Raw genomic sequence first — 54,452 nt, 5'->3', positions numbered from 1 at the left:
CGTGCGGGCCATCTCCCGATGCATCGGGGCAGGCTCATGGCCTTCCACGAAAAAGGTTTCGTAGCCATAGCCGAGGAACAGGCTGCGCAACGCCTCGTCTTCCATGCGGCCGAGGATGGTCGGGCTGGCGATCTTGTAGCCGTTGAGATGCAGGATCGGCAGGACGGCACCGTCGGATGCCGGGTTCAGGAACTTGTTGGAATGCCAGGCCGCGGCGAGCGGGCCGGTCTCGGCTTCGCCGTCGCCGACGACGCAGGCAACCACAAGGTTCGGATTGTCGAAGGCGGCGCCGAAGGCATGGACCAGCGCATAGCCGAGCTCTCCGCCTTCGTGGATCGAGCCGGGTGTCTCCGGAGCCGCGTGGCTCGGCACTCCGCCGGGAAACGAGAACCGCCGGAACAGCTTTCGCAGGCCGTCTTCGTCCCCGCCGACCTCGGGATAGATTTCGCTGTAGGTGCCCTCGAGCCAGCTGTTCGCGACCATTGCCGGGCCGCCGTGACCCGGGCCGCAGATGAACAGGACATCGAGACCACGTTCACGGATAATCCGGTTTAAATGCACATAGATGAAATTGAGGCCGGGCGTCGTGCCCCAATGGCCGAGCAGCCGCGGCTTGATGTGCTCGGGCCGCAAGGGCTCGCGCAAGAGCGGATTGTCGAGCAGGTAGATCTGGCCAACCGAGATGTAGTTCGCGGCGCGCCAGTAGCGGTCCATCAGATCGATCTGGTCAAGGCCGGTCGTGTGCGCAGCGGTGCGGACCTCGTCGTTCATGGAAATGCCTCCGGAATACCCTCGTCCGTCGTTATCTGGAGTGGCGTCGCGTCGGAGAAAGGATTTGCCTTGAAATAAGTTTGGGCGGCGTGGCTAGCGATTGCCGATCCTGCAACCCGCCTCGCCGGACAAAAGCGGGTCGGTCTTTTGGGGAACCTCGGGGCTTGCCAACGGTTAGGGAGATGCACCGCATTGCTTGGATCCAAAGGGACTGCCGAGGCCCTGAGATACGAGCCGGCCGAGGTGGCGTTGAGCAGCTTGGGCGATTGTAGCGGAGGCCCATAGGAGGAGCAAAAAGATGCTCGATCTCTCCCATGCCCGCAACCAAATGGTCGACATCCACTTGAGCCGCCGTGGCATTCGCGACCGCAATGTCCTTCAGGCGATGCGCGAGGTCCCGCGCGAGGCTTTCGTCGATCCTGGCTTTGAAGAATTCGCCTATGAGGACGGGCCGCTGCCGATCGCCGAAGGTCAGACGATATCGCAGCCCTACATCGTTGCGTTCATGATCGAAATGGCCGAGGTCGGAGCCGGCGACCACGTCCTCGAGGTTGGCACCGGCTCGGGCTATGCGGCTGCCGTAATGAGCCGGATCGTCGAACGCGTCTACACGATCGAGCGCCACGCCGCGTTGGCTGAAACGGCAAGGCAGCGGTTCAAAAAGCTTGGCTACGACAATATCGAAGTCCGCACCGGCGACGGCACCAAAGGCTGGCCCGAGGCGGCACCCTTCGATGCGATCCTGGTTGCGGCCGCCGGACCCGGCGCACCGCTCGCTCTGCAGGAACAGCTCGACGTCGCTGGCCGGCTTGTCATCCCGGTCGGCGATGAATTCGACTCGCAGCGCCTGCTCAAGGTCACCCGTACCGGCGCCGCAACCTACACTGAGGAGGATTTCGGCGGCGTGCGGTTTGTTCCGCTGATCGGCGAGCAAGGCTGGGGCGAGCCAGGCAGCGACAGCCAGATAGCGGCCGATCTTCCGCACCGGCATCAGCGCAGGAGCAGCCTGCCGCAGATGATCGCGGCCGCCGCCGAACCGCTTCCGGATTTCGACGATCCGGCCTTCGGTGCGCTGTTCGACCGGTTTGCCGACCGCCGCGTCGTCTTGCTCGGCGAAGCCAGCCACGGCACGTCGGAGTTCTACCGTGCGCGCGCCGCGATCACTCGCAGGCTGATCGAGAAGCATGGCTTCACCATCGTCGCGGTCGAGGCCGACTGGCCCGATGCCGCGGCGATCGACCGCTACGTCCGCCATCGGCCGCCGCGGCCTGGCGCAGATCCGCCGTTCCAGCGCTTTCCCACCTGGATGTGGCGCAACACCGACGTCGCCGAGTTCGTCGACTGGATGCGACAGCATAATGAGCGGATCAGGCTATCCTCCCGGCGGGCCGGGTTCTATGGCCTCGACATCTACAATATGGGTGGATCGATTGCGGCGGTCCTGCAATATCTCGACCGGGTCGATCCGCAGGCGGCGAGGATCGCGCGCGAACGCTATGGCTGCCTGACGCCGTGGCAGAACGACCCGGCCACCTATGGCCGTGTCGCACTCACCTCCGGTTACCAGAAATGCGAGAAGGCCGTGCTCGAGCAATGCCGGGAACTGCTTTCCAGAGAGCTCGACTACGCGCAGCAGGACGGCATCGATTTCCTCGACGCGAGCCAGAATGCCCGTCTGGTCGCCTCCGCCGAGCGCTATTACCGCACCATGTATTACGGCGGCGCGCAATCCTGGAACCTGCGCGACACCCATATGTTCGAAACGCTGGAGCACCTGCTGCAGGCCCGCGGCCCGAACGCCAAGGCGGTGGTGTGGGCACATAATTCCCATATCGGCGATGCCCGCTATACCGAAATGGGGATCGTCAGGGACGAACTGAATATCGGCCAGCTCTGCCGCCAGCGTTTTGGCGACGAGGTTGCCTTGATCGGGCTCAGTACGCATTCCGGGACGGTGGCCGCCGCCACCGACTGGGACGGCGACATGGAAGTGAAACCGGTTCGGCCTTCCCACAACGACAGCTATGAGCGGCTTTGCCACGACAGCGGCGTCTCGCCTTTCCTGCTCGATTTCGATCGCGACGACACGCTGCGCGAACGGCTTCTGGAGCGCCGGCTGGAACGCTTTATCGGCGTCATCTACCGGCCCGAAACCGAGCTCCACAGCCATTATGCGGACGCCTCGCTCGCCCGCCAGTTCGATGCTTTCGTCTGGTTCGATGAAACCAGTGCCGTGACGCCGCTTGGGCCGGAACATGCGGGGACAGGCCTTCCCGAGACCTATCCTTTCGGGCTGTAGCGAATTTGGACCCTGGGAAAGTGGAAAATCAAAAGAAGGAGGTCACCGATGGCCGGAAAAAAGACTCATGAGCAGCAATTGCGCGTCATCGAAGAGCGCGAGAACACGAAAAACGCCGGCAAGGATTTCGACGCGGAAGCGGATTTGAAAAAGACCAGGCAAGAGCGCGAGGCGTTCCGGCGCGGTGCCGAGCTCAGATCGGACCCGAAGGACATTGCCGATCCCGACGACCGCAACATCATCCGCGGCGAGCACCAGGAAAGCGCCCACAACAAGCATCGCACCGACCGCTGAAACGGCAGGATCGCTTGACGTTAAGATAGTACGCCGGTTCCGTTCCCTGATCTGACGGATGCAGCGTTCGTGGCGGCAAGTTGGCGGACGAGGGCCGTCTTGATCCCTGGCGCTATTCAGCAAAAAATGTCGCGGCGACAGCAATTGAGACGAGGCTCAGCATCGCCAGGCCTGCCCTGGCGACATGCGAAGCCTCCCAGACGTTGTGCAAGTCTCTCCAGTCGCCGGTCTGCTTTCGAGAGAACATTGAAAAAAAGGTCGCGGCTGATTGCGGCATGGCAACGTCTTGCACCCAGAAATTATTGACGGGATGCGTGATCAACCAATAGGTCGCATGTTCCGCCAGCAGGAAGGCGAGCGCCGCCAAGGTCCACCAGAATCGAGCGCTTGGATAAGGCGTCAGGTAGAGCATGATGGCGAGGGCAATGATGCCGCCGATCTCGGCAAAGCCGCCGATCGTGAAGCCGGGATAATAGATCGCCTGCACTGATCTGTAGGTGGCCTCCTTGAGGCGCAACTTGCCGGGCAATTCCAGTGCGTGCGCAAGTGAGAGCGCCATCGTGACAGCGACCAGAAGGACGGTGGCGATCATCAATGCGCGCATGTTCCTGCTCCCTGAATGATGCCCTCGTGGCGCGCGCGTACTTAGGGTGGTTGGTGATCCGGTAAAGGCAACGACACCCGACTTCGCCGGCAAGTCCGGTTCGGTCATTCCCCGATCTGGCTGGTCGACCGTTCGTGGACTGTGGCGCCGGTCTGTGCGTCGACCGCAGCCATGCTGACCTCGTAGCCCCAGAGCTTGCGGATATGGCGCAGCGTGGCGTCGCGGCTGCCGCCTTCCAGCACTATGCCGTCCTTGACCTTATGCTGCAGGCGCAGATGCCGATCGCCGAGCAGGTCCACGTCCACCACCTGGATGTCCGGCCGGCTGGCGCCGATGTCGTAGCTGTGGGCGAGTGCGGCGCGGATGCTCTCGTAGCCGCGCTCATTGTGTATCGAGGCGACTTCGTAGTGCGGATCGTTGGCCGCATCGGCAAGCACAAAGAACCGCCATTTCCGGATCAGGGTAGGGCTCAGATACTGGCGGATGAAGGACTCGTCGCGATGGTTGGCCCAGGCGTCCAGCAGGGTCTGGCGCCAGTCGCCATTGCCGGCGATATCGGGAAACCAGTCGCGGTCCTCGGCGGTCGGCGCGGTCGAGATGCGCTGGATGTCCTGCATCATGTCGAGGCCCAGCGCGTAAGGGTTGATGCCGGAAAAGCGCGGATCGTCGAAGCCCGGCTGGAAGATCACGTTCGAATGGTTGCGCAGCACTTCCAGCATGGCGCCTTCGCCGATCAGGCCGCGGTCGAACAAAAGGTTCATCAGCGTGTAATGCACGAAGGTGGCGCAGCCCTCGTTCATCACCTGCGTTTGGCGCTGCGGATAGAAATACTGCGCGATGACGCGGACAATCCGGATGACCTCACGCTGCCAGGGTTCCAGGATCAGGCTGTTCTTCTCCAGGAAATAAAGCAGGTTTTCCTCGGGCAGCTTGAGCGATTTCCTGCGCTCCGCCATTGTATCCGTCTCGCGGGGCTTGGTGCCGTCCTTCGAAGGCGGCAGCGTGCGCCATAGGTCATTGTAGGAACGCTCCTCGTATTCCAGGCGCTCGCGAACGCCCTCGCGCTGCTTTTCCGACGACAGTTTCGGCGGCCGGTGATATCTGAACACGCCCTGTTCCATCAGCGCATGTGCGGCATCGAGGATCTCTTCCACCGCATCGACGCCATGCCGCTCCTCACAGCGGGCAATGTAGCCCTTGGCGAAGTCCAGATAACTGAGGATGGCGCTGGCGTCAGTCCACTGCTGGAACAGATAATTATTCTTGAAGAAATGGTTATGGCCGAGTGCCGCGTGCGCCGTCACCAGGGCCTGCAGGGCCATGGTGTTTTCTTCCATCAGATAGACGATGCAGGGATTGGAATTGATGACGAGTTCATAGGCGAGCCCCCGTCCGCCTTTGCGGTAGAGCAATTCCTGGTAGAGGTAGTGCTTGCCGAACGACCAGTGGCGGTACATCAGCGGCATGCCGACAGAGGAATAGGCGTCGAGCATCTGTTCTGAGGAGATGATCTCCATCTGCACCGGATAGACGTCGAGGTGGAGCTCTTCCGTGGCGACCGCCTCGATGGTCTCGTAGGCACGCGACAGCGTCCTGAAATCCCAGTCGGAACCGGAAAACAGCAACCCGGATTTGCTCGCCATCAGCCCCCTCTTTCAGCGCTCTTTTGATAACCCGGCTGTCTGGCGAAGAGCTGGCGGAAAACCGGGTAGATGTCGGCCGCCGTGGCGATGCGGCTCATCTGGAAGTTCGACCACCTCAGCTTGACCGCACTGTAGGCACGCCACAGCGACGTGCCGTTGTCGGTGGCGCCGAAGATGTGGCTCTCACGCTCGTCGAGGATCTCGACATAGGCGAAATACTGGCAAAGCCGCATGATCTGTTCGTCGAGCAAGGCGATGCAGCGCTCGGAATCGGTGACGAAATTGTCGCCGTCCGAGGCCTGGGCGACATAGATGTTCCATTCGCGGCTGGGATAGCGTTGCTCGACGATGCGGTGCATCTCCTCGAGCGCCGTGGAAACCACCGTGCCGCCGCTCTGAGTGTTGTAGAAGAAGGTTTCCTCGTCCACCTCCTGCGCCTCGTGCGTGTGGCGAATGAAGACGACCTCGGTGCGGTCATAGCGCCGTTTCAGGAACAGGTGCAGCAGCACGAAGAAGCGCTTGGCCAGATCTTTCTCGCGTTCGCCCATCGAACCGGACACGTCCATCAGGCAGAACATCACCGCATTGGCGTTCGGCACCGGCTGGGCGTCGAAGCGGTTGAAGCGGATATCGACCGGATCGACAAAGGCGATCCGCTTGCGGCGGCGCTCCAGCCGCTCAAGCTCTTCCTGCAGCGCCACGATGCGCTGCCGCATCTCGGCGTTTTGCGGCTTCGTCTCCAGCGTCGCGATCTCCTGCGCGACAGCGTCGACCGCCTCCTGCTTGGGGCGCCTGAGCGCTATGCGGCGGCCATGGCTGTTGCGCATCGTGCGCCCGACATTGATGTTGGTCGGCGAGCCGGTCGCGGCGAAGCCGGCCCGGCGCGGCTTGAAGGCGAGGATCTCCTTGAGGTTGAGCTTGACCATATCAGGCAGTTCGAGGTCTTCGAAAAAGAGGTCGAGCACCTCCTCGCGCGACAGCACGAAACGGAAATCGTCCTCCGATTCGGTTCTCCCCGGGGCGGATCCCATGCCGCCGCCCTGGCCGGGTTTAGGCAGCCGGTCGCCTCGGGCAAAATGCTTGTTGCCGGGCAGGACGTGCTGGCGGCTGCCGCTGTTCCGGGCATCCTTGAAGCTCGGCTCGCCGGTGCCTCGCGCCGGCATCGAAACGGCATGCTCGGCGTCCACGTCGGCGATCTTGCCGGTGCGGATCTGATCGCGGATGGTGCGCTTCAACTCTTCGCGCGCCCGCCGCAGGAAACGCTGCCGGTTGCCGAGGCTTTTGTCCTTCGGGTTCAGTCGGCGATCGATGAAGATCGGCATATGTTACCCCGGGCTGGCTTCAACCCGCCTTGTTCACCCGCATGTACCAGTCCACCAGCCGGCGGACCTGGCGCTCGGTGTAGCCGCGCTGGATCATCCGCTGCACGAATTCGGTATGCCGCTTCTCCGTCACGCTGTCCTGCTTGGAGCCGAAGCTGATCACCGGCAGCAGATCTTCGACCTGCCCGAACATCCGCTTCTCGATGACTTCGCGCAGCTTTTCGTAGCTTGTCCATGATGGGTTGCGGCCATGGTTTCTGGCCCGCGCGCGCAGCGTGAACTTCACCACTTCGTTGCGGAAGTCCTTGGGATTGGCGATGCCGGCCGGCTTTTCGACCTGCGACAGTTCGTTGTCCAGAACCTCGCGATTGAGGATCTGGCCGGTATCGGTATCCTTGTAGTCCTGATCCTCGATCCAGGCATCGGCATAGGCGATGTAGCGGTCGAACAGGTTCTGGCCGTATTCGCTATAGGATTCCAGATAAGCCTTCTGGATCTCGTGTCCGATGAACTCGGCATAACGGGTCGCCAGCTCCGACTTTATGAAATCGAGATAGTCCGCCTCTGTTTCCTTCGGGAACTGCTCGCGCTTGATCGCCTCTTCCAGGATGTACATCAGATGCACCGGATCGGCGGCCACCTCTTCGGTGTCGTAGTTGAAGGTCTGCGACAGGATCTTGAAGGCGAAGCGGGTGCTGACGCCGGTCATGCCTTCATCGACACCGGCCGCGTTTCGGTACTCCTGGACCGACTTCGCCTTGGGATCGGTTTCCTTGAGGTTCTCGCCGTCATAGACGCGCATCTTGGTGTAGAGCGGCGAATTGTCGTGTTCGGCCAGGCGGGTCGAAACGGTGAACCGGCTGAGGATATCGAGCACTTCCGGAGCGCAGGGGCTGGAGGCCAATTCGCTTTCGCGCAACAGCTTCTCGTAGATCTGCCGCTCTTCGGTGACCCGCAGGCAATACGGCACCTTGACCACCAGGATACGGTCGAGGAACGCCTCGTTGTTCTTGTTGTTCTTGAACTGCAGCCATTCCGATTCGTTGGAATGGGCAACGATGATGCCCTGATAGGGGAAAGCGCCGAAATTCTCGGTGCCGTTGTAGCTGCCTTCCTGGGTCGCGGTCAGCAGCGGATGCAGCACCTTGATCGGCGCCTTGAACATCTCGACGAATTCGAGCAGTCCTTGCGTGGTCCGGTTCAGGCCGCCGCTATAGGAATAGGCATCCGGATCGGACTGGCTGAAGTTTTCCAGCTGCCTGATGTCGACCTTGCCGACCAGGGCCGAAACGTCCTGGTTGTTCTCATCGCCCGGCTCGGTCTTGGCGATGCCGATCTGGCGAAGCCTGGACGGCATCAGCTTGACGACGCTGAATTTGGAGATGTCGCCGGACAATTCGTCGAGGCGCTTGGCCGCCCAGGGCGAGATCAGGCCGTTCAGCCGCCGCCGGGCGATGCCGTATTTATCCTCCAAAAGGTCGCCCATGCGGTCGGGGTCGAACAGCCCGAGCGGCGATTCGAACACCGGGCTGACCTGGCCGCCGACCTTCAGCGTATAGATCGGACGCTGCTCCATCAGCCTTTTCAGCTGCTCCGCAAGCGAGGACTTGCCGCCGCCGACCGGGCCGAGGAGATAGAGTATCTGCTTGCGTTCCTCGAGCCCTTGCGAGGCATAGCGGAAATAACCGGCGATACGCTCGATCGTATCCTCCATGCCGTAAAAGTCGGCGAAGGTCGGATAGATCTTGATCGTCCGGTTCGAAAAAATACGGCCAAGCCGCTCGTCCTTGCTGGTATCGACAAAGGTCGGCTCGCCAATCGCCTCGACCATCCGCTCGGGCGCCGAGGCGTACATCGACTTGTCCTCGCGGCAGGCAAGCAGATATTGCTGGAGGCTTATCTCCTCCTGCGCCGCATTCTTGTAAACCTCGGAAAACAGATCGAAGACGTCGGATTGATTCTCACGCATGGTATTCCTAGCCCCGGAGCCGGTGTGGCTGCACGTTTGTCTCTTGAACAACCAAATGTCGGAAAGCCCTTGTGGTTCCCTTCACTTTGCAGAGAGTGCCTGTGACCGAATGATAAGACTCTAGATAAGGGCATCCTGAGTGCAGACAAGGCGTGGAACGCCCCGCTCGAAGCATTAAATCCTGAATCGCGCCACGCCGTGCGGGCGACCTCCGATAAGACGGAGGAACGGTTCTGGTCCTTCCCGGTTGTGAAGGAAAGGAGACGGTTCGATGTTTGAGACTAGTTTGTGGTTGCTCGTTGTTGCAGGCGGTCCACTGCTGCTGGCAATCCTGATCGCCTACGCCCTGCTCACGCAGCGCCGTCGCGGCCCGGCGGAGCGCAGGGAAAGCGACCGCGCCACCGAGCGCCTGTACCAGGAAAAGAAGGACTGACCGACAGGATCGCAGCTCAGCTGCCGGCAACCGCCAGCCCGGCCACTTTTTCGGCGCGCAGCAGCATGCCGAACAGGTCACGCGGTTCATCGGGATCGGCCAGAAGGTCTAGTTCCTCGTAAAGGCCGGTCCGCTGAAGCTGATCGCGGACGTAGCGCAGCGCGGAAAAATCCTCGATCGCAAAGCCGACGGAATCAAACAGCGTGATCTGTCCGGCGTCCGTCCGGCCTGCTGCCTTTCCTGTCATCACCTGCCACAATTCGGTGATCGGATGGTCCGCATCGAGCTGCTGGCTCTCGCCTTCGATGCGCGTCTGCGGCGGATACTCGACGAAAATATTCGAGCGCAGCAGAATGTCGCGATGCAGCTCGGTCTTGCCCGGGCAGTCGCCGCCGACCGCGTTGATGTGCACGCCGGACCCGACCATGTTGTCGGTCAGGATTGTTGCCGACCGCTTGTCGGCGGTCACCGTGGTGATGATCTCTGCACCTTCGACGGCCTCCTGCGCCGACGCGCAGAGCTTGATGTCGAAACCCATGCCGGCAAGGTTCTTCATGCATTTGGTCGAGGCCGCCGGGTCGATATCGTAGAGGCGCAGCCTGTCGACGCCAAGCAGCGCCTTGAACGCAATCGCCTGGAATTCCGATTGCGCGCCATTGCCGATGATCGCCATGCACCGGGCGGCCTCGGGAGCGAGGTATTTCGCCGCGACGGCCGAGCTTGCGGCGGTTCTGAGCGCCGTCAGGATGGTCATTTCCGAAAGCAGCATCGGATAGCCGTTGCCGACATCGGCAAGCACGCCGAAAGCGGTCACGGTCTGGCGGCCGTCACGCGTGTTCTTCGGATGCCCGTTGACGTATTTGAAGCCGTAAAGCTGCCCGTCGCTGGTCGGCATCAGCTCGATGACGCCGTCAATGCTGTGCGAGGCGACGCGCGGCGTCTTGTCGAACAGCTCCCAACGCGTGAAATCCTCTTCGATATAGGCGGCAAGCTCGACCAGAAAGCGCTCGATGCCGATGGCAAGCACCAGCTTCATCATGCGGTCGACGCTGACGAAGGGAACGATGTTCAAATTGACCGTCATGGCTCAGAACCCCCTCGTTGGGCGATCCATGATCCGCCGGCCCATCAAGCTTGCGGTCAGGTCGACCAAAAGCGTGGCGGTGCGGCCGCGTTCGTCGAGAAAAGGGTTGAGCTCGACCAGATCGAGACTGGTGACGAGGCCGCTGTCATGCAGCATTTCCATCGCCAGATGCGCCTCGCGGAAGGTGGCGCCGCCTGGGACGGTGGTGCCGACCGCCGGGGCGATCGACGGGTCGAGAAAATCGACGTCGAGGCTGACGTGGAGCATGCCGTTGGCGGCGCTCACCCGTTCGAGAAAGGCGCGAAGCAGTTGCGCGATGCCGTGCTCGTCGATCGAACGCATGTCGTGGACCGTCACGCCGGCTCTGCGCAATGCATCCCTTTCCGCCAGGTCCACGCTGCGGATCCCCAGCGCGCATATGCGAGCCGGCTCCACCTGCGCTGCAAGGCGGGGGAAATAGCCCTCGAAGCCGGGCTGCCCGCTGGCATAAGCCAGCGGCACACCATGCAAATTGCCGCTGGTCGTCGTGTCGAGCGTATGAAAATCGGGGTGCGCATCGAGCCACAGCACGAAGAGCGGCCGGGCGGCATTCGCCGCCCGGCGGGCAATGCCGGCGAGCGTGCCGGCCGAAATGCTGTGGTCGCCGCCGAGAAAGATCGGCATCGCATCGGCGCTCGCGGCATAGGCCGTTTCGCTGATTGCCGCCGTCCAGGCCGCAATTTCCGGCAGCGCCTTCACCGCCGCGTTGCCGTGTACGACAGGACGCATGTCGGCAGGGACGATCGTTCCGAGGTCGGTCAGCGTATGGCCGAGCTCGGTCAGTGCGCCGGCCAGGCCGGCCGTGCGCAGCGCACTCGGCCCCATCTCGCAGCCCATGCGGCCTGAGCCGGCCTGGATCGGCGCCCCAACGATCGTGCAATGCATTTGTCATACCCCGCCAATTACGATGCCTTTATTGAAGCCGGCATCGCTGGCAGAATGAACATGTCAAATTGGCAAATTTGTCGAAGTGCCTTACCATAGCGGCAGCATCTACTTCCGTTGTGAGCAATCATGGACCACCTCGACGAGCAGATCATCACCTCTTTGCGGCACGACGCCCGGCGCAGCATTTCCGACCTTGCCGTTAGCCTGGGTGTCTCCCGGGCAACGGTAAGGTCCCGGATCGAGCGGCTTGAAAGAGACGGCGTCATCGTCGGCTACACCGTCATTCTGCGCGCCGACGCGGTCGATCAGCGCGTGCGTGGCATCATGATGATCGAGATCGAAGGCCACGCCGCCGATCGCGTCATTCGGGCGCTGGGCGGCTTCTCCGAGGTCTCGACCATCCACACCACCAATGGCCGCTGGGATCTGGTGATAGAACTCGGAACCCAGACCCTGAGCGAGTTCGACGCGGTGCTGAGACGTATCCGCCTGATCCCCGGAATTACCGGCAGCGAAACAAGCCTGCTCCTGGCAACGCCGCGCACCACCAAGGCGCGGCTGTGACCTTCGAGGAACCGCCTTGGGCCTGTAGCGATAACGAAATCCGAAGCCACAGAACCTTCAATTGCCGGTGCGGTTAGAGCAATTCCAGGAAAAGTGTGAAACGGTTTTCCGTTCGGAATTGCGTCAAACAAGAGAGATCGGTTCAGCGTTTCCCCCGATGAACCGTTCTAGGCTCGGACAGCCCTTCTTCGAGGGAGAACAATCATGGCTCACGCCCAGCAGGAACTGGTCGAATTCGTTATCAGCAAAGCGTTCAATCCGGTCGTGCGGGCCAAACCAGACGGAAAATCCGATGCCGAACGCAAGACGCTCGAGCACGTCCAGCAAGCCACGAAGACCGAGATCGAGCGCTATCGCCATTACGGCTCGGCCGAGGAGGTCGCGACCAATTTCAAGCGCGACCTGAGCTCAGATGCCGCCAAAAAGTTGCACTCCCAGCTGCGGCGCCTGCATCTGCCGACGATCGAGGATATTCGCGACGAATTTGAGGACAAAGCCCGCAAGCTCGGGGTCAAGGCCTCGTCGTAGATCCGCGACCGGTCCTCGGTGACGTCCGTCAGGCTGTCATCACAAGCCGTCCTTGGTCGGAGGCCACCCTGACCGAACCGTCTCGGGGATGTTGTCCGACGTCAGATCGCCCCGATTGAGCTTTTCGATCGCTTCATCGGCTTCGCTTTCGTCGAGACCGGAAAGCGGCAACCCGCCGACCACGACGGCTTCGTCGCTCTCGCTGTCATAGACCTCCCAGAGGCCTTCTGAATCCTGTCGTTTGTCGAACGGCATGGCACTCTCCAACACCGCTATTGTACGCCTGCCACCCATTTCAGGGCCTGGGCTTTTTCGTCCTCCGGGAACACCCGCGCCTCGATTTGCGGAAACAGCGCGTCCGTCATTTCCGTAGCTGCCTTGATCCACTGCTTGTCGGAAATCACGGCGGCACGTTTGAAGCGGTGGAGCTCGCCAAGTTTGCTCAGCCCATACTGCAGGTCGCGCCGCAAGGCGCCAGCCGTCATGTCCTCGAAATCGGTAAGATCGGTCAGGACGCCGATGTCCTTATGGTCGCTCAGTTTGGCTTCGATTGCCGGGATGACTCTGTCGTAGTCGTCCGCTGTCACAGTGCCGGTGACACGAAAGGCGGCGACGTTCTGGGGAGCGGAAATCATCTCGATCATTTTTCCCCCGGTTTCTGACTGGCTGGCTGCCTGAAACAAACTCGGGCCATTCGCGGATGTTCCCTGCCAAAGGCGTGTTTCACTTCGACCTAAAATGACGATCGGCCGGCTTCCCCGACCGGCCCTCGGATCACCTGGGTGACGACGGTGTAACGCGTGATTTGGCCCTCCTCGGGGTCCTCTCCGTCGAAGTGGATTTCTGCATTCAGCGGCAGCTGCGCGGTGTTGCCGAACTGCTTGACGGCGGAGACATGCACAATCTGCACGTCGGGGTCACGCGTCATGGCGTCCATTGCCGCAAGCTCGGCCGTGCTGCTGCCGCCGATCCGCCAACTGGCTTCCAGCACTCCCGATCGCCAGATGCCCGAGGAATCGACACCTTGGCCGATGTCGTAGTTGCGCCGTGAGGCGAAAAATCCGGGATAGCCATCCATCGCCGCGTCGTAGGTCCTCGCCTGCGCCACGGCCAAACCCAGCGTCGGCGATAATCGCAGCTCATCCAGCGCCTCCCATCCGCCGCGCACGACGACCAGATCGGATCCGCCGTAAACGGGCTGTCCGTCGTTGTCGGTCGTCGTCCGCTGGGTGCCGTAATAGCTGATCGACAATTCGTCGATCATGGTTCTGCCAACGCTCAGCGTAACGATGTCGCGAAGCTGCGTTTCGAGAACAAGGCCGTATTCGCTTAGGTCAGAGGATGGATATTGGTCCAGCAGCCTTTCGACATCGCCGACCGTCGCGGCGGTGTGCTGGTCGCGGCCCCGCGAAGCGCGCGGTGGCTTGAACCGGACCAGCCCGAGCTCCAGCAGACGTTGCGCTGCGCGCAGCGCGTCGTGGCGTGAAAATGCGGTGTAACCGGGCAGTACGGCCGCGGCGACGGCCCTGCCGAAGCCGGCGTGCCATTCTTTTGGCCGTGCCGCCGATCCGTCCACCAGCTCGTGGGTTATGGCCTTGGTGGTTGCGAGGCGCCAGGGCACCACACCGCCGAAGAGGTCGTCCGGCCCGTTTATGCCCAGTTGGAGCGCATCGACGGCAAGCAGGCTGTCGTCCGGCACGAAATACAGTCGGCCACTGTCACCGCCGCCGTCACGCAGGCCCTGGCGGAAGGCAAAGCCCTTCAACGCCGCAATCGTGCGCGCAACGGCAGCGACGGTTTCCCGCTCGTGGGTATAGATTGTCTCGCCGCCCGGCACGGAGAATGCGACCACAACACCTTTCGCCCCGCTTGGTTGCTTACCGCTTAGCCCGGTCATGTCGCGCCCTTCGTCCATTGCCGAGCCTCTTGCCGCCATTCCGCGGCGATGCGTCCGAACCGAAAAACCCGCTTCCTCGGCGAATGTTCCGGCCAACGGCCGGCTGCGGGTTTGACCAGGTGGCTGCCCGGAACATCGGTGGCTCGCGGTTGTTATGCGGGAACCTCAGCCAGGGAGATCGAGACCATGGCTTTCACGCTCAAAGCTCGATGGCGAAAAAATACCGCCGCGCTATTCCCGCGACGGCGGCAACGTCTCGCCGCCATTGGAGTGGACGGACGCGCCGCAAGGAACCGAAAGCTTCGTCCTGGCCGTCGAGGACCCCGACGCCCCTTCAGGCATGTTCCGTCATTGGGCGGTCTACGACATCGACGCACAGCGGAACTTTCTTCCCGAAGGCACGACCGCCGGCGCCAAGACCGAGAGCCTCGGACACGGCGTCAATGATTTCGGCAATCCTCATTATGACGGCCCCCAGCCGCCGCCTGGGCATGGGCTCCACCATTACCATTTCCGGCTTCTTGCGGTCGACGTCGAGACGCTGCGTCTCGACGAGAAGGCTGCCGTCGAAGACGTGCTGAAACAGGCCGCGCCGCACGTCGTGGGAGAGGCCGAGCTCGTCGGCACATTCGAACGGGCTTGAGACCGGAGCTCGCTGTCGCATGAACTGCGGCGAACGGCCGGAATAATCGCTAAAGCGCGTCGCGTTCGATCGGCCTCATGCGACGCGCTTTAGATTCTTGTTTTTACGCATGTCGTTATCACAAAACCGCTGCACACTTTTGCGCGACATGCATCAGCGGTTCATGTTCATGATCGCGTTCATCGGCATCAAATTGTGGTCGAGGTTGGCCATGATCCAGATCGAGCCGCCAATCACCAGAACTACGATCAGCACGCCGAAGGCAAGCGCTAGAGCGTTGTTGGTGTTGTCCGGCCCCGTCGTGATGTGCAGGAAGAAGACGAGATGCACGCCCATCTGGGCGATCGCAAGCACGACCAGCGCCACCGGAATGCCGGGTGCCCATATCAGGTTGGTTCCGAGCAACCAGAACGAGGCGATGGTCAACAGCGTTGCCAGCCCGAGGCCGATCACATAGCCGCGTAGCCCGGATCCGACTTCGGTGTCGCCGAGGTATTCGTCACCCGGCGCCGTATCGATGTCGTAGCGCTCCAGCCCATCGGTGTCGCGCCGTTGCGCGTGGCGATCGTCCGCATTGCTCATCGACTTGCTCCCAGGAGATAGACCACCGTGAACAGGGCGACCCAGATGATGTCGAGGGCGTGCCAGAACAGGCTGAAGCACATGAAACGCCGAAGAATATCGTCACGGAATCCCTTGGCGAAGATCTGCGCCATCATCGTGAGCAGCCACAGCAGCCCCGCCGTCACGTGAAGGCCATGGCATCCAACCAGCGTGAAGAACGCCGACAGGAAAGCACTGCGCGTCGGTCCGGCATCGCGGGCAACCATATGCGCGAACTCGCGCAACTCGAGCAGGATGAAGCTGGCGCCGAGCACGAAAGTGACAGCCATCGCGACATAGAACCAGGAGCTTCGCCGCGCTGTCACGGCGAGGCTGGCGAGACCGCAGGTAAAACTCGACAAAAGCAGGGCCGCCGTCTCGATCGCGACGTTGCGCAGGTCGAACAGCTCGGCCCCGCTTGGTCCGCCCGCCGTCTTGCCCGCCAGCACGGCGTAGGCCGCGAAGAAGGCCGAGAACATCACGATGTCGCTCAGGAGGAAGATCCAGAAGCCGTAGCCGACGACGATCCGGATCGGTGCCGGGCCGCCGTCGCCGTGGCCAGGTGCATGGCCGTGCCCGCCATGGAGGCGGTAAGGGTCACGCTCTCGAACATCGATCGCGGTCATGGCCTTGGCCCTGTGTAGGTAACCAGCGCCTCGCGGCGGGCACTTCGGTTGGCGCGGTCGATCCGGGCGACTTCGGCGGCAGGAATGACGTATTCGGGGATGTCGCGCCACGCGAATACGACGAAGGTGGCCAAAGCACCGAGAGCGCCGAGCGCCACCATCCACCAGATGTGCCAGATGAGGGCAAAACCCATTACGGTCGCAAAGAAGGCGCAGATGAACCCGGTGGGACTGTTGCGCGGCATCTCGATCGGCTCGTAGTCAGGCTCGTCGCGCAGCCGGTTTTGTTCGCGTGCCCGCTGCTTGATGCTCCAGTAGGGCTCTTCGCCCTCGACATGCGGAAGCGCGGCGAAGTTGAAGACCGGCGGCGGCGAGGGCGTGGCCCATTCCAGCGAGCGGCCGTCCCAGGGATCTCCGGTGGCGTCGCGAAGCGCCGCGCGCTGCCGGATGCTGACGACGAGCTGTACGATCTGCGCGACCACGCCGGCGGTAGTGATTAACATGCCGACGCCGGCAGCCAGCACCCAGGGATACCATGCCGACACGTCGAAATGCTGCATTCGGCGGGTCATGCCGAGCAGGCCAACAGCGTAGAGCGGCACGAAAGTGACGTAGAAGCCGATCAGAGTCAGCCAGAAGGCCAGCTTGCCCCAGCCCTCGTGCAGCCGGAAACCGAATGCCTTTGGAAACCAGTAGGTATATCCCGCGAAGGCGCCGAACAGCACACCGCCGATGATGACGTTGTGGAAATGCGCCACCAGGAACAGGCTGTTGTGGAGCAGGAAATCGGCTGGCGGCACGGCCAGCAACACGCCCGTCATACCGCCGATGACGAACGTCACCATAAAGCCCAGCGACCACAGCATTGGCGTCGCGAAGCGGATGCGGCCGCCATACATGGTGAACATCCAGTTGTAGATCTTCACGCCGGTACCGACAGCAATGATGCTGGTGGCGATGCCGAACGCGGCGTTGACGTCGGCCCCGGCGCCCATGGTGAAGAAGTGGTGCAGCCACACCATGAAGGAGACGATGCAGATGAAGAGCGTCGCGGCCACCATCGAGCGGTAGCCGAACAGCGGCTTGCTGGAGAAGGTAGAGATGACCTCCGAGAAGATGCCGAACGCCGGCAGGACGAGGATATAGACCTCGGGATGGCCCCAGGCCCAGATCAGGTTCACGAACATCAGCATGTTGCCGCCGGCTTCATTGGTGAAGAAATGAAAGCCGAAATAGCGGTCGAGCGTCAGCATCGCGAGCGTGGCGGTGAGGATCGGGAAGGCGGCGACGATGAGCAGGCTGGCGGCGAGTGAGGTCCAGCAGAACATCGACATCCTGAGGTAGCTCATGCCGGGCGCCCGCATCTTCAGGATCGTGGTGACGAAATTGATCCCGGTGAGCAGCGTTCCGACGCCCGATATCTGCACCGCCCACAGATAATAGTCGACGCCGACGCCCGGCGAATAGGCGGTCTCGCTGAGCGGCGGATAGGGCAGCCATCCGGTACGGGCGAATTCGCCGATCACCAGCGAGATGTTGACCAGCAGCGCACCGGTGGCGGTGAGCCAGAAGCTCACCGAGTTGAGCGTCGGAAAGGCAACGTCGCGGACGCCGAGCTGCAGCGGCACGACCAGGTTCATCAGGCCGATGACGAACGGCATCGCCCCGAAAAAGATCATGATGGTGCCGTGGGCGGAAAAGACCTGGTTGAAGTGATCGGGCGGCAGATAGCCGGGCGCCTGGAAGGCGAGGGCTTGCTGGGACCGCATCATGACGGCGTCGCTGAAGCCGCGCAGCAGCATCAGCAGCGCCAGCAGCGTGTACATCACGCCGATCCGCTTGTGATCGACGCTGGTGATCCATTCGCGCCACAGATAGGGGAAATGGCCGGCCAGGAAGACCCAGGCCAGCACGCCGAGAATTGCCAGGGCGACGACCGCCGAGGCGATCATCGGCAGAGGCTGATCGAACGGAATGACGTCCCAGCTCAATTTTCCGAGCATTGTCAGCCTCCTGTCGCGGGCGATACGCTCGGCTCGGGGCGACCGGCCTGGGGACCGGGCGCGGGCGGAACGCCCTGCGTCGCGATTTCATGGAAAAGGTCCGGCTCGACCGAGCGATAGGTCGAAGGCGGCACGTCGATGCTCTGTCTGGCCAGTTCCTGGTAGCTGGCCTTGTCGAGTGCCTGTCCCTGGCTTCGCGCCGAATTGACAAACGCGTCGAAGGCATCCGCTGCGACGGCATGCAGCACGAATTGCATGCCTGGAAAACCGTCACCGCTGAAATGGGCCGACCGCCCATAGAATTCGCCGAGCTGATCCGCCTGCAGGTGAAGCTGCGTCGTCATGCCATTCATCGTATAGATCATGCCGCCAAGCTGAGGCACGAAGAACGCGTTCATGACGCTTGCCGAGGTAAGCGAGAAATGCACCGGCCTGCCCGCCGGCACCACGAGCTGGTTGATGCTCGCCACATTCTGCTCGGGGTAGATGAACAGCCATTTCCAGTCGAGCGAGACGACCTGCACCTCAAGCGGCTTTTGCTGCGAATCCAGCGGCTTCATTGGATCGAGGTCATGCGACCCGATCCAGATGATGCCGCTCAGAAACAGGATGACGAGGATGGGGATCGACCAGACCACCAGTTCGATGCGTCCGGAATAGGCCCATTCCGGCAGGTACCGCGCTCTTGTGTTGGTTTCCCGGAACCACCAGGCAAAGCCGAGCGTCGCCACGATCGTCGGGATGACGATGGCCAGCATGATGGCGACCGAATTGAGCAGGATCGTCCGCTGCGCCGCCCCCACCGGCCCTTGCGGATCGAGCACGCCGCCCTGGCAGCCGGCAAGCAGCCCGACCAGCAAAATCGTCGCGCCGAGGCAGCCAAGACGGATGGCGGCACAGTTTCGAACGATCACCCTCAGCAGCATGAGATCTCGCCGTTTCCTGAAAACCGATTGGAACGTTGCAGGCAGCGTGGCTGCCAACCCCGAATGTGCGCGCCGGTGTGCTCCTGGCGACAGTTTCTTCACGCACGCGGCTCCGGCTGGCAGAACCACATGCGGCGGACGTCATCGTTAAGCGGTCGACCTGTCGAGAACCCCTCCAAATCCTAAAAACCAGCGGCAAATCCCAAGCAACCAGAGCCAAATCTTAAGAAACCAGCGACAGGACCCAGATCGAAGTTATCGCCAGAAACGTGGCGAATGCCAAGGCGGTAAACCGGTTCATGGCCGCGCCCACCGTTGTCCATTTAGTCCGCTCCCCGCGACTCGGCGCTGAATCCAGTGACGCTGCCCAGTGATGCTGCTCCAGATGGCTGCGCCAACCGAACGAATGTTCGTCGCGAAAGTTCCCAAAAAGCCAGATCCATCGCAGCCTTTGGTTGCAGGCCGGCGGCAACGCGATGCGCACCAAGGATGGTTGGGCGGCTTTCTCGCCAAACAGAAGCGAGGACTGGCTTTGCGTATGTAAAAACTACTTGTCTAGGTGAAAATAGTTGCTACTAATCGGCTGGGCCGGCGCATGGCCGCCTCTGGGAGGAATTTCGGCATGACAAGACTGCGCGGCCTCGCGTGGGATCACCGACGCTGCTGGGGTCCGCTCGACGCCAGCATCGGGCCGTATTGTGCCGCCAATCCCGGTCTTGAGATCGAATGGGACCGCCGCAGCCTCTACGAGTTCGGCGAGGGCGCGCTTGGTCCGGTGCTCGGCGCCTATGATCTTGTCGTGTTCGACCATCCGTTCATCGGCGATATTGCCGAAGGCGGGCTGATGGTGCCGTTCGATTTGTCGGCCGAGCAGCGCCGCGGCTTCGAACGGGATTCGGTCGGCGCGTCCTGGCAATCCTACGCAAGGGACGGGCGCCAATGGGCGTTGCCGATCGATGCTGCCTGTCAGGTTGCCTCATATCGCCCCGATCTGCTGGAGCGCTACGGGCCGCTGCCGCGCAGCCATGACGAGGTGCTGGAGCTCGGCCGGCGCGCCTTGAAGGACGGCAAATGGCTTGGGCTGCCGTTGGTGCCGACTGACGCCATGTGCCTGCTTTTGACGCTGGGTGAGCCCCGGGAAGACGGCGACGAGTTCATCGGCGGGGAAAAAATCGAGCAGGCCGTCGGGCAGTTGCGCCAGCTTGCGGCGCTGTCGCACCCGAACTCGCCGAAATGGAACCCGATCCGTTGCTACGATCAGATGATCGCGCATGACGACGTGGTCTACGTGCCGTTCGCCTTCGGCTATGTGAACTACGCCTCTAAGGCAGACAGGCCGTATCTGCGCTTCGCCGACGTGCCGACGCCGCGATCCGCCGGCGCCTTGCTCGGCGGCGCCGGCATCGGCGTCAGCGCCCAATCGAAACACAAGCAGGCAGCCATCGATTACGCGCTATTTCTGTGCTCGCCCGGCTATCAGCGCGGCGACTATGTGAAATCCGGCGGACAGCCGGGGTCGCTGGCGGCGTGGCAGGATACCGAGGTCAACGCGCTCTCGGGCGGCTTCTTCGCCTCGACTCTGGCGACGATCGAAGCCTCCTATCTGCGCCCGACCCATCCGGGCTTCATCAGCTTCTTCCGCCAATGCGCCCCTCATGCCGCGGCGGCGATCGCCGGCGAATTGCAGGCGGCCGAGCTCGCGGATCGGCTGAACCGGCTCTATCGCGAGACCAGGCATGGCCAGCCGCAACGGAGCGTCGCGTAATGGCCGCCGATATTGCCCAGATCGTCGACGAAGGCGAAAGCGGCCGCAACGGCTATCGGGTGCCGGCGGTGGAGAAGGCGCTCGACATACTGGAATTCATGGCTGCCAGCGGCGAGCCGCTGACCCAAACCGAGATCGCCACCGGAATGGGGCGCTCCATTCACGAGATCTACCGCATCCTGCTGTTGCTGGAGAAGCGCGGCTACATTTTCCGGACGCAATCGGACCGCTTCCGCCTGTCGCTGAAGCTGTTCGAGCTGGCGCATATGCATCCGCCGGTAAACCGCCTGGTCGAATGTGCGCTGCCGGTGATGCGCGGCCTGGCCGCCAATGCCGACCAGAGCTGCCATCTCGTCGTGCGCGAAGGCGAGAGCGCACTGGTCGTGCTGCAGATCGATTCGCCTTTGCCGATGCGTTATTCGGTTGCCCTTGGCTCGCATTTCCCGATACTCGAAACGAGCTCCGGCGCGGTGCTGCTGGCGCATTCGAGCCGCGCCGAGCGCGACCGCATCGTCGAACGGATCGTCGCCGCAGGCGAAGGCCAAGGCAGCCGGACGGAAATCGAAGCGCGGCTGAACGAGGTCGCAAGGCTCGGCTATGAAATGCGCGCCTCGCTGGCTGTCGAGGGCTGCACCAACATCTCGATGCCGGTGCGCGACCATACCGGCGCCGTCATTGCCGCGCTCACCGTCCCCTTCCTGCCGCAAAAGGCCGCCCGCTTCGATCGCAGCACCGTCTTCGAGCGGACGAAGGCGGCGGCCGAGACGATATCGGCGGCGCTGGGCGCGGGCGAAGCTGCCGCCTCTTCACGTGCCGACCCGGAACGGCGGGACTATCCGTTCAGCAACTGACAAGAAATACAGGGAGAAGAAACATGAACTGGTCCAAATCGATGCTGTTTGCCTCGGCGGCGGTGCTTGCTCTGAGCGCCGCCGCGGCACACGCCGAAAACATGCCGAAGCGCATCGGCTACGTCACCAACTACGCCACGCATGAGTGGTATCAGAACGTCATCAAGGGCATGCAGTCCCGCGCCAAGGAACTTGGTATCGAGCTCGAGGTGCAGGACGCCAATCTGGACGTTGCCAAGGAGGTCTCCGCCGCCGAAGATTTCATGGCCAAGGGCGTCGACGTCCTGATCATCACGCCCGTCAACGAGGAAGGCGTCGTGCCGCTGCTGCGCCAGGCGAAATCCAACAACGTTCCAGTCGTGCTCGAAGGCAATCCGGTCAAGGGCATGACCACAATGGTCGCGATCTGCGACTACGACACCGGCTACACCGCCGGCGTCGAAGCCGGCAAATACGCCAAGGAAAAGCTCGAAGGCAAAGCCAAGGTGATGAATGTCGGCTTGCCGCTGCTGTCCGCCACGGTGCTGCGGTCGCAGGGTTTCATGGATGGCCTGAAGACCATCATCCCCGACGCGGTCATGGTCCACGACCTCGACGGTGGCGGCAATCCCGATCGCGCGCTCGAGGTCTCTTCGGCGGCACTTGCCAAGAACGCCGACATCAACATCATCTACGGCATCAACGATTCCTCCTCGCTCGGCGGCCTTCAGGCCTGGAAAGCGGCCGGCAAGTCGCAGGACGGCCTGTTGACGGTCGGCACCGGCGGCGAAGGCCTCGCCTTCATCAATGCAATGCAGAACGAGCCGTCCTATCGCATCGAAGCCGCGATGTTCCCGGAAAAGGAAGGCTACACCGCCATCGATGCAGCGGTTAAGCTCTTCAACGGCGAAGAGGTGCCGGAACACATCGTCAGCCCCACCGCGCCGATGAACGGTGACGACTGGAAGAAGTTCTACGACTACGATGGCACCACACGCAAAATCAAATGGGATGCCGTCAATGCGCTTCAGCCACCGGAAAAATGCATGAAAACTTCCGCCGATCTGAAGAAGTAAGGATTCCGGGTAGCCCTTCCCGCACGGCGGGAAGGGTGGCGGATCGGATATGCCGACGGCAAAACAGGGCAACCGTCCTGTTTTGGCCGGCAGTTCCAGACGGCGACGGCACCGATACGGGCCCGGAAATGAAATGGACATGAGCGAGCTTACGCAATCCTCCGCGCCAAGGCGTTTCATTGGCGGCCAGCTGCTGGGCAGCAGCCAGCTGGTGCTCGGCGTGATCCTGGCCGTGCTCTGCATGGCCATCTCGATTGCCGCGCCGCAATTCTATTCCGAGGCCAACATCATCGCCATCCTGCGCCAATGCGCGCTGGTGCTGATCGTCGCCTCCGGCATGACGATGCTGATCATCACCGCGGAAGTCGACCTGTCGGTCGGTGCATCGCTGGCTTTTGTCGGCTGCATCGGCATGGCCGTGCTCAATTCAACGCACAGCCTGACGCTCGGCCTGCTGGCGGCGCTCGCCTTTGCCGGTGCCGTCGGGCTGTTCAACGGGCTGGTCGTCACCAGGCTCAAGGTGAACTCGCTGATCGCCACGATCGGCACCATGATGATGCTGCAGGGCGGCGTCTATCTGTTCACCCGCGAGGCGGTGCAGAACCACCACCGGCTTGCAAGCTTCACCGTTCTCGGCGCCGGCTATCTCGGCGCGATCCCGCTGCCCGTGGTCGTTGCCGCGCTGATTTTCGCGCTGGCCGCGGCAACGCTGCGCTTCACCACGCTCGGCCGTTATCTCTACGCTGTCGGCGCCAATGAGCGAGCGGTCCGCCTCTCCGGCGTGCGCTCGCAACGGCTGAAGCTGTTCGCCTTCGTCGTCACCGGCCTGTGCGTCGGCGTCGCCGGCATGATCCTGTCGTCGCTGATGAATGCCGGCCAGCCGACCGCCGGCCGCGGCTTCGAGCTGACGGTGATTGCCGCCGTCATCCTCGGCGGCACCAGCCTGCTTGGCGGCCGCGGTTCGCTGCTCGGCACGTTGCTTGGAGTGCTCGTGCTGAAGGTCATCGACAACGGCATCATCATCCTCGGCTGGAACCAGGATCTGCAGATGGTGGTGCCTGGAATCGTCATCATCCTGGCGACCTATCTCGACATCGTGCGGAACAGAGCCAATGTCGGTTGATTTCCTTCACCCCGGCGAAACCGTGGCTGTCGACAAAAGCGTGCCGGCGCTGGAGATGCGCGGTATCGGCAAGCGTTTTCCCGGCGTGGTGGCGCTGGACAATGTCGATCTGACCTTGGAACCCGGCAAGATCCATGCCCTGATGGGCGAGAACGGCGCCGGCAAGTCGACGCTGATCAAGATCATGGCCGGGGTCTACGGCAAGGATGCCGGCACCATCAGCCTGCGCGGCCGCGAGGCCGACATCAAGTCGCCGCGCGATAGCCTGAAAGAGGGCATCAAGGTGGTGTTCCAGGAGATCGCGCTGATCGCCGAATTCAGCGTCGCCGAAAACATCTTCCTCGAAGGCTATCCGACCGGCAAAGGCGGCTCGATCGACTGGAAGAAGATCCGTGCCGATGCGGCCGCTCTGTTCAAGCGTATCGGCTTCAATGTCGACCCGGCGGCGCGCACGGGATCGCTGCCGGTCAGCCAGCAGCAGATGGTCGAGATCGCCCGCGCACTCGCCCATGAGGCCCGCGTCGTGGTGATGGACGAGCCGACCTCCTCGCTGACGCCGAACGAGGTCTCGCTGCTGTTCACCGTCATCCGCCGGCTGGCCGCGCTGGGCATCGCGGTGCTCTATGTCAGCCACAAGCTCGACGAGGTCTTCGAGATCGCCGACACCGTGACCGTGCTGCGCGACGGCCGCCACGTCTCGACCAGGCCGATCGGCCAACATACCAACGACACGCTGATCCAGGACATGATCGGCCGGCGCATCGAAAACCTGTTCCCTCGCAAGCGTGGCGCGCCGGGCAGCAAGGTCGCGCTTTCCGTTGAGGGGCTCAGCACCGCCAAGAAGCTGAAGGATGTGTCGTTCGAGGCGCATGCCGGCGAGGTCCTCGGCTTCTTCGGCCTGATGGGGGCCGGCCGGACCGAGCTCGCCAAGGCCATCGTCGGCTACGACCCGATCACTTCCGGCGCCATTTCGGTCGATGGCTGCCGGCTGCTGCCGCACGAAACGCACACCGGCGTCCGGCTCGGCATCGGCCTGCTCACCGAGGACCGCAAGAGCGAGGGGCTGATGGGCGAGTTGCCGGTCTACCAGAATGCCAGCCTCGCCTCACTCGGCGCCTTCGCCAGAATGGGCTTCGTCGACAAGGTCAGCGAACGCAAGGCGGTGCAGGACTATGTCGACCGTTTCCGCATCCGGACGCCCAGCCTGTTCCAGCAGGTCAAGAATCTGTCCGGCGGCAATCAGCAGAAAGTGCTGATCTCGCGCTGGCTGATGCGCGGTCTCAAGGTGATCGTCGTCGACGAGCCGACCCGCGGCATCGACGTCGGCGCCAAGTCGGAGATTTTTGCGCTCATCGACCGGCTCGCCGGCGAGGGCCTGGCGGTCGTCATGATGACGTCCGAAATGCCCGAGCTGCTGGGGCTTGCCGACCGCATCGCGGTGATGTGCGAAGGCCGCCTCACCGCGATCATGCCTCGCGACGAGGCCACGCAGGAGAACATCCTCAATGCGGCAATCGGCTAAGACGATGACGCTTCGCAAAGGGACCAAGCGATGAGCCTGGCAAGCACCGACACCATGAAAGCTGGGCCGTCCATGCTGGCGCGGCTCGTCGCGCGGCAGGAATTGGCATTGCTCCTCTGCCTCATCCTGGTGATCGCGTTCTTTTCCTTCACCGCCGAGAATTTCTTCTCCGTGCGCAACATCACCAATGTGCTCGGTCAGGCTTCGCTGGCGCTGACAGCCGGCATCGGCTGCGCCATCGTCTTCATATCAGGCGAGGTCGACATCTCGATCGGCTCGCTGCTGGCGACGATCGCGCTGCCGCTGATCATCATCATGAACGACACCAACTCGCTTGTGCTCGGCATCAGTGGCGCGCTGCTGTTCGGGCTGATCATCGGCGTCGTGAATGGCTATCTGACGGCCTATGCCGGCATCAACTCGCTGATCGTGACCCTGGGCACGATGTTCATCATGCGCGGCGGCGTTTATCTCTATACCGGCCAGCGCGCTATTCCAGACGATGCCGCGCTCGACAGCTTCATCGCGCTGTCGGACGGCCGCCTGTTCAACGTCGTTCCCTATTCGGCTGTCATCGCCATCGTCCTGCTCGCCGTCTTCGCCTACGTGATGCAGCACCGGCCGTTCGGGCGGCAGATCTATGCCGTCGGCGGCAATCCGGAAGTGGCACGGCTGGCGGGTTACGACGTGCGCCGCGTCAAGTTCACCTGCTTCATCATCAGCGCGCTGCTGGCGACGGTAGCCGGCATCATCCTGGCAGCCCGCGTCGGTTCGGCGCAGCATACGGCCGGGCTGAATTTCGAGTTCCAGGTCGTTGCCGCCACCGTGCTCGGCGGGGTGAGCCTTGCCGGCGGGATAGGCAGCCTGACCGGCATGGCGCTCGGCGTGCTGATCCTGCAGTTCCTGTCCAACGGGCTGCGCGGCCTCGGCCTGCCGACCGAGTGGCAACTGGTCATCACCGGCATGATCATCATTGCCGCCGTCGCCTTCGACGAAGCAAAGCGCCGGCGCGCCATTGGAGGCTGATATGGATCGTCTCAAAGGGAAAACCGCAATCGTCACCGGCGCCGCCGACGGCATCGGCCACGCGATCAGCGAGGCGATGGCAAGGGAAGGCGCGCACGTCTTCCTCGGCGACATCGCCGACGAGAAGGGTGAAAAATTCGCAGCCGAGCTGCGCGCCGCCGGCCACCGCGCCGACTACATCCATTGCGACGTGGCGGAGGAGGCCGACATCGCCGCCCTGATCGACGCAGCCGTCGGCAAGACCGGCCATCTCGATATTCTCGTCAACAATGCCGCCATCGCCATCGGCGGCATGCCGGTTCACGAAATGAGCGACGAGCAGTGGCACCGGCTGATCGCGGTCAACCTCACCAGCGTGTTCCGCGGCTGCAAATATGCGCTGCCGCACATGATCGCGCAGAAATCCGGCTCGATCATCAACATGGCCTCGGCGCAAGGTCATATCGGGCTCGACGGCTGGACCGCCTATGCCGGCGCCAAGGGTGCGGTGATGGCGATGACGCGCCAGATGGCGGTCGAGTTCGGCCCGCTCAACATCCGCGTCAACTCGATCTCGCCCGGCACCATCAACACGCCGATGAACGACAAATTGGTCAAGGAGATCGGCGGCAATCTCGCCAAGGCCTGGGTCAAGATGCATCCGCTCGGCCGCATCGGCAAACCGTCCGAGGTGGCCGAAGCCGCCGTCTATCTGGCCTCCGACGCCGCCGGCTTCACCACCGGTACCGACCTGCGCGTCGACGGCGGCCTCACCGCAGCACCCCGCTACGTACCCGACCTGCTTTGACAACCAACGAGACATGAAATGAACAAAGCCCTCGAAGGCGTCCGCATTCTCGATTTCAGCCATCTGCTGCAAGGGCCGTTCGCCACGCAGCTGCTCGGCGACATGGGCGCCGACATCATCAAGATCGAGCGTGCCGGCGCCGGCGACATGTTCCGCGGCATGACCTTCTTCGCCAAATGGGTCGGCGGCTCCGAAAGCCCGAATTTCCTCGCCTGGAACCGCAACAAGCGCTCCATCGCGCTCAACCTGAAAAGTCGCAAGGTGCATGCCATCATCATGGACATGGCCAAGAAGGCGGATGTGGTGGTGCAGAATTTCCGCCCCGGCGTGCTCGCCAGGCTCGGCTATGGCTACGAGGACTTCAAGGCAGTCAATCCCGGCATCATCTACTGGTCGGGCTCCGGCTATGGCGAGGAAGGCCCCTATGTCGAGCGCCCCGGCCAGGACATGCTGATCCAGGGATTGTCCGGGCTGATCTCCAACACCGGCCGCGGCGATCAGGCTCCTGTTCCGGCCGGTGCCGGCCTGGCCGACCAGATCGGCGCCATGAACATGGTCTACGGCATCCTGTCGGCGCTCTACTATCGCGAGAAGACCGGCAAGGGCCAGAAGATCGAGGTCAATCTGCTCGCCGGCATGCTGGCGCATCTCAATCAGGAATATGTCGCCGTGCTCAATCTCGGCGAGGATTTCGTGCGCCCGAATTCCGGCATCGGCCACCCCGGCATGCAGGCGCCGTTCGGTGTCTATGAAGCGAAGGACGGCGGCTATGTGTCGATCGCCATGAGCCCGTTCAAGACGCTGTATGAAGTGCTGGAGGCGCCGCAGCTTGCTGTCTACGACGATCTGAAGACGCTGTTCGACAGGCGCGACGAGGTGTTCGACAAGGTCAACGCCGAAACCAGGAAGTTTGCCACGCAGGACCTGCTGGCGCGGCTGCTGGCAGCCGACATCTGGTGTGCCGAGGTGAAAGACATAAGGCGCGCAGCCGAGGACCCGCAGGTCAAGCACCTGGGCATGATCACCAGCTACGATCATCCGCGCGGCGGCAAGGTCAGGGTGGTCGCGCCGGCGGTCAAGATGAGCGAGACGCCGGCTACCATAGAGCGGCCGGCACCGCTGGTCGGCCAGCATGGCCGCGAGATACTGGCCGAGTTCGGCCTCCACAGCGACGAGATCGCCGCGCTGGAGGCGTCCGGCGACATGACCGTGGACGCTGCCTGACGATGAGCGTTTACCGGACACTCACTCTGGAAATGTCCGGCCGCGTCGCGGTCGTCACCTTCCGGCGCGCCGATCAGCTCAATGCCATGAACCGGCTGATGCAGAGCGAGATCACCGAGGTTTTCGAGGCGTTGTCGCAGGATGACGGCGTCGGCGCGATCGTGGTGACCGGTGAGGGGCGCGGCTTCATGGCCGGCGCCGACATCAAGGAATACGCCGCCCAGACAGCTATCGAGTTCGACGCCTTCCAGGCGGCGGGCACGCGCATGTATGCGGCCATCGAGCAGAACCGCAAGCCGGTCATCGCCGCGGTCAATGGTTTTGCGCTCGGCGGCGGCATGGAGCTGGTGCTGTGCTGCGACATCGTCATTGCCAACCAGTTCGCGAAGCTCGGCCTGCCCGAGATCAAGCTCGGGCTGGTCCCCGGCGGCGGCGGCACCCAGCGCAGCGTCCAGAAGCTCGGCCGCAACCGCGCCAATTTTCTGCTGATGACCGGCGCCATCGTGCCGGCTTCCGAGTTCGTCGGCGCCGGTCTGGTCAACGAGATCGTCGATGCCGAAAGGCTGATGCGGCGGGTGCTGGAACTCGCCGAGATGATCGCCGCCGAACCGGCCGCAGCGATCGAAGGGCTGAAAGCGCTGACCGCGCATGCCGTGTCGGGCGATCTGGCCGACGGCCTTGCCATGGAGCGCGATGTCCTGGGTGGCCTGTACCGCAGCGAGACCGGCCAGCGGCGCGTCAAGGAATTTGCTGAAAAGAGCGCGACGCGGCCGAAGGCTGCGAAATGACGTCCCTGGTCAAGCAAAACCGGCCGCGCTTCACCGATGTCGAGGGCCTGGCCGCGATGGTCGGCGGCGGCGACGTCTTCGGTGTCGGTGGCCATCATTTTGCCCGGCTGCCGATCGCCTTGTTGCGCGCCATCGCCCGCTTGGGCGTCAAGGATCTTCGCTATGTCTGCTGGGCCGGCGGCCTGCCGCTCGAACTGCTTCTCGAAGCGAATGCCGTGGCGGAGGTCGATATCTGCTTTTCCAGCCTCGATATTTTTGGCTTGCCGCCGCGCTTCCGCGCGGCTGCCGAGACCAATGCCGTGCCGGTCCGCGACTGGACGGCGCTGGCCATGATCCAGGCGCTGCGGGCGGGGCAGCAGAACCTGCCGTCGATGCCGTTTCAGCTTCCGGAGGGTTCGGACATGCTGGCGCGCGTGCCGGGTGCGATCGCCGCGCCCGATCCGATCGCGGGAATCACGACCGGGATCATCCCGGCCTTGCGGCTCGATACGTTCGTCGTCCATGCCCAGCGTGCCGACGAGAGCGGCAATGTCCAGATCATCGGACCACGGGCGCTGGATTTCGCCATGGCCGGCGCGGCGCGCGAGGTGCTGGTGACGGTCGAGGAGATCGTCCCGGTCGGAGCGCTGCGGCATGATGGTCGGCAGAGCATTTTGACCCGCAACCAGGTGTCGGCGATCGCGCTGGCACCAGGCGGCGCCTATCCCGCCTCCTGCCTGCCATTCTATGTGACGGATTATCAAGCGTTGGCGGGGGCGTTCGCGGCCAAGGAAATACCTTTGTCGGACAGCCTGAGCATGCCTTCGGAAGGCGTGCCGGAGCGGGTTCAAGACGCTGCAAAAGTCCGCGCTGAAACAGTCCTCGCAATGCCCAGGCTCGTGCACGGCAACAAGGAGGCGTCCATCGACGAGATCATCGCCGCCCGCATCGCCGCTGAGCTCGACAATGAGAGCTTTGCCAGTGCCGGCGCGGTGTCGCCGCTCGCCAATGTCGCCTACCGGCTGGCCAAAGCGACGCACGCGCCGGACATGATCATCGCCACCATGAGTTGCGGCCATCTCGACATAGCACCGAGCCCGATGATCCTGTCGCTGATCGAAAGCCTCGATTGCGAGACGGCGGTGGCGCATGCCGGCGGCGACGACACCTATTCGACCTACTACCAGGCCGGCGCGGTGACGCATGAGATCGTCGGTGCCGCGCAGGTCGACCGCCGTGGGCGCGTCAACACCATTGCGCTGCGCAAGCGTGACGGCAGCCTTATCCGGCTGCCCGGGCAAGGCGGCATGGCCGACGTCGCCAACATGCATCGCGATTATCTGCTCTACGTCCCCCGCCATTCCGTGCAGTCGCTGGTCGAGACGGTCGAGATTGCCAGCTCGGCGCGCGGCCTGTTGACTGAGGCCGAACGCGAGCCGATGGGCTATCGGACCGGCGCGGCATTGGTGTTCACCGACCTTTGCGTGTTTCGGCTCGACGGGGAGAGCCGGCAATTGGCCGTCATCGAGACCATGCCGTGCGTGACGCGCCAGCAGCTCCAGGATGCCACCGGCTTTGCCCTGACATTCGATGCCGATTGCCGCGAAGTTGCGCTACCCTCGAACGAGACGCTCGACATCCTGCGAAACCGCATCGACCCGCTCGGTCTGCGCCGCCTCGAATTCGTCAGCGCCAGGGAGCGCAGCGCCCTGATCGCCGAAATCCTGGCCACCGACCGGCGGATGGTCGAGCGCTGCATCGCCGCACGGCGGTCGCATACTGCACCGGATTGAAGAGGGGCGGCGCATGGCAAAGCCGTTGCTCGAAATGTCGGCCGCGAGGGTCTTCTTCGATGGCATCTTCACCAGCCCGCGCGTCGCCCATCCGGAAGGCGTGGCCATCCATCGCGACGGCTCGATCTGGTGCGGCACCGAAACCGGCGACCTGCTGCGCCTCGCCGCCGATGGCGGCTCGGTCGAACGCATGGGCGGTACGGAGGGCTTTCTGCTCGGCATCGCCTTCGATAGCGCGGGAAACTGTTTTGCATGCGATTTGAGACATTCGGCGATCTTTCGCTGGGATGCCGCGACGGCTGGTATGCAGCGCTTCGCCTCGGCCGGCATCCGCGTGCCGAACTATCCGATCGTCGACGAAACACGCGGCTGGCTCTACGTGTCGGACAGCGTAGGCGAAGACAACCGCTCCGGCATCTTTCGCTACGATTTGAAGACCGGCGAAGGCGGCCTGTGGTGCAGCGAGACCATGGCCTTCGCCAACGGCATGGCGATGGCGCCGGGTGGCGATGGGCTTTACGTCGTGGAAAGCCATGCGGCCTGCCTCAGCTATGTGCCGATCCGTGCCGACGGCACGGCAGGACCTCGCCAGCTCGTCGTGGACGGCGTGAGCAACGTTCCCGATGGCGTCGCCTTGGCGCCGGACGGGTCGCTGTTCATCTCATGCTACGAGCCGAGCCGCATCTATCGTTGGCGAAAGGATAGCGGGCTCGAGGTGCTGATCGAGGATCCGGCGGCAACCACGCTCGCCCACCCCACCAACATCGCCTTCAAGGGCGACAAGCTCTACACCGCAAATCTCGGCCGCTGGCACATCACCGAAATCGACTTGACGGCGATTTCTTAGATCGGGCCGAACCGGGCGGCGCTGCCCTATCCCAGCCGCCCGTGACTCGATCGGATGCGCAACACCTGCACCCGCGAAGGCAACTCGATCAGGAACTCTTCGTCCCGCTCGAGATGGTGGATTTTCGTCGGATCGCCGCCGGTGAACGCCGCCATCGCCTCGACGTTTTCCCAATAGGAGATCGTCATGAATTCCGAATGGGTCGGCGTGTCCTCGCGAAAGGTCTGAACGCCAAGTGCCTTCTCGATCAGCGGCTTGATGCCGGCCTCGTAATTGTAACTCTCATAGGCATCCGCCTTTTCAGGCACGGTTCTGCCGCGCCAGATACGAGCGATGGTCGGGGGTTTCTCTGTCATAGCCATTGAATTCCTGCTGTCTTGAACCGTTCCGACCCGGCATTCGGCTTGGCAAGGCCAGCCAGGGAATGCATCTGCAAGCGACGGTTTTCGCCCTCCCCGGTCGTTATAGGGGGCGCTGCCCCAGACAGGCCTCCTGCCGACCGGCAGGAGACTTACTCCTGATCCTCGGCGCCGCCTCCGTGGAAGAAGGACCGGATTTCCTTCATGTCGACGCTGCCGTCACCGTCCTCATCGACGGCGTTGAATATTCGCCCGACGAAATCCTGGACTTCGCTTTGAGAAACCGCGCCATCGCCATCCGCATCTACTATGGCGAACATCATGCGCATCCTCGCGCCATGCATCCCGGGTGCAATGCCACCGCGGCCTCCCATCTCCCAACCTCGGTCAGGCGGGCCCATCCTGCAGCCGCGATGCCAGCGGTCGGGACCTCGCCGTTCTGCCCGGGGCGCGCGATCTTCCTGCATTCTCTCCTCCAGCATCTCGGTCATCATCTGGCGCATCATTTCGCGCATGGCATCCTGGCTCTGCCCGCTCATTCCGGGCGACGGTTCGGCGCCACGATCCGGTGCCGGCGCGGCGGGCGCAGGTGGGCTCGTCTGGCCGAATGCCGGCGCGGCCAACATGGCCAGCGCCGCGGCAATTGCAGTGGTTTTGCTTGCGAGCGTCATCGTATTCTCCATCGGTATGAATTGGAGGCTGAACGTGTCTGCATCCAAGCCAAACCGGCTGCTCGCCTCATGGTTCCTGGGCAGTCGGCACGGCGGCGGAAAAGTCCGCCTGATCGCGGCAACGAAAGCGGCTCACCCACGTTGCCGTTGATGCAAAGCTCCACCAGGAGGAAAAAATGGCCGACGATAAGAGCAAGCGAGATTTCCGCGAGCGCGATCGCGTTTCTACGGAAGACGACCGTGAAGTCGAGTATTTTGCCCAACAGAACGGCATCACCGCCGACCAGGTCCGTCAGTTGATCAAAAGCTTCGGCAATGATCGCGGCCGGCTGACCGTAGCCGCGAAGGCGTTGCGAGGGATTTCACCTGCCGGAGCCGACGAGGTGACCAGGGAAGCCCGCCAGCAGGCGACACCTATGCATCTCGGCAAACCCGACGAGTGATGCCGGGGGGGCAACTGCTCTGCCGCTGCCGCGGGCATCAGAACTTGCGGCTCAGATAATCCGAGTCGCGCAGTCCGAACCGCCACTCGGCATCGACAGCCTTGGAAATGCCGATCCGGCGGCCTGTCAGAACGGCGCCGGCTTCGCTCGGCGGCCTGAATTCGAATGGCGGCAGGTCCAGGGGCAGCCCGTCATGGGATTTGTCGATTGCCAGCGCCTGGCAAAGGCGACCCGGTCCCGAACAAAGCAGCCGGGGGTCGTCAACGCCGCGATTGGCCCGCATCACCACCAGCCCGGATTGCGGTTCGATTGCGCGGATAAGCACGGCACTGCCGGGCAGGCACACGGCATTGAGGCACCAATGCAGGCCATAGGAGCGATAGACATACGCGCTGCCGGGGGCGCCGAACATTGCGCCGTTGCGCACCGTCCTGCCACCGAAAGCGTGCGAAGCCGGATCATCCGGGCGATAGGCTTCGGTTTCGACGATGATGCCGCCGACGCCGTGCAAGAGCAGCATCGCGCCGATCATGTCGCGCGCCACGGTGGTGGCGTCTCGGGCAAAGAATTGATGGTTGGTGGTCAATGTGCAGCAGACTCGATCACGCCTGAACTTCAGCAAGGTCCCGGACCGGAAACAAAATGTCCAGCCATCGCGCCACCGAACCTGGGGCAGCGGTATTCAGCGCAGCATGGCTGCGCCGATGAAAACCGCCGCGGCCAGCACGACGATGGCGGCAATCACCAGGACTGGCCCATATCTGCTCGGTTGGACGTCGGGCTCATCCTTCAGCGGGCGCATCGCATTGGCATAGCTCGCCTGGTTGGTAAACTTCGGCGTTTCATGGCGCGCGGCAGGGCTCTTCGGCGGAGCGTTGCCGGCGGATTCCGCGTCCGTTTCCATGGGAGCCGCAGCCGGATCGATGCCCGGGGTCTTGTCCCCTTCGCGCCCGGCATCGATATCGCCCCGCGCTTGAGCCGGGCTTCGCCCAAGAGGTTCTGCGTCGGTCATCGTCGAGGTCCTTTCAGAGCATCGGCCTCAAGCATTCTAACCTGCGTCTCATTTCAAAGTTCCCCCGTTTCAAAGTTCCCCCTTTTTGAAGTTCCGACGAGCGGGAACCGCCTAGGCCTGCTTCCAGGAACAACCGGCGATCGAGCGGGTTGAGCAAGCATCGGGAGAGCAACATGGACTTGGTGCGCCACGCGCCTACCTGCGCGGCAGTTCGACAACAGGCCCAGCGAGTGCGCATGATCTACTTCACGGCCGACACGCATTTCAGCGACCCGCGCATTTTGCGCATCGACCGCCGCCCGTTCGGCTCGCTGGCGGAACATGACCGGTCGCTCATTGCGTTCTGGAACGAGACTGTCGGGCCGGACGACGAGATCTGGCATCTCGGCGATTTTGCCAGGGGATCGGCCGCGTTCGTGTCGTCGCTTCTGGCGTCTCTTCATGGCAGCAAGCATTTGATCATCGGCAACAACGATGCTGCGGCCACCATCGAGGCCACAGGTTGGGCGAGCACGCAACACTACAAGGAGCTGGCGCTCGACGGCAGCCTGCTGATCCTTTGCCACTACCCTTTTCGCACCTGGAACCAGATCGGCAGGAAATCGATCGACCTGCATGGCCATTCCCACGGCAGGCTGACCCCGGTCACGCGCCAGTATGACGTCGGCGTCGACAGCTGGGATTTTCGTCCGGTCACGCTGACCGCCATCCTTGCCAGCCGCGGCCGAAGGGCGGCGCGGCAAAGCCGTCAAAAAGTCGAGTGATCGAAAGTGCCGGCCGTGCGTTGAGGAATTTCAACGCCAGGGAGCACGCCATGAACAGACGTGAACTGATCGATGCCGATGGCGGCAATCATGCCGTAAAACCCATTCCGCGCGCCGCGTTCGATAGCACTTTGGCCCTGCTGCGCGAAGGCTATGATTTCATTTCGGCCCGCTGCCGGCGCATGAACACCGACATCTTTGCCACGCGCCTGATGCTGCAGCCGGCAATCTGCGTGCGCGGTGCCGAGGCTGCCGAGATGTTTTATGGCGGCGACCACTTCACCCGAATTGGTGCGATGCCGCAGACCACGCTGCGTCTGCTGCAGGACAAGGGCAGCGTCCAGGCGCTCGACGGCGCCGCTCACCGCCACCGCAAGGCGCTTTTCCTGTCGATCCTGTTGGATGGCGACCAGATCGAGCGGCTCCGCGCAAATTTCCGTCGCGCCTGGCTCGACAAGCTGGAAGACTGGCAGCGGCGTGACGAGATCGTCCTGTTCGACGCCGTAAACCTCGTCCTGACCCAGGCGGCAGCGGATTGGGCCGGCATCCCCGCCGACAAGGATCGCGCCGAACTCTGCCGCGAGCTCAGCGGCATGATCGAGAACGCCGGCGGCGTCGGGCCGTCGACCATGCTGGCGCTGTGGCGGCGCCGCCGGACCGAACGCACTATCGGCGAGCTTGTACGGCGCGTTCGAAGCGGCGCGCTTGATTTGCCGGCAAACAGCCCGGTCCGCCTGGTCAGCGAATATGTCGATGCCGAGGGAATGCCGCTCGATCTTGCCAGTGCTGCGGTCGAGATCATCAACATCATCCGGCCGGTTGTCGCCATCGGCCGCTTCATCATGTTTGCGGCGCTGGCGCTTCACCAGCACCGCCAATGGTACGATAAGTTCGCCGCCGGCGATGAGGACGGGCTGGAAGCCTTCGCCGAGGAGGTTCGCCGGCTTTATCCGTTCTTCCCGTTCATCGGTGGCCGCGCGCGCCACCCGTTCGAGTGGAAGGGTTACCGCTTCCGGGAGGGCGATTGGATTCTGCTCGACCTGCACGGCACCAACCATGATCCGCGCCTGTTTGTGGAGCCGGACCGATTTATCCCGGAGCGCGGCTTGAGCTGGAAAACCCACGGCTTCGACTTCATCCCGCATGGCGGCGGAGATCCGGCGACTGCCCATCGCTGCCCCGGAGAAGCCGTCACCGTCGCGCTGATCATGGAAGCGGTTCGCCTGCTGACGCGGTCGATGGCCTACCGGGTGCCTGATCAGGATATGACCGTCTCGCTTGCCCGCATGCCGGCGCGGCCGAAATCCGGGTTCAGGATAGATAATGTGCGGCGAAAGCCCGGCTGAAAGGCTGCCGGTCGAACCGGAACCTCTGCGGAGCTGAGGCGTTCGAAAATTGCAAGGCGTAAAGGCAAACGCAATGGCTCAGAAGATCACGACAGGCGCGAACGACCGGCCGCGCAATGAAACCATCGGCCAATCCGGCGAAGGCCTGCCGGACGACAGCAGCAGGCCGCTCGAGGTCGACGAAGGCTGGGTCGCCCGGCTGAGAAACAAGCTGCAGGGCAACCCCCGGCAAGCCGGTCAGGCCAACACGGACGAAGTCCCCGTAGACACTCCAGGCGCTGGCGAGAATATTTGCCGCCGCTGTGCAGGGTCAGGCATGATCGACGGCCGCACCTGCCCCGAATGCGGCGGAACCGGCAAGGTGACGACGCCGATAGGCGGAGGCTGAGCAATTCCAGGAAAAGTGTGAAGCGGTTTCCCGTCCGGTATTTGCGTCAAACAATAAGATAGACCGGTTCTGCGTTTCCGCGGAACGATGAACCGTCCAGCGTCGGTCAGATCGCCGGCACCCACTTCCAGAACACGCCTTCCTTGCGTTCCGGGTAGTGCTTGAACTCGCATTCGAAACGCCAGCCGTAGTTCTTGGCGGTGGCAAGCGCCTCCTTGCTGACCGGGTTCATGCCCGTTCCCGGCGCAAACCAGTCCTCCAGCAAGTCGTCGGGGATATAGGCGCCGATCCTCAAAGGCAGCTTTTCGAGGACGACATCCATTTCGGGCGGTGCGGGCACGGTGCGCTCCCTTCGTAGTCTACTCACCAAGAAGTCGTTCGAGGAGGATTGGGTTCCGGGCGATCACCGAGGTGGAAGGTGATTGTCGTAGCCGGGCAGGACAGGCCTCGATGCCGGGCCTTCACAGGACGAGCTACGGAACGGCGGCGGCAAATCGAAAGATGGGCGCACCCGATAGGATTCGAACGGTTTGCCTTCGGAGGGCAGCTAGGCAGAGCGGCACACAAAGCGTTTTTCAATACTCTCATATTTCTGGTTTTACCATCGCGACTAGAAGCCATTGTTCCGGCCCTTGACGGCTGTTAGCAGAATGTGAACATAATAAGAACACAACGCCGAAAGAGAATCGTGTCAGCCAGAGCGCAAACTGATTACCTGCCGATTTTCCTCATCGGGCTTCTCTCTGGGGTCATTTTGATCGGATGTACATTAGTAAGTGTAAATGTAACTCCAGAACAAATTCAGAGTATCAGCATGTCTTATACCGATTTTATTACAGTGATGCTGACAGCTGTGACTGTCATAATAACTATATTGGCAATGTTTATTGCAATACTGGCTATCTGGGGATACTCGCAATTCCAAAAGCTAACCGAGACAGCTTCGAGGAATCATCTCGAGAAGATGTTATTCGATGGGCCCTTCGCAAAGCGGATTGAGACGGCAATAATTCAGCACATTTCCGATCAGATCCAAGGAGGGGAATTGCGCACCGTACTGGCTGAACGGGTTGATAGACTCATATTGAGTGACGCGTCTTTACGCGCGGACAAGGATCAAGCGCCATCCGAAGAAAAACCATTTACAGACTAAGGAGAGTCAAATGATGAGTCGAGAATGGTATTCTTTAGATCAAGGGACGCTGGCGACAATTCAAGCTCTTCAGGACGGAGCGCCCGTTCGTTTGTCCGCAATTGCCAACGCCTTGGGCGTCAGGGTGATTGCAACAAACCTACCTAGCGGAATTTCTGGAGAGATAAGGCCGGACCCCGACAATCCGGTCCAGTTCATCATCAAGGTCAACAGAAATGACTCGGCGCGTCGGCAACGTTTCACTGTTGCACATGAAGTCGGGCATTATCTTCTGCACCGCGATCAGATTGGAGACGGAATCACGGATGACGTTCTATACCGCTCCGGATTATCGGATCGTCGCGAAGCGCAAGCCAACAGAATGGCCGCTGACCTATTGATGCCTCAACAGCTCGTTGATGAATGGTTGGACAGGGCAAGGACACTTAAGGTTGACAACGTTGTTAGTTTCCTCGCTGATAAGTTTAATGTGTCCGAAGCAGCGATGAAGATTCGGCTGGGCATCCCGTGAGATGAAGGCGCGTAGCCATGGATTTTGGGGCATTTAGTTACGTTCCGATTATCGGAGTGCGCCCATCAGAGATGCAGGCTATCGAGGAGCTTTCTCCTCAAGTTAAAACCGGGTTACTTCCTTTTGTAATCCTTCAGCCGTGGACTACGGCGAACGCGTTCGCAAGCACTATAGTGAAGGTTTCCGCTTGCACTTCCGGCAAGCCGATTGTCGTCGATCTAACTGACGATGTCTTCGATGGAAAAAGAAGGCCCGTCCATGACATTTTTGACGCGTTGAGAGACTCCAAAGATGGGTATTTGGCCTGGCGCAGCTTCATAGATGAAAATCCTATGTTTACTCCCACGGTCCAACTGATTGACCCGAAGGAGCTGGTGCCTCAGGTTCAAGCATTCAAAGCAATGGGGCGGGGCGTTGTAATTCGCCTCCACGAACAAATATTTCCTCTTGCAGCTGATATCGCAAAACTCTTTAAACGGTATCCTTCGAACGAAGACGTGTATTTCATCCTTGATTTTCAGCGTCAGGACAAGAACATCCTTAATAAAGCGCTGGTTGCAACAAGCATCTGCAAGGCCATTCGTACTCAGCTGGACGATTGTTATATATCGGTATCAGCATCAACGTTCCCCACTTCGTTCACAGGGATAGTCGAGCAGGAAATTTTCGAGCGAAAGTTTTATAATCTAGTTGCTGGGCAAGTTGGACACGCTCGCAACATCTACTGTGACCGCGCGAGTGTTCGAGCGGAGAAGCAAAGCGGCGGCGGCGGGAGTCCAGCGCCCAGAATTGACAATGCCTTTTCAACCAAATGGAAATTCTTCCGGGAGGCTGATGAGGAGGACCGCGACGAGGCTTATCAGCTAGCTGCAAAACGCGCCACCAAATGTCCAGATTGGAATGATAAGGGCATATGGGGTACCGAGATGATCAAGAAGACTGCGGCTGGAGAAGAGAATGCGATTTACTCGCCGAAAATGTCAACCTCTGCTCGCGTCAACATCCACATGCACATACAGTCGGGTGCGGACGATCAGCCGGGCGAAACCGAATGGAGCGACCTTTAAGGGCTCGCGATTTGGAGCGTCTCCTTCGCTTGACGTCTCCAGAGTTCCCAAAAGAGTTGTTGCTTTTCTTTTTTCTGGATCACGTTGGTTCGTTCTGAAGCAAACCGGCTCAAGTGAAGCAACCCGCTATGGGAGACGTTTTTCCTGCCCACGTGATCCCAAAATCTAGTCGATGTTTCGGAAAACGTATGGACGAACGAAGCCGCGACTGTTTCAAAAATGAGTTTGTCGGAAAGCTCCTGTGCAGCTGTCAGAAGTGCCGTTTTCCTCACTGGCGCAGCGATTGGGACCCCCACCAGCTTTTTTAAGTCGCCAATGGTTAGCAACTTGAGGCTAACAGATTTTGTCTTCGTTGCAGGCGCTAAGGCTTCTCGCCAAACAATGATCGAGCCAGAGTCGCTTGCTGTGAACACGCGGACTCCAGGTAGAATAAGATTTGTGATGGAAGCCAAGTGTTTCTCGTCGGCGACAAGAATGACCTCATCAAAGCACGCCGTGTATACCTCAAGTTGAGGCTTCAGGCGAGTAAGAGAATCATGCTTACTCTTGATTTCAATCCCGATAAGCTTTGAACCATTGTAAATGGCAAGATCGGCTCGCCGCCCGGTAGAGCCAAGAACATATTCTGACGCCACAATGGAACGGGAATCGATCATTCTCCACTTCCGCAACGCGTTTAGGACATCGCACTTTATGCGAGATTCGTAATATTTTTCCGCCATGAACAGTACCTGTCGGAGCCAGAGCGAACAATAGACACGCAGCTACCAAGGGAACCTTAACGTCACGGCCACGGGCCGTGCCGGCGGCCGCCCTGATTGCTCGAACGGAACGCGCTTGGCTCGATCATGGAACTATCCGACGTTATCTGCGACCTTGGGGAGCGGCCATCATCCATAATACAACGGTTTTATATGGCGCACCCGACAGGATTCGAACCTGTGACCTCTGCCTTCGGAGGGCAGCGCTCTATCCAGCTGAGCTACGGGTGCCTTCAGGATCGGTGATCCCAAAAACGAACCAGCCGGTAAACCGGCCAGCCACGGCTTCTTAGCGGAAGCAGGCGCCGGCTTCAACGGGCAATCGCCAGCGGGCTCAAGTTGCCGTAGCAGCCCGGGGGAGACAGACACCGTCCCGTCCGGCGCCACTGCCTGCTCATTCTGTCACGGTAAGCACTGCCTTGCCTCTGATGCTGCGCTGCCGCAGCGCGTCGAGGGCTTGGCCGACGTCCCGCCACGGCACGGTCAGGACTACGCGCGTTTCGAGCCGGCCGGCTGCGATCAGTGCGAGCAGCGAGGCGATGTCGGCGCCAACCTCCGGACCGGAAGCGTAGTAGGCGAAGGTCTGCAGCCGCGCACCTTCGTGCCCCGGAACGAACTGGCGGAAGCCGATGGGCGTGAGTTCGCCGCTGCTCGAGCCGAACATGACGACGGTCCCGCCGGGCGCGATCCGTTCGATCGCGTGGGCGAGGCTATCGCCGCCTACCGATTCGGCAATCAGCGAGAACAGTCCTTCGGCCAGCTCGATCGTTTCGACGACCCGCTCGGCTCCGAGGCCGCGGAGATCGTCGGCATGCCGTTCAGCGGCGACCGCCACCNATGCCGTTCAGCGGCGACCGCCACCACCGACGCGCCCTGCTGGCGGGCGATCTGGATCTGGAAACGGCCGACCGCGCCGCTTGCGCCGGTAATCAGGACCCGCTGGCCGGCCAGGTCGCCGCCGAGGCGCAGGGTCCGCAGCGCGGTCGTGCCCGCGACCGGAACAGTGGCGGCGGAGACGAAGCTGACGTCGTCCGGCAGGACGGCGAGGTGGTCGGTCGGAACGGCGACCCGTTCGGCCCACCCGGCCTCGTCGACCAGAGCCGCAACCCGGGCGCCGACGGCCGGCCCGGAGCCGTCAGGCGCGGCGCGCTCGACAATTCCGGCGACGTCCTGGCCAGGCACCCAGCCGTTCGGACGGATGTTGAGCAGGCGCAGTTCGCCGCGGTTCAGCGAGACTGCCCGGACCGAGACCAGCGCCTCATGCGGGGCGGGCTCGGACTCACCAAGCTCGGCGAGCCGCAACCCGGTGGCGCTGTCGGAAGATGTGACCAAGGCGAGCATTGCTATCGTCCCTTCTTGCTGCGTGGCGGACGCCAGCCTGTTTTCGTGCGCCGGGCTTGTTGGTCCGACGTTCAGAACGCAAGCAGGGCATGACTGGAAGCCCGCCTGTCGGCTTCTGAGTTACTCATCCCTAATCTATCGACTTTCCTGTTTGAGTAATTTAGATATCTTGGCAGTCGATCGCTAAAATAAGTCAATATGAGACAGCCTCTCCGCTACCCCTGGCCTTTCGATCCGGATGATGTCCTCGCCCCGGCAATCGCCGTGCGCGTTGACGTTACCGAAACCAGGGCGGAGGTGCCGGACCACCGCCACCGCAAAGGGCAACTCGTCTTCGCGCTCGGCGGTGGCGTCACATGTCGCGTTCCCAGCGGCTTGTGGATGGTGCCGCCGCATTGCGCGGTGTGGATTCCCGGCGACATGGTGCACAGCAATATCGCGACCGCCAATGCCCGGATTTTCTTCGTCTATATCGAACCGGGAGCTACCGACCTGCCGGACCGGTGCTGCACGCTTTCGATCTCGCCGTTGCTGCGCGAGCTCATCATAGAGCTGACGGATCGCGTTGAGGACGATGACGCGAGGGGCGAGCTCCTGACCAGCGTACTGCTATCCGAATTGCCGCGCATGCCTGTCCAGCAGCTGCATTTGCCGATCTCGTCCGAGCCGCGCTTGAGGCGCATCGCGGCGGCGTTGGCGCAAGATCCTGCCGATCGCAGCACCCTGGCGGAATGGGCCAGTCGCGTCGCGCTCAGCGAGAGCAGTCTCGCACGTCTCGTGGTGAAAGAGACAGGGCTGACCTTCGGGCGCTGGCGCCAGCAACTGCACCTGATCGTCGCGATGCGCGAGCTGGCCTCCGGCGCCAGCGTGCAGCAGGTTTCGGCCGATCTCGGTTACGAATCGGTCACCGCCTTCATCACCATGTTCAAGAAAGCGCTTGGCAAGCCGCCGGCAAAGTATCTCAGCAGTGTCGCGCAAAACGGCGGCTCTGCGTTTGTCGCCTGAACCCGCACGCGGTCAACACTCGGACTTCAACTGTCACTGCTCCTCGGCATACAGCAGTCGCGTCTTTGCCTCGGAGGTCGGCAACAGGCTGCGCTGGATCAGCGCCTCGACGTGGTCGTTGCGCTGGCGCGCGCTGTCGGCGCCCATCACCACGATGATCAGCCTGTGCCCGTCCGCATCATAGGAGGTGACGATGTTGAAGCCCGAAGCCCTGATGTAGCCGGTCTTGATGCCGTCGACGCCGCGCACCCGGCCGAGCATGTCGTTGTGGCCGCGCACAAGCCTGCCGCGGAACATGAAGTCGCTTTCAGAGAAATAGTGGAAATGCTGCGGGAAGCGGGCGTGCAGCGCCATGCCGAGCACCGCCATGTCGCGCGCGCTGGTGTGCTGGTCGCCGTCCGGCAGGCCCGAGGCATTGCGGAAAACGGTGCTGCTCATGCCGATCTGGCGCGCCTTGGCGGTCATCATGCCGGCGAACGCCTCTTCGCTGCCGCCGAGATATTCGGCAACGGCGACCGCCACGTCATTGGCCGATTTGACGACGACGGCGCGGATCGCCGAATCGACGTCGATGGTCTCGCCGCGCCTGAACCGCAGCTTGGTCGGCGGCTGCCGGGCGGCGTTGTCCGACACCGGAATTTGCGTCTCCTTGCTGATGCGGCCCTGGTCCAGCGCCTCGAACAGGAGGTAGAGCGTCATCATCTTGGTCAGCGACGCCGGATAACGCGGCGCCGTCGAATTGACCTCGAACAGCGTCTTGCCGGTGCCGGCATCGATGACCATGGCGGCATATTTCTGCGGCGGCGCCGGTACCGCCAGCACGCTGTCGGGCGGCGTGACAGTCGTGCAGCCGGCAGCAAACAGCAGCAGCGCCAGCACAGCGACGCATTTGTGGATGGACGAAAAGAACCGGAAGGCGGACAAGTCAGTTCCGAAGGCAGGCAGTTTCTGAGACGAGGCGAAGCTATCTTAACGCAAAGGCACAGTCCATTTGGTTAATATCGGTCTGGCCCTCGAACGGCCCTGTCCACAGGCCGACGTGGCGCCGCCTGATGTGAATTGCCGGCCACCGCGCTTGCGCAACCGGCGGCGAGTGGGCTTTGCTGGCGCCGGCAGAATCGGTAGGTGCACATGGATGCGGTCACGATCACGGCAAAGGGCATTTCGGTATCGGTCGATCTTGCCGTCGGCCATCTCGCCGACATGGCGGTCGATATCGATGGCCATCGGCTGAAGCCGCTGCATCGCGCACCCTGGGTCGGCGAGCCGCGCGAGATGCTGCCGAAAGACCTGCCTGAAGGGACGGTCCACCTGTCCGGCGATTTCCTCTGCGCACCCTTCTCGAGCAGCGACGTCGAAGCGGCACCTTTGCATGGCTGGCCGGCAAATAGTCGCTGGGACGTCGTCGACAGCGCGGCAACGGCCGACGGCTGGCGCGCCGTCTTCCGCCTGCAGCGCCCGGTTATGGGCGCAACCGTCGACAAGATCCTGACCTTGCGCGACGATCATCCCTTTCTCTATCAGGAACACGTCTTTTCCGGCGGGGCCGGCGCCATTCCGGTCGCCCACCACCCGATGACGGTGATGACGGCCGGCGGCAGGCTGGCCTTCTCGCCCAAGCGCCTTGCCGCAACGCCGAGTGAGGCGCCGGAGCCCGATCCGGCCCGCGGCCGCTCGTTGCTCGCCTACCCGGCGCGAACCGCCGACCTGACGCGCTTTCCCGCCGCCAGCGGCGGCACGATTGACCTGACCACCTATCGCATGGACCAGCTGCGTGAGGACTTCGTGACGCTGGTCGAGGCCGATCATGGCGGGCCGGGCTGGACCGCGCTGGCGCGCCAGGCGGAAGCCGATCTCGTGCTGGTGCTGAAGAACCCGGCCGAACTGCCGGTCACCATGCTGTGGGTCAGCAATGGCGGGCGTGACTATGCGCCATGGAGCGGCCGCCACCGCGGCGTGCTCGGCATCGAGGACGGCCGCACGGCCGTCGGCCACGCCGCATCGCTCGGCGACAATTGGCTGAAGCGCGAAGGCGTGGCGACCGCCTTTGCCCTTTCCGAAGGGCGCCGCTTTTCGTTCCGCCATGTCATCGGCGCACTGCCATGGCCATCCGGCGAGCCGCCGCACGACGTCACGACCTCGCCGGGCCGCATGCGCATCCTGGCGGCTGACGGTGCCGTGCGCGACATCGGCTTCGACGGCGATTTCCTGCGGATCGGTCAATCCAGGCCCGATTGAAGGCTTGGCACAATCCGGCGTTTGAAATTTTCAAAAACTGCCGCCAAAATGCGCCAGAACCATCTTATGGATGCCAATGTCAGAAATCGCCCACATCGCTGCTGTCATTTTCAAGCGCGCCGGCAAGGCACCGCGCTTCATCGTGGCCATTGCCGGCCCTCCCGGCGCCGGCAAATCGACATTGTCGGCAGGCTTGCACGACTTGCTGCTGGAAGGCACGGCGGAAGTCGTGCCGATGGATGGCTTCCATTACGATGATGTCGTTCTCGAGCGGCGCGGCCTTCGCGCGCGAAAAGGTGCTCCGGAAACCTTTGATTTTGCCGGCTTCGAAGCGCTGCTGAAGCGCATCCGCGCCGGCGAGCCGGATATCGCCATCCCAGTCTTCGACCGCAGCATGGAGCTGTCGCGCGCCGCTGCTGCGATTGTCGCCGCCGACACCAAATTCATTCTGGTCGAAGGCAATTATCTCCTGCTCGACGAGGAACCCTGGACGCGGCTGGCGCCGCTGTTCGACTTCTCGATCTTCGTCGATGTGCCGCGCGCCGAGCTCGAGCGCCGACTACTGGCGCGATGGCACGAGCACGGCCGCTCCGACGAGGACGCGCGCGCCTGGATCGCCTCTAACGATATGCCGAACATCGACCGCGTGCTTGCCCGTCGGCGGCCCGCCGACCTGGTGGTCGGCGACCTGGCCTGACTTGCAAGGAACCGCCCGGCCGGAACCTTGACAGTTTCAGGCCGTTATCCCGGACACGGCAATTGTGCCCATGAGGGAACCGTTCGATGGAAACCATGGCAAGAAAGCCTGCGCCCGCCAAGGGCAGGGCAACACGATCAAAAGCAACTCGCGCGAAAACCAGCGCCGGTCCGGCAGCGGCGGCGCGTTCCAAGGAGGCGGCAAAGCCCAGCTTTGGCAAGGCAGCGCCGAAAAAGGTGATGCCTGCCGCGACCAAAGCCGCAGCTCCCAAAGCCGCCAGCCCTAAAAAGCCGGCAAGCAGAGGATCGATCGCAGGCAGCGCTATGCGCACCGTCAAAACGACGGCCAACGTCGCCGCCGGTGCCGTGCTTGCCACCGCCAAAGGGGCGGCGTCGCTTGCCGCTTCCGTAGTCGGCAAGAAACCCCGGACCAAAGCAAAATAGCCGAGCGGAATCGGCGTAAGATCAGCTTCTGGCCGGAATGGTGAGGCCCCTCTGCACCGCTGGACGAGCGAGGCCACGCTCCAGCCATGCGCCCACGCTGGGGAAATCGTCGAAACCGACGAGTTCCCGCGCCTCGTAGAAGCCGATCAGATTGCGCACCCACCCAAGCATCGAAATATCGGCGATGGTGTAATCGTCGCCCATGATCCAGCTGCGGCCCTTGAGCCTCGTTTCGAGGACGCCGATCAGCCGTCGCGACTCGTCGCGATAACGTTCCAGCGGGCGCTTGTCGGCGATTTCGCGCCCAGCGAATTTGTGGAAGAATCCGACTTGGCCGAACATCGGCCCGATCGAAGCCATCTGGAAGAACACCCACTGGATCGTCTCATAACGCAGCGTCGCGTCTGCCGGGACCAGCTTGCCGGTCTTGTCGCTGAGGTAAAGCAGGATGGCGCCGGATTCGAACAAGCCGATCGGCTTGCCACCCGGGCCGTCCGGATCGATCATCGCCGGTATCTTGCCGTTCGGGTTCAAAGACAGGAATTCCGGGGTCCAGCTCTCGTTCTTGCCGATATCGACGGCATGCGGCTCGTAAGGCAGGCCAAGTTCCTCCAGCGCGATCGATATCTTCACCCCGTTCGGCGTCGGAAACGAATAAAGCTGGATGCGGTCGGGGTGGCTCGCCGGCCAGCGCCTAGCAATCGGAAACGCGGACAGATCGGTCATCGAAACTCCTGGTAGGAGACCGCGCCGAGCGGCACGGTCATGGCGGGTCGCAGAGAGTTAGGCGCGACGCCTGGCGCGATCAATATGCGCATGGAAAGTTTCGCCGGCCCCGGTGAAGGACCCGCAAGGGGTGCGGTCACACGGCCCTGACCGCCAGCACCGCATTGGTGCCGCCGAAGGCGAAGCTGTTGCTGATCGCGGTGCGCACGGTGCGTTCGCGCGCCACGTTCGGCGTGATGTCGAGATCGCAGTCGGCGTCGGCTTCCCGATAATTGGCGGTCGGCGGCACGATGCCTTCGCGGATCGCCATCACGCAGGCGATCATTTCCAGCGCGCCGGAGGCGCCGAGGCAGTGGGCGTGCATCGATTTGGTCGAGGACACCGAAAGCTTGTAGGCATGGTCGCCGAACACGCGTTTGATCGCCGCCGTCTCGATCTGATCGTTGGCCTTGGTGCCGGTGCCATGCGCGTTGAGATAGTCGACGTCCTCGGGATTGAGCCCGGCATCGACGAGGCAGAAGCGCATCGCCGCCTCAGGCCCTTCGATGGTTGGCGCGACGATATCGGAGGCGTCGGCGGAAAGGCCGACGCCGGCGATTTCGGCAAGGATGGCGGCGCCGCGCGCCATGGCATGCTCATATGTTTCCAGCACCACCATGCCGGCGCCTTCGCCGAGCACGAGCCCCTGGCGGTCGGCCGAAAACGGCCGGCAGGTGTCCGGCGACAGCACCCGCAGGGCCTCCCAGCCCTTGAGGATGCCCCAGACCAGCGGCGCATCGGTGCCGCCGGCGACCATGACGTCGGCCCGGCCGAGCCTGATCTGATCGACCGCCGAGGCAATGGCGTGGTTGGATGACGAGCAGGCAGAGGTGATGCCGAACACCGGCCCGCGCAGACCAAGATTCATGCTGACATGGCCGGCTGCAGCGCCCGGCATTACTTTCGGGACGGTGAAGATGCCGGCGCGGTTCTTGCCTTCGAGCAGGATGGCGCGATAGTTCTCTTCGATTGCCTCCCAGCCGCAGACGCCGACGCCGACGATGGTGCCCATCCGGTAGGTGTTGGCCGCGTGCGGGTTCAATCCCGCCTGCTGTGCCGCCTCCCGCGCGGCGATCGTCGCCAGAAGGCTGAAGCGGTCCATCGACACGACCTGCTTGCGGTCGATGCCGTGCTCGGGAAGCGCCTTGATTTCGCAGCCGACCTTGACCTTCAGATCATGCAGCAGCGGATTGTCGATCGCGCCGATTGCCGAACGGCCGGCGCGCATTTCATTCCAGATTGCCGGTGCATTGGTGCCGAGCCCGCATAATCCGCCGATGCCCGTGATGACGACGCGCTTGTGCATTCAGTCAGGCTTTTTTCGCGATCAGCGCGCGAACCGCCTCGACCATGTCGCCGACATTCTTCAGATTGCTCCAGGCATCGACAGTGTTCATCTCGATTTCGATGCCATACTCTTCCTCGAGATCGAAGATGATCTCCGTCAGTTCCAGCGAATGGATGCCGAGGGCGGTCAGTTCGGTACTGGTGGTGATTTCCTCGCCGCCCGGCTCGGCATGAGCCTTGATCTTGGCGATGATATCGTTTGCCAGCTGGTCAGCCATTCGGTTTCTTCCCCAACTCTGTCGTTTCCCGACGCCAACTGATCAGCGCCCCTTTTGTCCTCGATTACGTCGTCATCGTCGCCTTTTACCCCCGCCAGGCGCCGGTGACCGTACCAAGGTGGCTCCCTCTATAGAAACCGAAACGCTGTCAAGCAACAAGCTATATATCGACAAAGCCGCCGCAGTGCTTAACGTTGGTGTCGTGGATACGATCGCATATAGCTTGACTTCAGTGCCGCCGGCCCAGCGTGTTGCCGGCGTCGCGCGGCTTGGCTGCGACTGGAACGGAGGCCGCACGCGTCTTCGGCGTCTGTACCAGGACGGTTCGGCCAAGATCCGCATGCCGGCGGTCTCGGCCGATCCGCTCGAAGCCGTCCTGATCAACACCGCCGGTGGGCTGACCGGTGGCGACCGTCTCGCCTGGGAGGTCGATGTCGGTGCCGGCGCCTCCGCAACCATAACAACGCAGGCCTGCGAGAAAATCTATCGCGCCGCATCCGACCGCGCCGAAGTGCGGGTGCAGCTGACTGTCGGAGAAGACGGCCACATTGCCTGGCTGCCACAGGAAACCATCGTCTTCGACCGCTCGGCCTTTGCCCGCAGCCTTGACGTGGAGCTTGCCACCGGAGCCGAGGCGCTGATCCTGGAGGCTACCGTCTTCGGCCGCCTGGCCATGGGTGAACGGGCTTCGCAAGGCCATTTCCACGACCGCTGGCGCGTCCGCCAGGACGGGGCGCTGGTCCATGCAGAGGAGTTCCGCATCGGGCCGGACATTGCGGCCACCTTGAACCGTCCCGCAGCGGCCGGCGGTGCCGTCGCCGTGGCGACGCTGCTGATGGTGTCGCCACGGGCAGAGGCTTTGCTCGAGCCGGCCCGGGGCATAGTCGGCGGCCAGGGCGGCGTCAGTTTCTGGAGCGTGCGGAAATCTGGCAAGCTTCTTGCGAGGCTGTTCGCTGAGGACGGCTACCAGCTCCGCAAGCGGCTGGTGCCGCTTGTCGAATTGCTCAACGGACGGGCGGGCCTGCCCAAATTATGGTCACTCTGATTTCGATTGTGCCACCGCAGGAAAAAGCATGAATCTGACGCCGAGGGAGAAAGACAAGCTGCTGATCGCCATGGCGGCGATCGTGGCCCGCAAGCGGCTCGAACGCGGCGTCAAGCTCAATCATCCGGAAGCGATCGCGCTGATCACCGATTTCGTCGTCGAGGGTGCCCGCGACGGCCGCGCGGTCGCCGAGCTGATGGAGGCCGGCGCCCATGTCGTCACCCGGGCCCAGGTGATGGAAGGCATTGCAGAAATGATCCACGATGTGCAGGTCGAGGCGACGTTTCCAGACGGCACCAAGCTGGTGACCGTGCACGAGCCGATCAGATAACACCGCCAAGGAGAGGAAAATGCTTGAGCTGCGTCCCAACTGCGAGTGCTGCGACAAGGATCTGCCGCCCGATGCGACGGATGCGGTGATCTGCACCTTCGAATGCACCTTTTGCGCCGACTGCGCACAAAACGTGCTCGGCGGCGCCTGTCCGAATTGCGGCGGCAACTTCTCGGCCCGCCCGATCCGTCCGGCAGCGCTGCTGAAGAAATATCCGGCCTCCACCAAGCGCGTCCTCAAGGCAGAGAGCTGCGCTCCGGCCCGCAAGGCGGCGTGAGAGGTAGTCGAAGATGGAAGCTACGCCGATGATCCCCGCTACGATGAAACGCTCAACGCTGTCGGCGGTCCTGCTGCTGGCGGCAGCAATGCCAGCCTATGCCCATGTCGGCGCCGGCACGGTTTGGTCCTTCACCGCCGGCTTCTCCCACCCGCTCTCCGGCCTCGATCACATGACGGCGATGATTGCCGTCGGGCTATGGGCCGCGCTCAAGGGCGACAAAGCGACCTGGGCATGGCCGCTGGCCTTCGTAAGCGTCATGCTGGCCGGCGGCGTGCTCGGCATGCTGCATGTGCCGATGCCTTTCGTCGAGCCGGCGATACTGGCGTCCGTCGTGGCACTCGGGCTGCTGGTTGCGCTCGCCGTCGATCTTCCTGTCTCGGCCGGCGTCGCCGTCATCGGCCTGTTCGCGCTGTTCCACGGCTATGCCCATGGCGCCGAGGTGCCTGAGAATGTCGGCGGACTCGGCTATATGGCGGGCTTTGCCGTTGCCACGGCATTGCTCCACGCCGTCGGCATCGCGGCCGGTCTCGGCCTCGGCTGGCGCTTCCGCGGGCTTGCCCGCGCCGCTGGCGCCGCTTGTGCCGCGATTGGCGCCGGCCTCGCTTTCGGCGTCGTGTGAGGCCGCGATGATCCCCGGCGAAATCATCACGGCAAGCGGCGAGATCGAACTGAACAAGGGTCTGGCGACGGTCACCTTGAAGGTAGCCAACAGCGGCGACCGGCCGATCCAGGTAGGCAGCCATTATCATTTCTTCGAGACCAATGAGGGACTGAGATTCGATCGCGACAAGGCCCGCGGCATGCGCCTCGACATCGCTGCCGGCACCGCCATGCGCTTCGAGCCCGGCCAAGAGCGCGACGTTACCCTGGTGCCGTTCGGCGGCAAGCGCGAGGTCTACGGATTTCAGCAGAAGATCATGGGCGCGCTGTGAGATCGAAGGCGTCGAGCAGTTTCGGCTCAGCCGGGCGGCTTGGCCGCCGCATAGATGACGACCTTTCCCGGATCGTCGAATTCCACCGCCAGAACGTCCTCGGTTTGCACTCGCCGCGAATCGATGGCGTTGAACAGCAATGCGTTCGCCTCGATCTCCTTGCGCAGCTCGGCGATGTCGTCCCGATGCTGCCTGACCTTGTTTTCGATCGCCGGCGGCGGGCCGCCTTCGGTGCGCGCGGCATCGGTAAGAAACACGATATCGACCTTGTCGAGCTTGGATGTCTTGCGCACGGCGGCGATGTTTTCACGCGTGCGGTCGATCGCCGAACTGACCTTGCCGGCTTCCGCATTTGTCTGGGTCTCTTCCTGGCCGACCTCCGAGCCGACGATCCGGTTGACGGTCTCGGCGCTGTCGAGGCTCTGCGCGTTCAGCGCGGCGTGCGGAATGCTGGCTGCCAGAAACGCGGTCGCGGCAATCCCATGCAGCCATCTGGTGTCGGAGAAGGTGGTGATCGCCATCGCTCGTTCTCAGGGTCCTTTTCGAGGCTCGTGTCAGGGCGACAGGACCGAAACGTAACGTCCCCCGTGAAGGTTCCCTTTGCGATGCGGCGGGCTGGCCGGGCGCCGGCCCGCCGCCTCGCCTCGTCAGCTCGCTTTCTTGGTGATCAGCGTCAGCGCGCCATTGGTGCTCATGCTGGCGGCGATCACCTGCGCCGAGGTGAGCCCCTTGGCTTCGAGCGCGGATTTGACCTGCGGTGTCGCGTCGATCGAGCCGCGCAGTTTCTGCAGGTCGGCATCGCTGCGCTTGGCGATCACCTCGTTGACCTTGGCTTGAGTGTCCGCGGGCAGATCCTTGATATCGACGACGTTGATCGCCTGGATGGTGGGCGCCTGCGGCTGCGCCCCGGGCGCGGCAGGAGCAGGCGCAGCCGGCGCCGGACTGGGCTGCTGCGCAGGCTGTTGCTGGGCGCTGGCGGCGGTTGCGAGCACCAGCGTGGCGGCGGCTGCCAGAAGGGTCGTTTTGCGCATGGATGTTCCTTTCCATCGATTGGCAAATGGTCGTTTTGGGGTGGCCCGGCCACCTCAAACGCTAAATGGGATCGGAAAGTGTCGCTCAGCGGGTCATTGCGTGACCATAGGATGGCGGCAATGTGGGGCCCGGCTTCGACAAGCGGTATTTCCGGGCTGTATTTCGGGAGCAATTGCTGATGGCTAAAATCACCCGCGCCGCCTACGCGCAGATGTACGGCCCGACCGTCGGCGACAAGGTCCGGCTCGCCGACACCGAGCTGTTCATCGAGGTCGAAAGGGATCTCACTCTTCACGGCGAGGAGGTGAAGTTCGGCGGCGGCAAGGTCATCCGCGACGGCATGGGCCAGAGCCAGGTGTCGCGCGCGCAAGGCGCGGTCGACACCGTCATCACCAATGCGTTGGTCGTCGATGCCACCGCCGGTATCGTCAAGGCAGATATCGGCCTCAGGGACGGCCGTATCGCCGCGATCGGCAAGGCCGGCAATCCGGATACCCAAGGCGGCGTCACCATCATCATCGGTCCCGGCACCGAGATCATCGCCGGCGAGGGGAAGATCCTGACCGCCGGCGGCTTCGACGCGCATATCCATTTCATCTGCCCGCAGCAGATCGAGGAAGCGCTGATGTCGGGCATCACCACCATGCTCGGCGGCGGCACCGGCCCGGCGCACGGCACGCTGGCCACCACCTGCACGCCTGGGCCGTGGCATCTGGCGCGCATGATCCAGTCTTTCGACGCCTTCCCTATGAATATCGGCCTGTCGGGCAAGGGCAACGCGTCCCTGCCTGCCGCGCTCGAGGAGATGGTGCTCGCCGGCGCCTGCTCGCTGAAGCTGCACGAGGACTGGGGCACGACGCCGGCTGCAATCGACTGCTGCCTGTCGGTCGCCGACGATTACGACGTGCAGGTGATGATCCACACCGACACGCTGAACGAGTCCGGCTTCGTCGAAAACACGGTCGCGGCGATCAAGGGCCGCACCATCCATGCCTTCCACACCGAAGGCGCCGGCGGCGGCCACGCGCCTGATATCATCAAGGTCTGCGGCCTGCCTAACGTCATTCCGTCCTCGACCAACCCGACCCGCCCCTACACGATCAACACGCTGGCCGAACACCTCGACATGCTGATGGTCTGTCACCATCTGTCGCCGTCGATCCCCGAAGATATCGCCTTTGCCGAAAGCCGCATCCGCAAGGAAACCATCGCCGCAGAAGACATTCTGCACGACATCGGCGCCTTCTCGATCATCTCGTCGGACAGCCAGGCCATGGGCCGTGTCGGCGAAGTGGCGATCCGCTGCTGGCAGACCGCCGACAAGATGAAGCGCCAGCGCGGTTCGCTGCCGCAGGAGACCGGCGACAACGACAATTTCCGCGTCCGCCGCTACATCGCCAAATACACCATCAATCCGGCCATCGCGCATGGCCTGTCGAAGGACATCGGCTCGGTGGCGGTGGGAAAACGCGCCGACCTCGTCCTGTGGAATCCGGCCTTTTTCGGCGTCAAGCCGGACATGGTGCTGATCGGCGGCATGATCGCCGCCGCCCCGATGGGCGATCCCAACGCCTCGATCCCGACGCCGCAGCCGATGCATTACCGGCCGATGTTCGGGGCCTACGGCAAGGCGATGACCAATTCGTCGGTGACCTTCGTTTCGAAGGCCGCGCTCGACGCAGGCCTGCGCGGCAGGCTCGGCGTCGACAAGCAGATGGTCGCGGTCGAAAACACCCGCGGCGGCATCGGCAAGCATTCGATGGTGCTCAATGACGCCACGCCGCATGTCGAGGTCGACCCCGAAACCTATGAGGTCCGCGCCGACGGCGAACTCCTGACCTGCGAGCCGGCTACCGTGCTGCCGATGGCGCAACGCTACTTCCTGTTCTGAACCATAGGCGTTAGAACGACCGATGTAGAACATGCCGCGCCAGGCTTATGGACCCGCAACTCCCCTACGCCCACGACATTTTCCCGCATATCCGCATCGTCCTGGGCATGGTGATCGGCCTCGGCGTCACCCGCCTGCTGTCGGGGGTCGCCCGCATCGTCCAGCATCCCGGCCAATACCGGCTCTATCCCGTGCACCTCGCCTGGGTTGCGTCGGTGCTTTTAATGCTGGTGCATTTCTGGTGGTGGGAGTTCGGCCTGTTCCAGATCGAGAATTGGACCTTCGGCAAATACCTGTTCATCATCTTCTACGCCGTCACGCTGTTCCTGCTCTGCGCACTGCTGTTTCCGGATTCGATGCTGGACTACACCAGCTATGAGGATTTCTTTTATTCGCGCCGGGCCTGGTTCTTCGGCCTGCTGGCGGCGACCTATCTGCTCGACGTGATCGATACGCTGCTGAAAGGGCCGGAGCATTTCGCCCATTTTGGCGTCGAATATCTGATCCGCACGCCGG

At 62.6% G+C, this 54,452-nt stretch carries 62 protein-coding genes and 1 tRNA gene (2 of these 63 only partly in view); 35 read left to right on the top strand and 28 right to left on the bottom strand.

The features are described from left to right. Positions 1-771: the beginning of a phosphoketolase family protein gene (locus X773_RS55695; protein ID WP_023677065.1), read on the bottom strand. The gene continues 1,641 nt to the left of window position 1, outside the view; only the first 771 of its 2,412 coding nucleotides appear in the window; its start codon is at positions 769-771; the stop codon falls past the left edge of the window. 298 nt (positions 772-1,069) lie between these two features. On the opposite strand from X773_RS55695, the gene X773_RS55690 reads away from it, so the two are divergent. Beyond that, a complete protein-coding gene (locus X773_RS55690) occupies positions 1,070-3,070 on the top strand; it encodes a protein-L-isoaspartate(D-aspartate) O-methyltransferase (RefSeq protein ID WP_023677064.1) in 2,001 nt (666 codons plus the stop codon). Positions 3,071-3,118: 48 nt separating this feature from the next. Then, positions 3,119-3,364, top strand: coding sequence for a hypothetical protein (locus tag X773_RS55685; protein WP_023677063.1), 246 nt, complete (start codon positions 3,119-3,121; stop codon positions 3,362-3,364). 112 nt (positions 3,365-3,476) lie between these two features. Here the strand turns inward: X773_RS55685 and X773_RS55680 are convergent, their stop codons facing one another. From X773_RS55680 to X773_RS55665, 4 genes are all read right to left on the bottom strand, one after another. Further along, positions 3,477-3,956, bottom strand: a complete 480-nt coding sequence (locus X773_RS55680; protein ID WP_245274717.1) for a DUF1772 domain-containing protein — start codon at positions 3,954-3,956, stop codon at positions 3,477-3,479. Between the two features lie 116 nt (positions 3,957-4,072). Beyond that, the gene (locus X773_RS55675) at positions 4,073-5,611 is read right to left on the bottom strand and encodes a SpoVR family protein (protein ID WP_023677061.1); all 1,539 of its coding nucleotides are present in this window, start codon (positions 5,609-5,611) and stop codon (positions 4,073-4,075) included. Further along, positions 5,611-6,933, bottom strand: coding sequence for a YeaH/YhbH family protein (locus X773_RS55670; RefSeq protein ID WP_023677060.1), 1,323 nt, complete (start codon positions 6,931-6,933; stop codon positions 5,611-5,613). Before X773_RS55670 ends, X773_RS55675 begins: the two co-directional genes overlap by 1 nt. Before the next feature lie 19 nt (positions 6,934-6,952). After that, a complete protein-coding gene (locus tag X773_RS55665; protein ID WP_023677059.1) occupies positions 6,953-8,902 on the bottom strand; it encodes a PrkA family serine protein kinase in 1,950 nt (649 codons plus the stop codon). 271 nt (positions 8,903-9,173) lie between these two features. On the opposite strand from X773_RS55665, the gene X773_RS77340 reads away from it, so the two are divergent. After that, positions 9,174-9,335, top strand: coding sequence for a hypothetical protein (locus X773_RS77340; protein ID WP_023677058.1), 162 nt, complete (start codon positions 9,174-9,176; stop codon positions 9,333-9,335). 16 nt (positions 9,336-9,351) lie between these two features. Here X773_RS77340 and X773_RS55660 read toward each other — a convergent pair whose 3' ends face one another. Continuing rightward, positions 9,352-10,419 carry an ornithine cyclodeaminase gene (locus X773_RS55660; RefSeq protein WP_023677057.1) on the bottom strand — a complete coding sequence of 356 codons (1,068 nt, stop codon included), beginning with the start codon at positions 10,417-10,419 and terminating at the stop codon, positions 9,352-9,354. A gap of 3 nt (positions 10,420-10,422) precedes the next feature. After that, positions 10,423-11,343: an arginase gene (rocF, locus tag X773_RS55655; RefSeq protein ID WP_023677056.1), complete on the bottom strand. Its 921-nt coding sequence runs from the start codon at positions 11,341-11,343 to the stop codon at positions 10,423-10,425. A 129-nt stretch (positions 11,344-11,472) separates the two neighbouring features. Between rocF and X773_RS55650 the strand changes: the two genes are divergently transcribed. Next, positions 11,473-11,910 (top strand): Lrp/AsnC family transcriptional regulator, encoded by a 438-nt coding sequence (locus tag X773_RS55650; RefSeq protein WP_023677055.1) that lies wholly within the window; start codon positions 11,473-11,475, stop codon positions 11,908-11,910. 204 nt (positions 11,911-12,114) lie between these two features. Next, positions 12,115-12,438 (top strand): hypothetical protein, encoded by a 324-nt coding sequence (locus tag X773_RS55645; RefSeq protein ID WP_023677054.1) that lies wholly within the window; start codon positions 12,115-12,117, stop codon positions 12,436-12,438. 39 nt (positions 12,439-12,477) lie between these two features. Here the strand turns inward: X773_RS55645 and X773_RS55640 are convergent, their stop codons facing one another. The 3 genes from X773_RS55640 to X773_RS55630 form a co-directional block, all read right to left on the bottom strand. Further along, positions 12,478-12,693 carry a hypothetical protein gene (locus X773_RS55640; RefSeq protein ID WP_031211849.1) on the bottom strand — a complete coding sequence of 72 codons (216 nt, stop codon included), beginning with the start codon at positions 12,691-12,693 and terminating at the stop codon, positions 12,478-12,480. 17 nt (positions 12,694-12,710) lie between these two features. Continuing rightward, positions 12,711-13,082 carry an STAS/SEC14 domain-containing protein gene (locus X773_RS55635; RefSeq protein WP_023677052.1) on the bottom strand — a complete coding sequence of 124 codons (372 nt, stop codon included), beginning with the start codon at positions 13,080-13,082 and terminating at the stop codon, positions 12,711-12,713. 89 nt (positions 13,083-13,171) lie between these two features. Continuing rightward, positions 13,172-14,353, bottom strand: a complete 1,182-nt coding sequence (locus X773_RS55630) for a DUF3182 family protein (protein ID WP_023677051.1) — start codon at positions 14,351-14,353, stop codon at positions 13,172-13,174. Between the two features lie 136 nt (positions 14,354-14,489). On the opposite strand from X773_RS55630, the gene X773_RS55625 reads away from it, so the two are divergent. Further along, positions 14,490-14,978 (top strand): YbhB/YbcL family Raf kinase inhibitor-like protein, encoded by a 489-nt coding sequence (locus tag X773_RS55625; RefSeq protein ID WP_023677050.1) that lies wholly within the window; start codon positions 14,490-14,492, stop codon positions 14,976-14,978. Positions 14,979-15,131: 153 nt separating this feature from the next. Here the strand turns inward: X773_RS55625 and cyoD are convergent, their stop codons facing one another. Genes cyoD through cyoA form a run of 4 tightly spaced genes read right to left on the bottom strand, consistent with a single transcriptional unit; the run spans position 15,132 to position 19,136 of the window. Continuing rightward, positions 15,132-15,560 (bottom strand): cytochrome o ubiquinol oxidase subunit IV, encoded by a 429-nt coding sequence (gene cyoD, locus X773_RS55620; RefSeq protein WP_023677049.1) that lies wholly within the window; start codon positions 15,558-15,560, stop codon positions 15,132-15,134. Then, positions 15,557-16,207: a cytochrome o ubiquinol oxidase subunit III gene (cyoC, locus tag X773_RS55615; RefSeq protein ID WP_023677048.1), complete on the bottom strand. Its 651-nt coding sequence runs from the start codon at positions 16,205-16,207 to the stop codon at positions 15,557-15,559. Before cyoC ends, cyoD begins: the two co-directional genes overlap by 4 nt. Next, positions 16,204-18,210: a cytochrome o ubiquinol oxidase subunit I gene (cyoB, locus tag X773_RS55610; protein WP_023677047.1), complete on the bottom strand. Its 2,007-nt coding sequence runs from the start codon at positions 18,208-18,210 to the stop codon at positions 16,204-16,206. Before cyoB ends, cyoC begins: the two co-directional genes overlap by 4 nt. Before the next feature lie 2 nt (positions 18,211-18,212). Further along, a complete protein-coding gene (cyoA, locus tag X773_RS55605; protein WP_084641133.1) occupies positions 18,213-19,136 on the bottom strand; it encodes a ubiquinol oxidase subunit II in 924 nt (307 codons plus the stop codon). Between the two features lie 622 nt (positions 19,137-19,758). Here cyoA and X773_RS55595 point away from each other — a divergent pair. The 11 genes from X773_RS55595 to X773_RS55545 all read left to right on the top strand — a co-directional run bounded on the left by X773_RS55595 (position 19,759) and on the right by X773_RS55545 (position 31,896). After that, entirely contained in the window at positions 19,759-20,901 is a 1,143-nt protein-coding gene (locus X773_RS55595; protein WP_031211844.1) for an extracellular solute-binding protein, read from the top strand. Continuing rightward, positions 20,901-21,752: an IclR family transcriptional regulator gene (locus X773_RS55590; RefSeq protein WP_023677043.1), complete on the top strand. Its 852-nt coding sequence runs from the start codon at positions 20,901-20,903 to the stop codon at positions 21,750-21,752. The genes X773_RS55595 and X773_RS55590 overlap by 1 nt, the downstream gene beginning before the upstream one ends. 23 nt (positions 21,753-21,775) lie before the next feature. Next, entirely contained in the window at positions 21,776-22,807 is a 1,032-nt protein-coding gene (locus X773_RS55585) for a sugar ABC transporter substrate-binding protein (protein WP_023677042.1), read from the top strand. 139 nt (positions 22,808-22,946) lie between these two features. Beyond that, the gene (locus tag X773_RS55580) at positions 22,947-23,930 is read left to right on the top strand and encodes an ABC transporter permease (RefSeq protein WP_023677041.1); all 984 of its coding nucleotides are present in this window, start codon (positions 22,947-22,949) and stop codon (positions 23,928-23,930) included. Then, complete coding sequence (locus tag X773_RS55575; protein WP_023677040.1) at positions 23,920-25,452, top strand: sugar ABC transporter ATP-binding protein; 1,533 nt, start codon at positions 23,920-23,922, stop codon at positions 25,450-25,452. Before X773_RS55580 ends, X773_RS55575 begins: the two co-directional genes overlap by 11 nt. Positions 25,453-25,482: 30 nt before the next feature. Further along, the gene (locus X773_RS55570; RefSeq protein WP_023677039.1) at positions 25,483-26,478 is read left to right on the top strand and encodes an ABC transporter permease; all 996 of its coding nucleotides are present in this window, start codon (positions 25,483-25,485) and stop codon (positions 26,476-26,478) included. Position 26,479: 1 nt separating this feature from the next. Further along, a complete protein-coding gene (locus X773_RS55565) occupies positions 26,480-27,265 on the top strand; it encodes an SDR family NAD(P)-dependent oxidoreductase (protein ID WP_023677038.1) in 786 nt (261 codons plus the stop codon). An 18-nt stretch (positions 27,266-27,283) separates the two neighbouring features. After that, complete coding sequence (locus X773_RS55560) at positions 27,284-28,489, top strand: CaiB/BaiF CoA-transferase family protein (protein WP_023677037.1); 1,206 nt, start codon at positions 27,284-27,286, stop codon at positions 28,487-28,489. 2 nt (positions 28,490-28,491) lie between these two features. Beyond that, entirely contained in the window at positions 28,492-29,277 is a 786-nt protein-coding gene (locus X773_RS55555) for an enoyl-CoA hydratase/isomerase family protein (protein WP_023677036.1), read from the top strand. Then, positions 29,274-31,049: a CoA-transferase gene (locus X773_RS55550; RefSeq protein WP_023677035.1), complete on the top strand. Its 1,776-nt coding sequence runs from the start codon at positions 29,274-29,276 to the stop codon at positions 31,047-31,049. The genes X773_RS55555 and X773_RS55550 overlap by 4 nt, the downstream gene beginning before the upstream one ends. Before the next feature lie 13 nt (positions 31,050-31,062). Then, positions 31,063-31,896: an SMP-30/gluconolactonase/LRE family protein gene (locus X773_RS55545; RefSeq protein WP_023677034.1), complete on the top strand. Its 834-nt coding sequence runs from the start codon at positions 31,063-31,065 to the stop codon at positions 31,894-31,896. A 26-nt stretch (positions 31,897-31,922) separates the two neighbouring features. On the opposite strand, the gene X773_RS55540 is transcribed toward X773_RS55545, so the two are convergent. Then, a complete protein-coding gene (locus X773_RS55540) occupies positions 31,923-32,252 on the bottom strand; it encodes a hypothetical protein (protein WP_023677033.1) in 330 nt (109 codons plus the stop codon). 155 nt (positions 32,253-32,407) lie between these two features. Then, on the bottom strand, positions 32,408-32,881 hold the full coding sequence (locus tag X773_RS0137980) for an EF-hand domain-containing protein (RefSeq protein WP_245274710.1): 474 nt from the start codon (positions 32,879-32,881) through the stop codon (positions 32,408-32,410). Between the two features lie 221 nt (positions 32,882-33,102). Between X773_RS0137980 and X773_RS0137975 the strand changes: the two genes are divergently transcribed. Next, positions 33,103-33,369 (top strand): DUF3606 domain-containing protein, encoded by a 267-nt coding sequence (locus X773_RS0137975; protein ID WP_023677031.1) that lies wholly within the window; start codon positions 33,103-33,105, stop codon positions 33,367-33,369. 37 nt (positions 33,370-33,406) lie between these two features. Here the strand turns inward: X773_RS0137975 and X773_RS55535 are convergent, their stop codons facing one another. Together X773_RS55535 and X773_RS55530 are read right to left on the bottom strand one after the other, a co-directional pair. Next, positions 33,407-33,955 carry a DNA-3-methyladenine glycosylase gene (locus tag X773_RS55535; protein ID WP_023677030.1) on the bottom strand — a complete coding sequence of 183 codons (549 nt, stop codon included), beginning with the start codon at positions 33,953-33,955 and terminating at the stop codon, positions 33,407-33,409. A 96-nt stretch (positions 33,956-34,051) separates the two neighbouring features. Continuing rightward, on the bottom strand, positions 34,052-34,381 hold the full coding sequence (locus X773_RS55530) for a hypothetical protein (RefSeq protein WP_023677029.1): 330 nt from the start codon (positions 34,379-34,381) through the stop codon (positions 34,052-34,054). Between the two features lie 236 nt (positions 34,382-34,617). Here X773_RS55530 and X773_RS55525 point away from each other — a divergent pair, with 236 nt between their 5' ends. The 3 genes from X773_RS55525 to X773_RS55515 all read left to right on the top strand — a co-directional run bounded on the left by X773_RS55525 (position 34,618) and on the right by X773_RS55515 (position 36,879). Beyond that, entirely contained in the window at positions 34,618-35,145 is a 528-nt protein-coding gene (locus tag X773_RS55525) for a hydrolase (RefSeq protein WP_023677028.1), read from the top strand. Between the two features lie 50 nt (positions 35,146-35,195). Then, positions 35,196-36,491, top strand: coding sequence for a cytochrome P450 (locus X773_RS55520; RefSeq protein WP_051406135.1), 1,296 nt, complete (start codon positions 35,196-35,198; stop codon positions 36,489-36,491). 73 nt (positions 36,492-36,564) lie between these two features. After that, a complete protein-coding gene (locus X773_RS55515) occupies positions 36,565-36,879 on the top strand; it encodes a hypothetical protein (RefSeq protein ID WP_036238562.1) in 315 nt (104 codons plus the stop codon). A gap of 106 nt (positions 36,880-36,985) precedes the next feature. On the opposite strand, the gene X773_RS55510 is transcribed toward X773_RS55515, so the two are convergent. Continuing rightward, a complete protein-coding gene (locus tag X773_RS55510; RefSeq protein ID WP_023677026.1) occupies positions 36,986-37,219 on the bottom strand; it encodes a hypothetical protein in 234 nt (77 codons plus the stop codon). Between the two features lie 348 nt (positions 37,220-37,567). Here X773_RS55510 and X773_RS55505 point away from each other — a divergent pair, with 348 nt between their 5' ends. The 3 genes from X773_RS55505 to X773_RS73660 are packed head-to-tail and all read left to right on the top strand — an operon-like array spanning position 37,568 to position 39,610. After that, the gene (locus X773_RS55505) at positions 37,568-38,032 is read left to right on the top strand and encodes a hypothetical protein (protein WP_156937346.1); all 465 of its coding nucleotides are present in this window, start codon (positions 37,568-37,570) and stop codon (positions 38,030-38,032) included. A gap of 10 nt (positions 38,033-38,042) precedes the next feature. Further along, a complete protein-coding gene (locus X773_RS0137960; RefSeq protein WP_031211837.1) occupies positions 38,043-38,543 on the top strand; it encodes an ImmA/IrrE family metallo-endopeptidase in 501 nt (166 codons plus the stop codon). Positions 38,544-38,560: 17 nt separating this feature from the next. Further along, entirely contained in the window at positions 38,561-39,610 is a 1,050-nt protein-coding gene (locus X773_RS73660; RefSeq protein ID WP_023677022.1) for a hypothetical protein, read from the top strand. On the opposite strand, the gene X773_RS73655 is transcribed toward X773_RS73660, so the two are convergent. The 3 genes from X773_RS73655 to X773_RS78120 form a co-directional block, all read right to left on the bottom strand. Further along, positions 39,607-40,332 (bottom strand): sce7726 family protein, encoded by a 726-nt coding sequence (locus X773_RS73655; RefSeq protein ID WP_023677021.1) that lies wholly within the window; start codon positions 40,330-40,332, stop codon positions 39,607-39,609. The genes X773_RS73660 and X773_RS73655 overlap by 4 nt on opposite strands. Before the next feature lie 193 nt (positions 40,333-40,525). Then, positions 40,526-40,602 (bottom strand) — tRNA-Arg (locus tag X773_RS55495). Positions 40,603-40,765: 163 nt separating this feature from the next. Then, a complete protein-coding gene (locus tag X773_RS78120; RefSeq protein ID WP_245274708.1) occupies positions 40,766-41,206 on the bottom strand; it encodes a zinc-binding dehydrogenase in 441 nt (146 codons plus the stop codon). A gap of 704 nt (positions 41,207-41,910) precedes the next feature. Here X773_RS78120 and X773_RS55485 point away from each other — a divergent pair. Continuing rightward, positions 41,911-42,717 (top strand): helix-turn-helix transcriptional regulator, encoded by an 807-nt coding sequence (locus tag X773_RS55485; protein ID WP_023677020.1) that lies wholly within the window; start codon positions 41,911-41,913, stop codon positions 42,715-42,717. Between the two features lie 33 nt (positions 42,718-42,750). Here the strand turns inward: X773_RS55485 and X773_RS55480 are convergent, their stop codons facing one another. Next, on the bottom strand, positions 42,751-43,641 hold the full coding sequence (locus X773_RS55480; RefSeq protein WP_023677019.1) for a D-alanyl-D-alanine carboxypeptidase family protein: 891 nt from the start codon (positions 43,639-43,641) through the stop codon (positions 42,751-42,753). Between the two features lie 207 nt (positions 43,642-43,848). On the opposite strand from X773_RS55480, the gene X773_RS55475 reads away from it, so the two are divergent. From X773_RS55475 to X773_RS78115, 3 genes are all read left to right on the top strand, one after another. Beyond that, entirely contained in the window at positions 43,849-44,955 is a 1,107-nt protein-coding gene (locus X773_RS55475; RefSeq protein ID WP_023677018.1) for a hypothetical protein, read from the top strand. A gap of 76 nt (positions 44,956-45,031) precedes the next feature. Next, positions 45,032-45,652 carry a nucleoside triphosphate hydrolase gene (locus X773_RS55470; RefSeq protein WP_023677017.1) on the top strand — a complete coding sequence of 207 codons (621 nt, stop codon included), beginning with the start codon at positions 45,032-45,034 and terminating at the stop codon, positions 45,650-45,652. Positions 45,653-45,722: 70 nt separating this feature from the next. After that, positions 45,723-45,938, top strand: coding sequence for a hypothetical protein (locus X773_RS78115; RefSeq protein ID WP_245274707.1), 216 nt, complete (start codon positions 45,723-45,725; stop codon positions 45,936-45,938). Positions 45,939-46,116: 178 nt separating this feature from the next. On the opposite strand, the gene X773_RS55460 is transcribed toward X773_RS78115, so the two are convergent. From X773_RS55460 to X773_RS55450, 3 genes are all read right to left on the bottom strand, one after another. Beyond that, positions 46,117-46,821, bottom strand: a complete 705-nt coding sequence (locus tag X773_RS55460) for a glutathione S-transferase N-terminal domain-containing protein (RefSeq protein WP_023677015.1) — start codon at positions 46,819-46,821, stop codon at positions 46,117-46,119. Positions 46,822-46,957: 136 nt separating this feature from the next. Then, positions 46,958-48,166, bottom strand: a complete 1,209-nt coding sequence (locus X773_RS55455) for a beta-ketoacyl-[acyl-carrier-protein] synthase family protein (protein WP_023677014.1) — start codon at positions 48,164-48,166, stop codon at positions 46,958-46,960. 4 nt (positions 48,167-48,170) lie between these two features. Further along, complete coding sequence (locus X773_RS55450; RefSeq protein WP_023677013.1) at positions 48,171-48,425, bottom strand: acyl carrier protein; 255 nt, start codon at positions 48,423-48,425, stop codon at positions 48,171-48,173. Positions 48,426-48,627: 202 nt separating this feature from the next. Between X773_RS55450 and X773_RS55445 the strand changes: the two genes are divergently transcribed. The 5 genes from X773_RS55445 to X773_RS55425 are packed head-to-tail and all read left to right on the top strand — an operon-like array spanning position 48,628 to position 51,013. Next, entirely contained in the window at positions 48,628-49,470 is an 843-nt protein-coding gene (locus X773_RS55445; protein ID WP_023677012.1) for an urease accessory protein UreD, read from the top strand. A 28-nt stretch (positions 49,471-49,498) separates the two neighbouring features. Further along, complete coding sequence (locus X773_RS55440) at positions 49,499-49,801, top strand: urease subunit gamma (RefSeq protein ID WP_023677011.1); 303 nt, start codon at positions 49,499-49,501, stop codon at positions 49,799-49,801. Between the two features lie 19 nt (positions 49,802-49,820). Beyond that, on the top strand, positions 49,821-50,078 hold the full coding sequence (locus tag X773_RS55435; RefSeq protein ID WP_023677010.1) for a DUF1272 domain-containing protein: 258 nt from the start codon (positions 49,821-49,823) through the stop codon (positions 50,076-50,078). A 28-nt stretch (positions 50,079-50,106) separates the two neighbouring features. Next, the gene (locus X773_RS55430; protein ID WP_023677009.1) at positions 50,107-50,700 is read left to right on the top strand and encodes a HupE/UreJ family protein; all 594 of its coding nucleotides are present in this window, start codon (positions 50,107-50,109) and stop codon (positions 50,698-50,700) included. Positions 50,701-50,707: 7 nt separating this feature from the next. Next, positions 50,708-51,013: an urease subunit beta gene (locus X773_RS55425; protein ID WP_023677008.1), complete on the top strand. Its 306-nt coding sequence runs from the start codon at positions 50,708-50,710 to the stop codon at positions 51,011-51,013. Positions 51,014-51,039: 26 nt separating this feature from the next. Here X773_RS55425 and X773_RS55420 read toward each other — a convergent pair whose 3' ends face one another. Together X773_RS55420 and X773_RS55415 are read right to left on the bottom strand one after the other, a co-directional pair. Beyond that, complete coding sequence (locus X773_RS55420) at positions 51,040-51,534, bottom strand: hypothetical protein (RefSeq protein ID WP_023677007.1); 495 nt, start codon at positions 51,532-51,534, stop codon at positions 51,040-51,042. Positions 51,535-51,660: 126 nt separating this feature from the next. Continuing rightward, positions 51,661-52,044, bottom strand: a complete 384-nt coding sequence (locus tag X773_RS55415; RefSeq protein WP_023677006.1) for a hypothetical protein — start codon at positions 52,042-52,044, stop codon at positions 51,661-51,663. 176 nt (positions 52,045-52,220) lie between these two features. On the opposite strand from X773_RS55415, the gene ureC reads away from it, so the two are divergent. Both ureC and X773_RS55405 read left to right on the top strand, forming a co-directional pair. Next, positions 52,221-53,936: an urease subunit alpha gene (gene ureC / locus X773_RS55410; protein WP_023677005.1), complete on the top strand. Its 1,716-nt coding sequence runs from the start codon at positions 52,221-52,223 to the stop codon at positions 53,934-53,936. Positions 53,937-53,983: 47 nt separating this feature from the next. Then, positions 53,984-54,452, top strand: the 5' portion of a protein-coding gene (locus X773_RS55405; protein WP_023677004.1) for a hypothetical protein. The gene runs 125 nt beyond the window's last position; 469 of the gene's 594 nt are visible here — the first part of the coding sequence; its start codon is at positions 53,984-53,986; the stop codon falls past the right edge of the window.

The sequence above is a fragment of the Mesorhizobium sp. LSJC280B00 genome (assembly GCF_000502835.1).
In the GTDB taxonomy this organism is placed as follows: domain Bacteria; phylum Pseudomonadota; class Alphaproteobacteria; order Rhizobiales; family Rhizobiaceae; genus Mesorhizobium.
Note: the sequence above shows the minus strand (reverse complement) of the source record. Positions and strands in the feature narration are given on the sequence as shown.

Bases quoted from the DNA above. Each gene is read 5' to 3' on its own strand.
- X773_RS55690 (WP_023677064.1), top strand. From the start codon at position 1,070: ATGCTCGATCTCTCCCATGCCCGCAACCAAATGGTCGACATCCACTTG.
- X773_RS55685 (WP_023677063.1), top strand. From the start codon at position 3,119: ATGGCCGGAAAAAAGACTCATGAGCAGCAATTGCGCGTCATCGAAGAG.
- X773_RS55680 (WP_245274717.1), bottom strand. From the start codon at position 3,956: ATGATCGCCACCGTCCTTCTGGTCGCTGTCACGATGGCGCTCTCACTT.
- X773_RS55675 (WP_023677061.1), bottom strand. From the start codon at position 5,611: ATGGCGAGCAAATCCGGGTTGCTGTTTTCCGGTTCCGACTGGGATTTC.
- X773_RS55670 (WP_023677060.1), bottom strand. From the start codon at position 6,933: ATGCCGATCTTCATCGATCGCCGACTGAACCCGAAGGACAAAAGCCTC.
- X773_RS55665 (WP_023677059.1), bottom strand. From the start codon at position 8,902: ATGCGTGAGAATCAATCCGACGTCTTCGATCTGTTTTCCGAGGTTTAC.
- X773_RS77340 (WP_023677058.1), top strand. From the start codon at position 9,174: ATGTTTGAGACTAGTTTGTGGTTGCTCGTTGTTGCAGGCGGTCCACTG.
- X773_RS55660 (WP_023677057.1), bottom strand. From the start codon at position 10,419: ATGACGGTCAATTTGAACATCGTTCCCTTCGTCAGCGTCGACCGCATG.
- rocF (WP_023677056.1), bottom strand. From the start codon at position 11,343: ATGCATTGCACGATCGTTGGGGCGCCGATCCAGGCCGGCTCAGGCCGC.
- X773_RS55650 (WP_023677055.1), top strand. From the start codon at position 11,473: ATGGACCACCTCGACGAGCAGATCATCACCTCTTTGCGGCACGACGCC.
- X773_RS55645 (WP_023677054.1), top strand. From the start codon at position 12,115: ATGGCTCACGCCCAGCAGGAACTGGTCGAATTCGTTATCAGCAAAGCG.
- X773_RS55640 (WP_031211849.1), bottom strand. From the start codon at position 12,693: ATGCCGTTCGACAAACGACAGGATTCAGAAGGCCTCTGGGAGGTCTAT.
- X773_RS55635 (WP_023677052.1), bottom strand. From the start codon at position 13,082: ATGATCGAGATGATTTCCGCTCCCCAGAACGTCGCCGCCTTTCGTGTC.
- X773_RS55630 (WP_023677051.1), bottom strand. From the start codon at position 14,353: ATGGACGAAGGGCGCGACATGACCGGGCTAAGCGGTAAGCAACCAAGC.
- X773_RS55625 (WP_023677050.1), top strand. From the start codon at position 14,490: ATGCGGGAACCTCAGCCAGGGAGATCGAGACCATGGCTTTCACGCTCA.
- cyoD (WP_023677049.1), bottom strand. From the start codon at position 15,560: ATGAGCAATGCGGACGATCGCCACGCGCAACGGCGCGACACCGATGGG.
- cyoC (WP_023677048.1), bottom strand. From the start codon at position 16,207: ATGACCGCGATCGATGTTCGAGAGCGTGACCCTTACCGCCTCCATGGC.
- cyoB (WP_023677047.1), bottom strand. From the start codon at position 18,210: ATGCTCGGAAAATTGAGCTGGGACGTCATTCCGTTCGATCAGCCTCTG.
- cyoA (WP_084641133.1), bottom strand. From the start codon at position 19,136: ATGCTGCTGAGGGTGATCGTTCGAAACTGTGCCGCCATCCGTCTTGGC.
- X773_RS55595 (WP_031211844.1), top strand. From the start codon at position 19,759: ATGACAAGACTGCGCGGCCTCGCGTGGGATCACCGACGCTGCTGGGGT.
- X773_RS55590 (WP_023677043.1), top strand. From the start codon at position 20,901: ATGGCCGCCGATATTGCCCAGATCGTCGACGAAGGCGAAAGCGGCCGC.
- X773_RS55585 (WP_023677042.1), top strand. From the start codon at position 21,776: ATGAACTGGTCCAAATCGATGCTGTTTGCCTCGGCGGCGGTGCTTGCT.
- X773_RS55580 (WP_023677041.1), top strand. From the start codon at position 22,947: ATGAGCGAGCTTACGCAATCCTCCGCGCCAAGGCGTTTCATTGGCGGC.
- X773_RS55575 (WP_023677040.1), top strand. From the start codon at position 23,920: ATGTCGGTTGATTTCCTTCACCCCGGCGAAACCGTGGCTGTCGACAAA.
- X773_RS55570 (WP_023677039.1), top strand. From the start codon at position 25,483: ATGAGCCTGGCAAGCACCGACACCATGAAAGCTGGGCCGTCCATGCTG.
- X773_RS55565 (WP_023677038.1), top strand. From the start codon at position 26,480: ATGGATCGTCTCAAAGGGAAAACCGCAATCGTCACCGGCGCCGCCGAC.
- X773_RS55560 (WP_023677037.1), top strand. From the start codon at position 27,284: ATGAACAAAGCCCTCGAAGGCGTCCGCATTCTCGATTTCAGCCATCTG.
- X773_RS55555 (WP_023677036.1), top strand. From the start codon at position 28,492: ATGAGCGTTTACCGGACACTCACTCTGGAAATGTCCGGCCGCGTCGCG.
- X773_RS55550 (WP_023677035.1), top strand. From the start codon at position 29,274: ATGACGTCCCTGGTCAAGCAAAACCGGCCGCGCTTCACCGATGTCGAG.
- X773_RS55545 (WP_023677034.1), top strand. From the start codon at position 31,063: ATGGCAAAGCCGTTGCTCGAAATGTCGGCCGCGAGGGTCTTCTTCGAT.
- X773_RS55540 (WP_023677033.1), bottom strand. From the start codon at position 32,252: ATGACAGAGAAACCCCCGACCATCGCTCGTATCTGGCGCGGCAGAACC.
- X773_RS0137980 (WP_245274710.1), bottom strand. From the start codon at position 32,881: ATGTTGGCCGCGCCGGCATTCGGCCAGACGAGCCCACCTGCGCCCGCC.
- X773_RS0137975 (WP_023677031.1), top strand. From the start codon at position 33,103: ATGGCCGACGATAAGAGCAAGCGAGATTTCCGCGAGCGCGATCGCGTT.
- X773_RS55530 (WP_023677029.1), bottom strand. From the start codon at position 34,381: ATGACCGACGCAGAACCTCTTGGGCGAAGCCCGGCTCAAGCGCGGGGC.
- X773_RS55525 (WP_023677028.1), top strand. From the start codon at position 34,618: ATGATCTACTTCACGGCCGACACGCATTTCAGCGACCCGCGCATTTTG.
- X773_RS55520 (WP_051406135.1), top strand. From the start codon at position 35,196: ATGAACAGACGTGAACTGATCGATGCCGATGGCGGCAATCATGCCGTA.
- X773_RS55515 (WP_036238562.1), top strand. From the start codon at position 36,565: ATGGCTCAGAAGATCACGACAGGCGCGAACGACCGGCCGCGCAATGAA.
- X773_RS0137960 (WP_031211837.1), top strand. From the start codon at position 38,043: ATGATGAGTCGAGAATGGTATTCTTTAGATCAAGGGACGCTGGCGACA.
- X773_RS73660 (WP_023677022.1), top strand. From the start codon at position 38,561: ATGGATTTTGGGGCATTTAGTTACGTTCCGATTATCGGAGTGCGCCCA.
- X773_RS73655 (WP_023677021.1), bottom strand. From the start codon at position 40,332: ATGGCGGAAAAATATTACGAATCTCGCATAAAGTGCGATGTCCTAAAC.
- X773_RS55485 (WP_023677020.1), top strand. From the start codon at position 41,911: ATGAGACAGCCTCTCCGCTACCCCTGGCCTTTCGATCCGGATGATGTC.
- X773_RS55475 (WP_023677018.1), top strand. From the start codon at position 43,849: ATGGATGCGGTCACGATCACGGCAAAGGGCATTTCGGTATCGGTCGAT.
- X773_RS55470 (WP_023677017.1), top strand. From the start codon at position 45,032: ATGTCAGAAATCGCCCACATCGCTGCTGTCATTTTCAAGCGCGCCGGC.
- X773_RS78115 (WP_245274707.1), top strand. From the start codon at position 45,723: ATGAGGGAACCGTTCGATGGAAACCATGGCAAGAAAGCCTGCGCCCGC.
- X773_RS55460 (WP_023677015.1), bottom strand. From the start codon at position 46,821: ATGACCGATCTGTCCGCGTTTCCGATTGCTAGGCGCTGGCCGGCGAGC.
- X773_RS55455 (WP_023677014.1), bottom strand. From the start codon at position 48,166: ATGCACAAGCGCGTCGTCATCACGGGCATCGGCGGATTATGCGGGCTC.
- X773_RS55450 (WP_023677013.1), bottom strand. From the start codon at position 48,425: ATGGCTGACCAGCTGGCAAACGATATCATCGCCAAGATCAAGGCTCAT.
- X773_RS55440 (WP_023677011.1), top strand. From the start codon at position 49,499: ATGAATCTGACGCCGAGGGAGAAAGACAAGCTGCTGATCGCCATGGCG.
- X773_RS55435 (WP_023677010.1), top strand. From the start codon at position 49,821: ATGCTTGAGCTGCGTCCCAACTGCGAGTGCTGCGACAAGGATCTGCCG.
- X773_RS55430 (WP_023677009.1), top strand. From the start codon at position 50,107: ATGATCCCCGCTACGATGAAACGCTCAACGCTGTCGGCGGTCCTGCTG.
- X773_RS55425 (WP_023677008.1), top strand. From the start codon at position 50,708: ATGATCCCCGGCGAAATCATCACGGCAAGCGGCGAGATCGAACTGAAC.
- X773_RS55420 (WP_023677007.1), bottom strand. From the start codon at position 51,534: ATGGCGATCACCACCTTCTCCGACACCAGATGGCTGCATGGGATTGCC.
- X773_RS55415 (WP_023677006.1), bottom strand. From the start codon at position 52,044: ATGCGCAAAACGACCCTTCTGGCAGCCGCCGCCACGCTGGTGCTCGCA.